Origin of the sequence: Bradyrhizobium sp. CCGUVB1N3, assembly GCF_024199925.1 — a bacterium.
Taxonomy (GTDB): domain Bacteria; phylum Pseudomonadota; class Alphaproteobacteria; order Rhizobiales; family Xanthobacteraceae; genus Bradyrhizobium.
Genome location: NZ_JANADR010000001.1, coordinates 7,848,362 through 7,906,032 on the forward strand (window position 1 = coordinate 7,848,362; position 57,671 = coordinate 7,906,032).

The following is a 57,671-nucleotide window of genomic DNA, read 5'->3' on the forward strand; positions in this document are numbered from 1 at the left end:
CCAGCCGACCGCAGCGGACCATGAAGCAACCAATTGTTGCGTTGCTGACGATTCGAATGATTTGATGTTCGGCAGCCCTTCCTTGGAAGGTGCCGGTGCGAATTGCTCGTGAAAGCACCGTTCTCCATTGCGGCACGTTGCTTGCTTTGTTCAACGTAGCATCGCCACCCAGCCTGGTGATGTAGGGGCGGGCCAGGTGCGCCCCTGCTCGTGCGTCAGGCCCGCTCCGTTCTTTCTCTGAGCCAGGAACGTTCATCGACCTGGCGGCAATTCGCAATAACACCGCCTAAGCTCAAAGGCGCCCGGAGGATACGCGTATGCAATGTCTTCATGAATCGCAGCCGCAGCATCGCTTTGTCGTATGCGGCCGGAACTTGCGAAAGACATTGTCCAATTTGCGACGTACCGTCGGAATTGTTGAGCTTGAGACACCAACCGTCGTCCTCGATGACTCCGACACATCCCTACATCGACGCCCAAATTTGGAAGTCGGTTCACAGGCATGAGACTCGCCGTTTCAATTCAACTCCCTGCAGCCTTTGGAGAGATAGTCGATGCACAACGTCGTCTGTATAAAGCAGGTTCCGGACTCCGCGCAGATTCGCGTGCATCCTGTGACCAACACCATCATGCGCCAGGGCGTGCCGACGATCGTCAATCCTTACGACTTGTTCGCGCTCGAGGCAGCGCTAGAGTTGCGCGACAAGATTGGCGGCGAGGTCACTGTTCTCACCATGGGGCCGATAGCCGCCGAAGACTCGCTGCGAAAGGCACTGACGTTCGGTGCAGATCGCGCGGTGTTGCTCACCGATCGTGTTTTCGCAGGGGCCGATACGCTTGCGACCACTTACGCGCTGGCAACGGCCATTCGTAAAATCGGAGAGGAGTATGGGCCACCCGACCTCATCTTTGCCGGCAAGCAGACGATCGATGGTGATACCGCACAGGTTGGGCCTGGTATTGCCAAACGGCTCGGAGTGGTGCAGCTCACTTATGTCGCCGCGATCACGAGCCTGGATCTGGCGTCGCGCGCGATCGAGGTTGAGCGACGCTCGGAAGGCGGTGTGCAGGTGTTGCGCACAAAGATGCCATGTCTCATTACCATGCTAGAGGCGACAAACGAGATTCGGCGAGGGAGCATGATGGATGCGTTGCGTGCGGCACGCACCGACATCGTCAAATGGAACGCGCAGGACGCAGGCGTTGCAGATATCTCGAAATGCGGCCTTAAGGGCTCGCCGACTATCGTCAAGCGTGTTTTCGCCCCCTCCAAGCGCGCCGAGAGAGCAATGCTGGTGGAGGACGCCGAGCAGCCTGTACCGGCGTTTATCGACGCGATCTTTAAGCACCGGCCAAAGCTGGAAACTGAACTTGCAGCCCTGGCGCGCGCTTCTGATCTGAAGCTGTAGCGATGAGCCGTTGAAATCTCCCGCTATTGTCGCGCCGTGGTGCTGCCCATGAAGCCTTGGTACAAGATTCTATACGCCCAGGTGCTGATCGCCATTGTCATGGGCACCGTCGTCGGCTGGCTGTGGCCCTCGCTTGCCACCAACGACTGGATCAAGGCGATGGGCGACGGCTTCGTCAAGCTGATCAAGATGGTGATTGCCCCGATCATCTTCTGTACCGTGGTCTCGGGCATCGCCCACATCCAGGACGCCAAGAAGGTCGGCCGCATCGGCGTCAAGGCGCTGGTCTATTTCGAGATCGTTTCGACGTTTGCGCTCGTGATCGGGCTCGTCGTCGGCAATCTGGTTCGCCCGGGTGCGGGCTTCGGTGGCGCAGCGGCGAACGCAAAGGCGGTCGTCAACTACGCCAAGCAGGCTGAGGGACAAAAGACCGTTGACTTCATTCTGCACATCATCCCGGACACTGTGGTCGGCGCGTTTGCGCAAGGTGAGATCCTCCAGGTTCTGCTGTTCTCTGTGCTCTTCGGCTTCGCCATCATGGGGCTCGGCGAGCGCGGCCACGCAATCCGCAACTTCATCGACGATGCCGCCCATGCCGTGTTCGGCGTCATCGCGATCGTGATGCGCGCAGCGCCGATCGGCGCATTCGGCGCGATGGCCTATACCATCGGCACGTTCGGCACCAGTGCGATCCTCAATCTGATCGGGCTGATCGCGACCTTCTATGCCACCGCTGCGCTGTTCGTGTTCATCGTGCTCGGAACCATCGCGCGTCTTGCCGGCTTCTCGATCTTCCAGTTCCTCGCCTACATCAAGGACGAGCTGTTGATCGTGCTCGGCACCTCGTCGTCGGAAAGCGCGCTGCCGTCCTTGATGGAGAAGCTCGAGCGGCTCGGCTGCTCGAAGTCCGTGGTTGGCCTTGTGGTGCCCACGGGCTACTCGTTCAACCTCGACGGCACCAACATCTATATGACCCTGGCGAGCCTGTTCATCGCGCAGGCGCTCGGCTTCGATCTCACGTTGGGCCAGCAGCTCACCATCCTGGTGGTGGCGATGCTGACCTCGAAAGGCGCCTCCGGCATCACCGGAGCGGGCTTCATCACGCTCGCCGCGACGCTGGCGGTGGTCGATCCGCGGCTCGTGCCGGGCATGGCAATCGTGCTTGGTATCGACAAATTCATGAGCGAATGCCGCGCGCTGACCAATCTCTGCGGCAACGGCGTCGCCTGCGTGGTCGTCGCTTGGTGGGAAGGCGAACTCGATCGCAAGGAGCTTAGTGGGCGGGTCTGCCGCTAAATCGATCGGACGAGTATCAGAGAACTACGACGAACTATGCAGGCCTGACGCCTTTGATGCAGTGCGATGGCGACCAGCTCGTGCTGGCTCGGCAGCGAGGCTAATCTCTGCGCCGCTGGTGGAAGGAGTAGCAGCAGCACGTCGAGACCCGTCGTTGGATTTGCACAATCATGCAACTATTGCCGAGGGAGGCTTGACCGGAGAGCGACCCGCCGGTCCAATTTTTCTCCGCCAGAACGAGATGCCAGGGGACTTCACGGTCAAACCATGGACAGATAGTGGTTGGGGGCTCTCGAACATCGGACGCGAGCTGGCGAAGAGGCCGAAGGCGCATGTGGAGGCGGCGGCATCGCGTCTTCGCCGTGGCAGAACTGCCTTGCTACGACGCCGCAACGAGCCCAGACTATCTCCGGAGAAGTTCTGTTAACGCGTCAATCCCGCTCGCCGAGCAACGGATCTCGTCAATTTCCCGAGATAGCGTAAGTGCTCTTGCCCGAATAGCCGCTACATTCGACCGATCTAGAACGGGACATCTAAGTTCGTTCAGGCGTTGGTTCAGTTCGTTCAGCTGAGCCTGAAGTCGTTCGATGTCCGCATCTCGATGTGTTGGCGATTTGATGGTCCAGGCTCGCCGCGCTTGCATGACTAGTCCCCTTCTTTAACTCGCGCCAACTGCTTAGCAGAGTTCGTGGCCGGAATTGGCAATCCCTCTCCGAGCGCCTGGCGGTTTAACGCCGCACCGAAGCTGCTCTTTTATCTGCCAGTTTCATCAATCGCTACCATCTTGTTGAGCGGCAAATGTCGCCGACAATAGAGTGCGTTGCCGGCCGGTGGACAAATAAGGCTTGCCTGCGTTGTTGGAATGACTTGAATCTAACGTAGCGTCAGGTTGTAGGACTAGCGACAATCGTGAACAAGCTTACGGCCACACGCGAGTCGATGTAATCGGATCTCGAGGAGAGTTGGCTGCCCGCGAGGTCAACGCATGTGCGGAACGTTCCAGTCGAATGCGCGATCAAGGGAGGACAAGCGATGCCAGGATTGCCATTGGTCCCAACGCGCCTTTCGAAACGCTCGCTCATGGCCGGCAATGCAGGAGAGGGCAGCCTTGAGCGAGGGCGGCGCATCCAGTGCGTCCGTCACCCCTGCTTGGCGACGTCGGCGACTAGCAGAATGAGGCCTGCATTGAATAACATCGATACCGCCGTCCGGCCAAATAACGGCAGGGTTGTCTCTCGCCGGTCGCCTGGGCAACCGTCACGGTCTTCCCAAACTGCTGCGAAACGACTTGGTGTGGTCTAACCACGGCGACGGTAAACATAGGGTCCTTTCGAAGCCAAAGGCCGTAAAAATGCCGCCGCTCGTTTCAAACGACGAAGCGTTGGCGACCCGTAACGCACGAGCAATGGAGCTTGGTGCGTGGTCAGTGATGACTGAACTAACGCTTTACTTCATACGCGCCTGATAGGCTCGAATCGAGGTCATGTTCTGCAAAGTGGATCAAGCGATCGAGCCACGCGGACCGCCGCTGAGTTGTGGCGTTCAAAGGTGCTGGGTTTGGGGTGCTTCCATCTTCAGCGCCAGGTTGAGACGCGTCCACGCAGCGCCGAGCTGTCGGTGAGGACACAATGGCGCATCTCATCGATGCAGGACGTGGATGGATCTGGAAGTGGTCGTCTCGTCAATCGGGGGAGCGGTGCCGCTTTCTCGAGGGGCGCCTAGCGACATGCGCCCGTAGGTCGTGACAGTAGAAGGGGCAGACTGGCATTGCACAGCAGTGCCAGCCTGGAACGAAGAAGGTTCGAGCAGACGTGATCTACATCAGATCCGAAGCATCTGCGTGGCAAAGGGGGTAGCATGAGAGCGCAGATTGTGGACCAGCTCGAAGCTGGTCGCGTACGATATGGACAATTCGCCAGCGCACCAGGATCAGGTCCTTGCGGTCTCTTCTTTGTGCAGGGGCCCTGCGGCTGCAAACTAAGAATCATTGGATTGCTCCGTCCGCGCTGGGAGCATGTCTCCGTCTCGACACCGCGGCGTTGTCCGAATTGGCAGGAGATGTGCTTCGTCAAGGATCTCTTTTGGGAGGAGGAGGAGTGCGTGATGCAGCTTCATCCGCCCCAGTCCGAATACGTGAACAACAGCCGTTACTGTCTGCATCTCTGGAGGCCGACTAGCCAGGAAATTCCGATGCCGCCCTCGGGGTTCGTCGGTATAGTCGGGATTGGCCCATCTGAAGCGGCCACACTGGCTGCGCAAATACGGGTCAAGTCACACTGACCGATTGGACCCGCCTCAAACTGGAGCTCGCACGATCAAGGACAAGCTCATCCCACTCGTGAAGGATAATGGGCTGCGCGCCGATCCGCCGGCGGAATGCAATTGACCGGCCATCGATCCATTTTGAGGGTCTTTGAAAACTCCGCCCATGGGTCCATAACCCAGTGTGCGGAGCGGTCCTTCCCTCCTGGTCATTCGCCCGCGTTGTCCCGATTTAAGAAAACCCATCCACTGTTCGGATATGTTCAATCGATACAATTGATTTTACGAACTGCCGAGAACGGCGGATAAAAAAGGCCGGTCCGGAGAGACGTCAGGGCGTATCAGGATGGTTAGCCGCGAGAGGAATTCTCAAGTCTGCGTCGAGCATCGAGGGCGGATGCCAGTTTCAGTAACGTGTATTCGCCGACTCGTACCAAATATTGCCGGGGCCCCGTGGTCGGCGACGTCAGCAAACCTTCGTTTAGGTCTTCCAACCTCTTCGATGTGGGCTACCTACCACCGTACACTTGAGGCACGCCTCGATGTCACCTTAGCCTCCCGACGAAGGCGAGAGCTGTCGAGTGTAGGTGTCTGATGCTTCTTCAAAAGGATCGTGTGCAGTGCGGTCAAGTTGCGCCGAGGGTTCAGAAACGGTCCCTGTTAGATCTGGTGCGAATGGCCCACACGCTCGATATCATCTCGGTCGTGTGTGACGATCTGGCCGTGTACGAACCATTATTGAATATGCTGATTTCAGCGGGCTGCGTCCCATATCTGTTCCACAGTGCACATGAATTTCTGAATTCAAAGCGTTGCATCAGCACGTCTTGCTTGATCGCGGACGTGCAGCTGCCGAGCACGAATGGGCTAGACTTGCATGAGCTGCTCGTCACGTCCGGAAGCGAAATTCCCACCATCCTTCTTTTGGCCGAACTCGACGACGACAACCGAGCTCGCGCGTTGAAAGCCGGCGTGTCGCACTTCCCGCGCAAGTCATTCAGCAATGCCGAGCTGCTCGCGTGCATCAAAGCGACCCTCAAAGACCGGAGGACGCTTCGGAGGGCCCCCTTAATTTGATCGGGCCCGGCTTGGCGACGTCTTCGTGCGTAACCACCGGAGTCGGCTCCTGGCCGCAAATCGGATACGAGTTCTAATCACGCCGAAATTAAATCGTTTCGGGGCAACAAGCTCGCCTTCCAAGGCATAAGACGATCAACGCAAGCCACCAGAGTTCGGTTGATATCATCGCATGGCAGGCGCCGCCTGTGCATCAAGGAGTTCAGACGTCAACCGAAGTACTGCCGTAGTTCAAAGAAGTCGACCGAAACTCAAAAGCGATCCGTGCGAGAGGCCTAAAGCGCATGCTAGACCCTAACCCTTTGGAAGTTCACCACCAGATCGTTTCACTTCTGGAAAGTCAAAGCCCCGTTATCTTGGACATCGGCTCTTATGACGGAACCGACGCGAGACGTTTTCTCCAGCTTCGCCCCGAAGCACAGTTCTACTGCTTTGAACCTGACCCTCGAGTGTTGGTTCGCTTCAAGAGGAACATGCAGGACGTCAAGAATGTGAGGCTGTTTGAGTTCGCGATTAGCGATCGAAACGGGAGTATTGAATTTCATCCAAGTAATGGAGATGGAGAGGCGGAGGGGTGGGACCTCTCGGGCTCAATACGCCGGCCAAAGAATCATCTTGCTGAGTATGATTGGGTTCGATTCGATCATCCGATCTCTGTTGAAACGCGAAGGCTGGATGACTGGAGCAGCGAAGTTAACCTGAACAAGATTGATTTGATCTGGATGGATGTTCAGGGAGCGGAGTCCGATGTCATCGCTGGCGGCAGACGGACCTTGAGCAATACACGCTTCATCTACACGGAATATAGCGACCGCGAGCTTTATGAAGGGCAGCTGTCCTTGCGAGCCATCCTTGATCTCTTGCCATCATTCGAATTGGTAACGGTCTATCCTCGCGCAGTGGAGGGTGATGTATTGCTTAGGAATACGAGCTGTTAGCTCGGCCTCTGCTTTTCTTTACTGTCCGAGGTGCTTCGGTAAATCGAACCCGAACAGATGCGCAAGAAACCGAAATAGGCCTGTTCGCCAATCAGAGATCCGTGGCGCGGTACCCGTCGCCAGTAGTTGAAGGGCATAGAAAATCCATGCCCTAGGCGCTTGCCGCACGCGGCTTTTCTTTCGAGTTGCACGATCGGTGAGCGGGAAATGGGCGAGCCGAGACCCCTGGCGTGGCCAGGGATATTGAGCTTTTGCGACATAGGCAGAAAGAAAACCGTAGTCGTTCAGCGCTAATTGGGCGCACAGCCGCATAGATCGAAGCAGGCATTGCTAACCGGCTTGTGAAGCCTTGTGGCGGCGCTTGCGAGCAGATCGGTCGATAAGGAAATCATCCAACTTCCGGCCGGCACGAAGTTGCGGGCTGAGCCATCGCGGTGGTTTCCCGCGCCCCGACCAAGTTTGCTCCGGGTTCTTCGGATTTCTATACTTTGGCCGCACAGGCGGGTAGGGCCGACGCTCACGGCCTGGCCGGGCGAGCTTATCGCCCCTTCCGATGGTTCGCAGCCGCTCCTCTAGTTTGACCTTTTCCGCAGTAATCCGTTGAGCGAGAGCTGCAGACACCTTCTCGTGGAGACTCCACAGCTCGTCGACACTCATCGACTTCAGGTCATTCATCTTCATTGCGATCTGCCATTCTCGAAATTTCATCGCATTAAATAGTCGCGCGCGAAGTAATAGACAAGGCGCGATTTTCGAGGAGCGAAACGAACGAGCTCGCTAAGGCGGCAGAAGAGCCTGGGAGCTGCCCTACAGCGTTGTCGGAGAACAACGAAGACAATCGATGGCTAGAGTATCAACGACATTAGTTGCTTCTTTCTGGGCAATCTATTGGATTGCCAGGACAGGTCCACATCTCGGACCGAGCAACCTCACTCCACGAGCTATATAGCTACCGCGCGGCGGTTCAACATGGTCGACACCGTCAATCCAAAATGACATATCCTCGACCGCAAGCTGTGGATTATAAATCCAACCAGTCTGGACGGCTTTCACCACTGCGAAGGCCTCGCGTGGCGAAGACGAGTCCGGAATGATGACATCAGCATCTTGCTCACATCCTGACAGAAGCTCGATAAGCTCTTTGACCTTCATTTCGCAGCCTTCGGATTGTAGTCGAGGGGAGCCTCCATCTAGGAGTTCTGAGGAAGTGGTCAACCCTGCGCCAACCTGCAGGCGACCGCCGCAACAGGCAGGGCTCTCCTTTCTGACTCGAAGAGCCGCACCATCTCCGCCTGCCACGCCAAATTATCAAAACGGCACCGCGTTTCAGGTGCCTATCGTGATCAATCCATAGCGAGTTGATCTGACGGCCTAGTCAATGCTTTCGGGTGACTCGGCGCTCGTTTCCCATAGCGCGGCTGGCGAGAGACGAGCGTTGCCGCATGGGCCGTTCAACCAACCGCAAGTTTGTCGAGAAAATACGGACTTTGAGTGAAGCTATGTCGGCTACTGTTTCTGCGGCAAAATATCGTTCCGGGCGAGAGTCTCACAGGGCTTGAATCGGACGTTGCGTCAAGTTGTATGGTCGCAGAGTGGTTTCAATACGAACAAGGAATAAAGGGCCGGTCATGACGTCCTCGCCGCTCATTCGAAAAAGCGCAACCGCTCTGCAAGCCGAGACTTCTCGATGATGCTATTTCTAGTGCTGCTTCCGATTTTGTTTGTTGGCTTCGCAGTTGGGTACGCCGTGCGCGCATGGCGCTCTCACAAGCGGCGTGAGCGTTATCGTTTGCACGCGGCTTACCTTCGGCCGATCTCCCGCGTTACGGAACGTCCCATAGAAATGCCCAAGCGCAGAGCGTTCTGATGTGTGATCAAGCCGGAACTCAAAAAGACAGTGGACCGAAGCGGATTACGAAAGATGTGCCGGCTAGGCGGTCTATTGGATACCGCAGATGGCGCGGTTTTAGGTCATCGGCACAAATCTACCGACGATAAGCGATTATGGATGCCAAGGGCCGGCAGGGACAATGAAGTCCAGCTTGCCGGTGGCAAGGGCGTTCAGTGAACGCGGGTCCTTGATGCGACACCTCGTTCGCGAGCCTCGCGTCAGCCACCTGCGGAGCCCCCGCCGAGTGCACCGGCGGGGGTATCTTCTAAAGGCCGTGGCGTTAAACCGGCACAGAACGAGATCGAGGCAGTTCGGCGAAGTGGCCACGTTTGTTGAGAAAGGACGTCGTGAGAAAGGAGGTGTCGTCAGATTGAAAGATCGATCGCTTTCCCTGGTTTCCTTATCACGATCATGCGTCTTCTCACTTGAGCGTCAAAAGTATGCGCTGAACCATTTAAGACTAGGGCGGTTCCGCTCCGGGCGCATTTTGTCTCGAGAAGTGGCATCCTCTGCCCTCGGCGGTTGCGTCCGCCCGCTCCTGGGCCAACTGCACCGAACCATCCCCGGTGGCTGGGCACGCTGGTTCGCTGTGTTTGGTGGCACGTGTTGCTGCTCAACGCTCTCGCGACAGAGTTATTGAGCAGAGTTATTGAGCAAGGTGCCGTGTGCCGGGCGGCGTGGTCGATAGGCGCAGACAGCGACCGGCGGCACAACTGCGGAAATTTCAAGCGACATCCGGGCATTCCAGTCGACGCCCTAACGAATCACATCGTATCAGAAGCATCGAGTTCTGAAGAAGGGACGTCGAGGGTGAGCAGTGTAGCAAATGTTAGCCAGACTGATCGCTTCCCGCCTTTAGCGCGAGTCTACGCTTGCAAGCGTTTCGCCTCCTCGTTCGCTGAAATGGCTTGAAGCTGTCGCAGCGTCAAGTTGTAGGTTTCCAGAAGATCGTAGCCAAATCGAGGTCCTCCAATGGAGCAGGCTGCGCTCGTCGGTGCGCGCGAATGCCAAGGTGAAGGTGGCGGGTTTGGTTGAAACGAGATCTGAAGCATCTTGCAGACTTCGCGCGTTGCGTTGGACGGCACCGACGATATTTGCGGCGGCCGTGGCGGCAGCCACAACGACATCGGACGGGCAGAAAGCTGTAATGGCACCGAAACTCTGGTCGTCTTGACTTAACTCGTCCTGCCTCAGCCGAAGTCCCGAACTGACCAAAAGCGAAAAGGAAGGCACCCAATGCGCCCTGAGCAAAGAACCGCCGGCGGTGTCCCTCAACAGGGCGGCAGGCCGCATTGGGAAATAGCCGCGTCGATCGACAGGGCCGCTCGTGCTCGGGCCGAAAGCGCGACCAACAATTCCGTCTGGCTCGAGAGTGCGTGATGGATCTAAGGGTAATCATGGGCAAAGTCGCTAGCGGCGTCCCCTTGGGCTACCAGGAAATGGCCGAGGCGTTCGACAGTATGCTGTCGGGCAAGGCGACGCCCGCGCAGATGGGCGGGTTGTTGCTGGCGCTGAGGGTGCGCGGCGAGACAGTGGAAGAAATTGCCGGCGCGGTTTCCGCGATGCGCGGCAGAATGCGACCGGTCAATGTACCGCCCGATTCCGTCGACATTGCGGGCACAGGCGGTGATGGTTCCGGCTCGGTCAACGTCTCGACATGCGCCTCTTTCATTGTCGCGGGCGCCGGCATTCCTGTCGCCAAGCACGGAAACCGCGCGCTGTCCTCACGCTCAGGCTCCGCCGACGTACTGGCATCGCTCGGAGTAAAGATCGATTTGGAGCCAGATGAAGTCGCCCGCTGTGTCCGGGATGCCGGGATCGGGTTCATGTTTGCGCCGACCCATCATCCGGCAATGAAAAACGTGAACGCGACCCAGGTCGAACTCGCGACCCGCACAATCTTTAATCTCCTCGGACCGCTCTGCAATCCTGCCGGCGTCAAGCGGCAGATGATCGGGGTGTTCTCGCGCCGATGGGTGAAGCCTCTAGCGGAGGTCTCCAAGAGCCTCGGTGCGGAATCGGTGTGGGTGGTGCACGGCTGCGATGGACTTGACGAGATCACGCTCACCGGCCCCACCTCTGTCGCCGCGCTGGAGAAGGGCGAGATTCGCAGCTTCGAGATGACGCCGGAAGAAGCCGGGCTCCCTCTCTGCGGAAAGGAGGAACTGAAGGGCGGAGATCCCGATGCGAACGCGATTGCACTGCAGAGCGTGCTGGAGGGCATGCGAGGCCCATATCGGGATGTTGCTCTCCTGAACGCAGCAGCGGCCATTATAGTAGCCGGTCGGGCCACAACGTTGAAGGAGGGCGTGGCCGTCGCGCGGGCATCACTTGATAGTGGCGCCGCCGCCGCCCGCTTGAAGCATCTGGTTGCAATTTCCAACGCCAAATAGACGACATGATCGAATCCGACATTCTGACGAAGATCGAGACATATAAGCGCGAAGAGATCGCAGCTGCCAGACGCGAGCTTCCGCGTGCTGAGCTCGACGCGCGCGCACGGCGTGCGCCTTCTCCGCGCAGCTTTGTCAGCGCAATCAACAAGAAGCGCGCTTCAGGTAGCTATGCCCTCATCGCCGAGCTCAAGAGAGCGTCGCCGTCGAGGGGGCTCATTCGCTCTGACTTTCATCCGCCGTCGCTTGCCAGATCGTATGAAGCAGGAGGCGCCGCCTGCCTCTCGGTCTTGACGGACAAACCATCTTTCATGGGTGACCTTGATTATATGGACACGGCGCGCTCGGCCACAAACCTGCCGGTCTTGCGCAAGGACTTCATTTTCGACACTTATCAGGTGATCGAGGCTCGCGCCCATGGCGCCGACTGCATTCTGCTGATTATGGCCGCGCTGGACGACGGGGCTGCCCGCGACCTCGAGGCTGCGGCCTTAACGTACGGCATGGACGTCTTGATCGAGGTCCATGACCGCGCAGAGCTCGAGCGCGCCCTCAAGCTTCGCTCGCAGATGATTGGCATCAATAACCGCAACCTGCGCACGTTCGTGACAAACCTTAAGACAAGTGAAACCCTGGCGCCACTCGTCCCGAAGGATCGTCTGATCGTCAGTGAAAGCGGCATCTGCGCGTTCACTGATCTGACGCGGCTCTCGCGAGCCGGCATCTCGACCTTCCTTGTGGGCGAAAATCTCATGCGTCAGTCTGACTTGACAGCAGCAACTCGCGCTCTGCTTTCACCAAACCAGGCGGCAGCGACCTGGGCGAACCAATGACCCGCAAAGTCTCCAATCAGCTATCGGCACACTCATATCCACGCTGACAGCACCAGCCTTCGCATGATCGGTAGATCGGGAACACGCGTCAGTGTGCAACCCGCCGCAGCGAAAGGTCGTGTATCGACAATTGCGAAATCGGCCTTAGGACCATGGTCGGATCGGCGAGTGATGATCGCGCATCCGCATGTCACGGATCATTTGTAAATTGCGGCGGTGCGTCAAAAGTCCCGTTTGCGCAGCTTTGCGATTATTCCAGCGGCGCGTCGGCGCCTAAGCCTTGAAGACGGATGGGCTAGTGTCAACCACGATCAGGCCCGCATTAGGCTCGCCGACAGAACCTCCAGGCGTGTTCATCACCATGAACCGGCTAGTCACAAGCTCGACCGAGGCGCTTGTTACGTACGCATACGACGAAGGCCGCCTAATTTGGCGCATGCGGGCGGGCACGACGAGGTCTATGATCGTGTTGGGTGAGGTCAAGCGGCCTGCTGATCGGCGGGCTTGTCGGCCTGGCGCAAGAGCTTCCATTCCCAGGGCAGTAGCTCGTGCAGACGCGATGCGGGATGATCGGCGATACGAGCCAGGACGTCGGCGAGCCAGGCTTTGGGATCGACGTCGTTGAGGCGACAGGTCGTGATCATCGTCAGCATGATGGCGGCACGGTCGGCACCACGCTGGCTGCCGGCGAAGGTCCAGTTCCGCCTTCCCAAAGCGATGCCTCTCAGTGCGCGCTCAGCGCAATTATTGGTCAAGCAGATCCTGCCATCGTCGAGGAAGCCGGCGAAGCCGTCCCAGCGCCTGAGCATGTAGTTGACCGGCTTCAGGACCTCGGAGGAACGCGAGAGGGTTTCGCGCTCGCGGAGCAACCAGGAGTGCATGTCGTCGAGAAGCGGCTTGCTCTTCTCCTGGCGCACGGCGCGCCGCTCGTCGGCGCTAAGGCCATTGACGGCGCGCTCGATCTCGAACAGAGCGTCGAGGCGCCTGACCGCCTCTAGCGCGATCGGAGAGACCGGTTTGCCCTTCTTGCCTTCCCGAGCATTTTTCTCGATATCAGCCAGCTCGAAGAAGCCCCGCCGCGCATGGGCCAGGCAAAATGCCGGTGTAATCGGCAGCGCCTTCTTCTGCGGGTCGAACAGCGGCTCGAAGCCGCTGTAGCAATCGGCCTGCAGGATGCCGGCTAATCGCGAGGTGGCAGTAATGTGAAGGAACGCCGCCGGATGCGGGATTGATGCTGTCTTTGATTGACGTTCCTTCACATTATTTCAGAGCGTGTCGAGCCAGGCGAGCAGGCTCGTATCCCGCTTCCATGACGGGGGATGTCGTACCGATTCCGGAGCACTGACCTGTTCCAGCGCCTTTCGCTTCGTTTCCAGATTGGCCCTGGCATAGTGATTGGTGGTGTCGAGGCTCACATGACCAAGCCAGCTACGGATAACGGTGACGTCGACTCCCGCCGAGACGAGGTGTACGGCGGTGGCGTGTCGGAAGCTGTGCGGCGTCACATGCTTAGTCCGCAACGTTGGTGTGGTTTCGGCCGCCGCCTTCACGTAGGCAGCAAGCTTGAACCGAACGCCGGATGCGCTGAGCGGCTCGCTATAGCGGTTGACGAACAGCCGCTGGTCCAATGCACGCGGCTGTCGCTCCAGCAGCTTTTTCAGCAACAGCACGGTTTCCGGCCAGAGTGGGCAGATGCGTTCCTTGCGGCCCTTGCCGGTAAGACGAACGCAACTTGGGCTATCGAACCGGATCGCCCCGGGACACAGATCGAGAGCCTCCTGTATCCGTGCCCCGCTGTTGTAGAGGAACGAGAGCAGTGCGTGATCGCGTATGCCTTCGAGCGTGGAGCGGTCCGGCTGGGCAAGGATCGCTGCTACCTCCGCCGGGTCCAGATAACAGGGTTCCGATACCGGCGCCCGCTTGACCGGGATGTGAAGGATTTCCACGCACTGAGCGATCGATGCGGGGTCCTTGGTCGCGACGAAGTTGAAGAAGCTGCGGATCGCGGCAAGCCTGCAGTTGCGCGTGCCGATCGTACCGCCGCGGTCGTGCTCGGCGTGACCGAGGAAGGCAGCCACCCCGTCGGCAGTCAGATCGGCCAGTGTGATCACCGCCACCTTCTTTTCCGTGCGCTGTGCGACGAACCGCAGGAACAGCCGCCAGGTGTCACGATAGGACCGGACCGTGTGGATCGATGCATTGCGTTGCTCGACGAGCCATTCGTAGAAGAACGCACGCATCAAATCCGGGAACGCGTTCGCCTTGTTCATGGCCGCACCTCCTGCCCCAGATCGAGGCATGGCGCGCCTACGGCCCTAAACCGCTCGTTCGCAAGATGCAGCAGGTCTTGTGTAACAGTGATGTAGACGAGGGTGGAGTGGATATCCTTATGGCCGAGATATGTCGCGAGGAACGGCAGCCGGTCATGCGGATTGATGCCCGAGCGGTACCATTCGAGGATACGGTGCACGACCATTGAGTGGCGCAGGTCATGAAGACGGGGACCCGTTCGCCCTTCTGGCGGCTTCAGCCCCGCTCGACGGATCACGTCGACGAGCAACAAGGCGATGACCTGCTTTGTGTAGCGGGCGTTGCGCCCCTCGTGCCAGAACAGGGCGGAGTGCGGGTCCTGCGGTGCACCGGCCTGCCGCCGCAAATCGAGATAAGCCCGAAGCTCGGCGATTGCGCTGTCGGGCAACGGCAGTATCCTCATCTTGTAGAACTTAGTTTGCCGGATTGTGATTGTGCCGGCGTGGAAGTCGACGTCACCAAGATCGAGACGGGCAAGTTCGCCACGCCGAAGCCCTGCGCAATAGGCCAGTAGGAGCATGGCATGGAGGCTCGGTGCACGCAGCGGGGCCCGTTGCGAAGGATAGGAACGGGCAATATCGAGCATCTGCCGCACGTCGGTCGGCGTATAGATGTAAGGCTTGCGCCACTGTTTCGCTAATTCCTTCTGCGGACGCGGGTTCGGGCGGCGCGGCGGGAGCGACGGATTCTTATGACGCAGGACCCTCGCAAGGATCCGCTCCAGTTTCTCACATTCCGCAGCGTGATTGAGTGTGGTTTTTGCCTTCTTCCAATGCTCCAGCATCACCTCGACCGGCTCATCCTGCAACGCAGGATTCAACTGCAGGAACCGATCGAACCGCAAGAACCATGCGGGCTGCGAGGTGTATTTGTATCCTCTGTTGCGCATCAGCGCGACGTGCTCGGCCATGATCCCGCCCAGCATGCTGCCGAACGGCTTGGGCTGGCGGAGTTCGGCAAGGGCCTGTTCGGGGTCATGCGACGCTAGTGCGCGCCAGACCGGCCGACATCGCTTGATATTGCATGCCTCGCACGAGGCGGTGACGGGATTGCGCTCGATCGCTCCGATGTTCAGAAGGTGATCGAGGAACCGATCGATGATGCGGGTGCGGTTCAGCAGCGTCGTCGCCATCCAATGGTCGGACAATGTCTGCAGCCAAGCCACCAGAACATCCTTGCCGAGCTCGGCATGGCATTCAGCGACGTCCTGGAAGCTGTTCAGCACCTGCCTGTAAGAGGCGCGGCTGTCGGCGTGTCGCAGGCTAAGCCCTGCCAGATAGCGCGCGATCAACTGCCGCTCGGGATCGGGCCATGTTGTCATGACAGCACCCCCGCTTCCGGCACGTCGAGTGCGATGGCCCTGAGGTCCTCGGTGGCAAGCTTGAGATAGGGCACCGTGGACTCCGCCGACCGGTGCCCGAGCAGATCACCGATGACCTTCTGCGGGACCGATGCGCGCAACATTTCGACCGCGCGTGCATGTCGGAAGACATGGGCACCGCTCTTGCCCGGCAGCTTGACACCGGCCTGGCGCAGTCGGCGCCGTACCATCTTGTCCAACATCTTGAGCTTGCGATAGGGTGCACGCGCGCGGATGAAGATTTCCCGGACGTCGATCGCCGGCCGCCCCGCACGTAAATAAGCAAGCACTGCTTCGCCGACCGGCTCCATCAGGGGCAGGAAGGAACAGGCCTTGGTCTTGGTGTGCCGGATGCGGATCGATTCCGCCCGCCAGTTGATGTCATCAAGCCGCAGGTTGCAGATTTCGCTCGACCTCAGGCCATAGGTCGCGAGCAGTTGCAGGATCGCATGGTCCCTCAACCCCCTCGGGGTCTTGTCCTTTCTCACAGTCTTCAGGACAGCGGCAACCTGATCTCGCTCCAGAATCGAGGGCACCCCCTCATAGGCGTAGATCCGCGGACCGATGACCTGCGGCGACAGGTCGATCGCAGTACCGCCGACCCGGTGCAGATGCCGCAACAAAGCGCGTAAGCGGTTTACGACGGCGCTCAACGATTTGCGCGTCAACTTCGGTGCGCGCATATCCATATAGCGGTCGATGTCGTCGACCCCCAGGCTCGTCAGGCTATTGTCGCCGTTCCGCCTGAACTGCCAGGTCAGGAAGTGCCGGGCCTCCCAGATCAATGCTTTGATACTGGCGGGGGCGAGGCCTCGCGCCTCATGAAGCCAGACCTCGTATTCGTCGCAGATCGCAAATCGCACCGCCTCGGCGGCGCAGGCTGCTTTCGGAGGGGGCGGCCACTGGCCCTGCGCAAGCCGCACCAGCGCATGGATTCCGGCGCGCGGGATCGGGTGCTGGTGTGGCCCTGATCGACCATGGCGTTTGCGCAACATCCCACTCGCATGGCTTATGTATGTCGACACCAGCGCCTCGGTCACGTTCTCAACCTGGATTTCTCGCCGTTCGAGATAATCGAGGAATCTGCGCGCGCACCCGCAGTAGTTACTGATCGTCCTCGGGTGATAGCGCTGGCCGGCCAGTACGGCCTTGAGCTCCGCGATCAGGTCTTCATTGGATTTCAGCACCATCGACTCCTCTGCTGGTCAAAAGACTGCAAAGGTCGCCGAGAAATAATGCGGAGCAAAGCCCGCACGGAATCCGCGGAATTTCTCGATGTTCACGCGCCGAGCCGACGTTCCTTCACATTACTGCCACCTCGCGATTAGCCGGCAAATGGCGAGCTCGTCATTTACCGGCGAAGGCGGCCAGATGTCTCTGCGGATGCTCGCCTCGTCGGTCGCTTGAGGCGTAATAGACCGCCGCAGGCGGCGCAGGCCCGGCAAACGGCCGGTCATCCCGCACATACGTCCAGATCCGGCCGATCCTGCACTTGCCCTTCGCCAGGATACGGATGGTGGTGTCATCGCCATGCAGGCGCTCAGCGGCAAGCACATGGCGTTCGATCAAGTGGAAGAGCGGCATGACGGCGAAAGTCCCGTGGCCGACCTGGTCGGCCAGCGTCGATAACGATAGGTCGATCCTCTCGCTCTTGAAGCGCGCTCCCTGGCGGTTGAGGGGGATATGCATGCCGAACTTGTCGAACAGGATGGTCGCCAGCAATTGGGGGCCGATGAAGCCGCGCGGCGTGGCATGGAACGGCGCCGGTGGCTGGCTGATCTTCTCGCAATCGCGGCAGGTGAACTTCTCGCGTACGGTCTCAATGACCTTGAAGCGGCGCGGGATCTCCTCCAGCGTCTTGGTCACATCTTCGCCGACCTTCGCCAGCCGCGATCCACCACAGCAGTCACAGGTCGTTGGTGCCTCGATGACGACGCGCTCGTGTTCGATATCGTCTGGCCACGGCTTGCGCACCGGCCGCTTGCGCACGAAGGGACGGACGTTCTGCGTCTTCGCCGCTGCAGCCTGTGCGGCAAGCTCATCCTCGCTCGCTGTGGTGACGAGTTCTTCGAGCTCCAACTCCAACTGCTCAAGCAGGCGTGCCGAGCGCTCGGATCGCTGCCCGTGCAGTTCGCGTTTGAGCTTCTCAATTCGCAGCTCGAGCTGCGCGATCAGCGCCTCGTTGTCCGACAACTCCGCCCGCGCACTGGCAGCCATCGCCTCGGCTCGCAGCCGCGCCTCACGCTCGGCTTGCAGCGCCGCCAGGGCACTGACAAGGTCCGATGGAACATCGTCCGGCTTCGATATCATGAAGCCATTGAATCAGATCGAGCAGCGGATTCAAACCGTAAAACGGCTATCCGACTCGCGTCGGACGCTGGGTTTCTTGAGGGTTGCGCCAGTCGATCCCGGACAGCAAATAGCTCAGCTGCGCCGGCGAGATTGTCACCGATTCACCGGCTACCGATGGCCAGATGAACCTTCCTCTCTCGAGTCTTTTGGTGAACAAGCAGGCGCCTTGGCCATCGTGCCAGATCATCTTCACAAGATCGCTGCGCCGACCGCGGAAGACGAACAGATGACCGCTGAGCGGGTCTTTGCGCAGCACCTCCTGCACTTGGAGCGCCAACGACGGAAAGCCTCTGCGCATATCCGTGTGGCCTGTCGCGAGCCACACTCGCGCCCCTGTCGGAACCGGGATCATCGTCGCACCAGAGCATCCAGAACTCGACGCAGCGCGTCTCCATCAACATCGCCGTCGACCCGGATGCGGTGTCCGCTACCAAGATCAATCTCGATTATGCCCTGGCTACTCCGTCGATGCGCTGGCGCCGTCGTCATTGGCGCTTCGGCCACATCCCGCGGCGGCACTGACGGCCCAATCTCGACCGGCACTAACCGCGCTATACTCGTATCACCGTGATGGCATAACTCCTTCCGCCATCGGAACAGCTGGCTCACATGAAGGCCGGCCATGCGAGCTACCTCGGAAACAGTCGTTCCGGGCTCCAGCGATGCTGCAACTAGACGCTCTTTCTCATCCTGCGACCACCGCCGCCGCCGCTCAATTGATGTGATCACCTCTGCCCGCGAAATCGTCATAGCGCTTCCCCTAGGATTACCCCTAGGATCTGCAGCGCTCGCGTCTATCAAACAAGGGCCCTCAGCGCAGGGATACCTTGTTACCGATCTTCTCTCCGACGCAGAAGCCTGCTCGACGTGCTCAACGGAGTTGAGAGGGCGCATATCGATCGAGCGGAGGGCCAGCTCGGACCACCTGAAGATGAAAACGACGTGCAGAAAAAACGCGTCGGCGGAAACACCGAAATGGTCGACCGCATGCCAACCACGACCAACGTTCCCAAGCCATCGCATGTCACGGTATCGATGAAGCTTGGCGACGTCAGTCGAGGCCAGAAGTTTCGCCCAACCGATCTGCGACCAAGATAGCTTATCCGAAGCACAAATTGCTCGGCCGGCCTGGGGAACCGAGAGCCGAGAGCGCGGCAATGTCCGCATAGCGCGAACGCTCGAACTTGAACATGGTCCCGCAGGCGGGGCACTGATCATCGGTTGCTTTGCCAGATGAGCGAAATTCAATCCATCGCGGCGATCGAGTTTCGCCAAGCCATGCGAAATGTGGCCAGCGGTGTTGCGATCGTGGCGACAGGAACGGCACTTCAACGTCGCGGTTTAACGGTCAGTTCTATCACTTCGATTTGCATAGAGCCCCAATGTTTGCTGGTCGGCATCAATAACAGTTCCGGGACTCACGATGCGATACTTGCGAACGGCAGTTTTGGCGTGAGCCTTCTTGCTATTGATCATCGGGACATCGCTCTGCGGTTTGCCGGCCGAGATGGCTCCAAAGGTCTCCAACGGTTCGTCACGAGGCAATCGCCCATCTCGGCATTTGTGTTTTCATGTCCTCAGTGGGATTTTTGATGCTCGTGTAGCGAAAGTCGTCGTGCAGCTTGCAGTAGATCGGGAAGGCATCGTTGTTCAGCGCCTGCTTCGCGGCGTAGCTGCCTTCCAGATGAAACGCGGCAAGGCTCTTTCCGGTAACCTCAGCCACCGCGCGTTCGACCACGGTATCGAAGTTGGTCGTGACCACGACCTTGATGGCCCCATGCCGAACAGCCCATCGAAGATCCTGTGACCGACGGTCAGGGATGATGCATTCTCGGAGAGCTTGGCTTGCAGATAACGGCTTTGCCGTTCGAGGTCGGCGCCGAAGATCAGTTCGAAACTTCGGCTATAGGCCGTGGGATCGCTCGACGCGGGAAAGCCGCGCGACATCAGATAGGATTCGATCTTCTCGCGGACCGCGGCGTTTTGCAGATCGTTCGACGAAACTTTCTGATGCTTTTCGGAGCAGTAAATGATGTCCCAAGCTGTGGGGAGGCCTGCACTTTGGGACGTCCCCCCGGCATCCAGGCAAACATCCCTGGCGCTTCCGTTACAATGCGGATGTACTCTGCTTGCTCCATGGGTTCAGGCTAGCTTCGCTTGGCGCGCACAACCACTGATAAATATGGTCGATATTGTCGCCTTTGGGGTGAGGTGGGGCGATGGGGCGATGGGGCGATTGGAGACGTCGCAGAGACGTCTCAGGGCCGAAAGGCCTCGTAAAATTATCTTCCCCGAGCGTGCGTTGTTTTTTCGTGGAAATGGAGTGTTTTGGCTGTTCAAAGCTTGCAGGCTACCTTTCGGTAGCGGCATGCAAGTCTAATGATCCAGCCTTGCTGCCGATCTAAGCATTTGGGAAAGCTGAGTAAATCGACGTTTTGGCGGCTTGGTTTAACGTTTCAGCCAAATATCAAGTATAAGTTGATTTTGCGAGATCTTTCCAAACTGGCCCTTAGTTTGAGTATATGCCATATTATCAAGCATGACTGGATCAAAAGGCCAACTTCTAAACCAGCTCGACAAGCTTCTCCCGGAGGGGCTGCTGGTGGATTCGGCCTGGCTAAAACGCCATGGCTACTCCGCCCAGCTTCAAAATCTGTATGTGAAGTCAGGCTGGCTTGAGCAGCCGGCCCGTGGTGTCTTCCGGCGGCCGCGCGGAGCCCTAAGCTGGCAACAGGTCGTTATATCGCTCCAGACGATCCTCAACTATTCGCCGCTCGTAGTTGGCGGCCGGACGTCGCTCGAATTGCAAGGCTATGCGCACTACCTTCCGCAATCGACGACGCGCGTTCATCTCTACGGACCAAAGGCACCACCCAACTGGGTTCAAAAGCTGCCGCTGCCCGTCAAGTTCGTCTACCACAACGACCGGCGGCTCTTCAAAAGCGAACCCGTCGCAAAAGGCATAAGCAGCGTCCGCTGGAATGTCGAAACGGGGAAGATGCTCGACGTCACGGCCTTTCGCGGAGGGGACGTCGCTCAACTGAATTGGGGACAGTGGGATTGGCCATTGACCTTATCGACACCGGAGCGCGCGTTCTTCGAACTGCTCGACGAATTGCCCAACAATGAAAGTTTCGAGCAAGTCGATGCTCTGCTTGGTGGCCTCGCCAATCTTCGGCCGGATCGCCTGCAAAAGCTCCTGCAAGATTGCGGGAGCGTGAAGGTCAAACGCCTGTTCTTTTACTTTGCCGACCGCCACGAGCATGCCTGGCTCAAGCGCCTCAGCAAGGAAGGCGTCGATCTCGGCCAAGGCAAACGCATGCTCGTGAGAGGTGGCGTCCTCGATCCTACCTATCAGATAACCGTCCCCGGAGACCTCGATGGCGTTCGCTGACGTTTACAAGAGACAGGTCGCGCTCCTGCTGCGCGTTCTTCCGTTCGTCACGGAGGAGGAGTGCTTCGCCCTGAAAGGTGGCACAGCGATCAATCTGTTTGTTCGCAACATGCCACGCCTCTCGGTCGACATCGATCTCACCTATGTTCCTGTTGCGCCGCGCGCTGAATCTCTTGCCGACATTGACGCGGCGATGAAGCGCATCGTCGGCAAGATCAAAGAGAAAATCCCCGGCGCGCAGGTCCACGAGACCCAGAGAGAGGGGGCCATCGTCAAACTTGTCGTTCGTTCCCAGAACGTCCAGATCAAAATTGAAGTCACGCCGGTACTGCGTGGATGCGTCTTCGAGCCCGTTCTCACCTCGGTGCGTCCCGCCGGTGAGGAAGAGTTTGGGTTTGCAGAGGCCCGCACGGTCTCCTTCGCCGACCTCTATGCCGGAAAAATCGTCGCGGCTTTGGATCGGCAGCATCCGCGCGATCTATTCGATGTTCGCGATCTTCTGGCCAATGAAGGCATCACGGATGAGATCCGTAAGGCGTTCATTGTTTATCTATTAAGTCACGATCGCCCGATGTCCGAGGTGCTTGCATCGCCCCAGAAGGATATTAGAGACGAATTCCTTCACGGGTTTGAAGGTATGACCGACAAGCCAGTCTCAAAGGACGAACTGATTGCCGCGCGCAAGAAGCTCGTTGATGAGATCGTCGGCAAGATGCCGGACGATCACCGAAAATTCCTGGTGTCGTTCGAACGCGGGCAACCGGATTGGGATCTCCTCGGCGTGCCTGGCGCGGCTAATCTCCCGGCCGTCAAATGGCGCCAGCAGAACCTTGGCAAGCTTTCGGAGGACAAGCGGGAGAGCTATGCAGAATTTTGGGTGACGAGGTGATCAGGCGGCGTGGGTTGCCGGCATTTGGATGACCTCGATGCCGTCGTTGAATCTGACACCTGCGATGATCTTCGGCAACTGATTTGTGCCTTTGAGCCGCCGCCAGGTTTTTGATGCGGCGATAACCAGCTTGAACACCATCAGCCTGGCGGTCGTTGCCGACAGCGATCCTTTCGTCCGCACGGTTCTGTGCCGCACGGTCGCGAACACGCTTTCGATGGGGTTGGTCGTGCGCAAGTGATCCCAATGCTCGGCAGGGAAGTCGTAGAAGGCCAGCAGTGCGTCGCGGTCCTTGGCGAGGCATTCGACCGCCCGGCCGTACTTGGCGCGATATTTCTGGGCGAAGATGTCGATCGCCGCTTCGGCGGCCGCCCGGTTCGGCGCCCAATAGACCTCGCGCAGGTCCTTCTTCATGTTGGCCTGCACCGAGAGCGGGACCTTGTCCAGGACGTTGACGGTCTTGTGCACCCAGCAGCGCTGGTGCCGCGTGCCGGGACAGATCTCGTCAAGCGCCTTCCAGAAGCCGAGCGCGCCGTCACCAACGGCAATTTCAGGGGCGATTTGCAACCCGCGCTGCTTCACGTCGATCAGGAGCTCACGCCAGCTCTGCGCGCTCTCGCGGACGCCGACCTGAAAGCCGATCAGCTCCTTCTTGCCTTCCGGCGTCGCGCCGATCAGCACCAGCATGCATTCGCCGTGGTCTTCCATGCGCGCCTGCAGGAAGACGCCATCGGCCCACACATACACGTAGCGTCGCGCCGACAGATCGCGCTTCTGCCAGCGCTCGTACTCGCCCTGCCACTCGGCCGTCAGCCGAGAAACCACCGCAGGCGACAGGTTTGGCGCGTCCTTGCCCAGCAGGGCCGTCAGTGCCTCCCGGAAATCGCCGGTCGAGATGCCGCGCAGATACAGCACCGGCAACAGCGCATCCAGGCTCCGGGTGCGCCGCGCCCACAGCGGCAGGATCGCCGAGCTGAACCGGATCCGCTCGCCATCGCTGGCCGCTCCACGGTCGCGAATCTTTGCCCGCGCCACTTCGACCGGGCCGATGCCGGTCGCAATCGTCCGCGCCGGGCCGTAACCATGTCGCACGACACGGGCGCGCCCGTCGGCCAGCTTCAAATCCTTCACCGTGGCAAGAAACGTCTCGACTTCGACCTCCACGGCCTGCGCCAGAAGTTGCCGAGCACCAGCTCGCAGAATATTGGTCAGTGGATCGTCGATATCGTCGGGCTGACGAAGGGCAACAATATTGCTAGTCTCGTTCATGGCGTATCGCTCTCCTTGAGAGGTTCTGGCAGGCTCGACACCCGCCTCGATACGCCGCCTATCTCAGTCCGTCATCACCCAGTTTCCCGCATAGCTCCAAGCGGGACCGTCTTGTTGCTGATCTCGAGAAAGTGTTGGCACGGTAACCCGCTTGGCATTGCCAGCCATTGTCCCGCGCGGCGCACCATGGCGGAAGCTCACACCAATTATCCAAGCAGTCATCGATGATTGACTTCGGCCGACCTCGTCTTAAGGAATTTCAGGGCTGGCTTGCCGACGAAATTCCATGCACGGAAAAGGAGGCGCGCGCAGAACTGCATTCATTTCCGCTGCCCTCACTTCTGATCCATTATATCAACTGGCGTGACCGCATTGTGCCAGTAAGGCCCCGCACAGTTACGACTTGGGACAAGTTGCTGGGCGACAAGCGGACCTTGGACAATTGGGCAGCCGTCAATGCCCATGTCGAGCGCATCGTCGCGGGCAGGGACCTCACGCCTTACCTCTCGCATGATATAGCTCGATCTGGCCATGTCCGCTCCCGCGCAAGTAAGGGAAAGCGTCCCGGTGTGGAGTGGGGTGACAAAGATTATGCTCTGAATGCGTATGGATTTCACCACCTGCAGTTGAGCGATACGATGCTTTCAAACGGCTGGGCTCGCCGAACAAAAGAACTTCTCTACGTATCGTTCGATCGAAGCTCGGCGTTCTTCCTCATGGTCGGTGACCATAAGAGTTTCGATGACGGAACCCTGGCACAGGCAGTGGCCGAAATGCGCGCCGGGTCGCGCTCGTCAATCATGGGCGGCGCAAGCACGGGCTCTGAAGGAAGGGACCATTCCGAGCGAAATAAGCTACAACGCCACGGCTTTGCGACGACCATGACGGTTGGCGATAAGGTCGTGTTTGGCGCGATGATTTCCACCGCCGGCACATCGACCCACCATTCAGTTCATGTCGCGAAAATCATGCGCACCATCGAGGAGCCAGAGCGCCGCGCCGATGATGCCGATTTCCACCAGACTCTCTTCGAATCGGCTCCTCAGAGCTGCCCGGCAAGGCCGGATTTTGTCTGGCGAATGCACAATTTTGATGTTGGACTTCTGGAGCGTACGACAGGCACGTTTTTCAGGATGCTTCCTTGGATACGCTAAAGAGTGGTGCCGTAAGTCTCTCTGATACCTTGTTCGGGGTTACCCGCAACGGTAGAGTGACGAGAGATTCACCCAAATCTTCATATGAAATTCCTTCCAAATAGCGCTGATATTCCCCACGATCTCATTCGGTCTGTGAGTGATGGCGACGTCATCTTCCTTTGCGGGGCGGGCGTCTCCCTTGGTGTCGGCTTGCCGACCTTCAAAAAGCTGACCGACGACGGCACGCCGCACGCGGTCGTCGTCACTCGCGAAGTAGAAGGATTCCGTTCTCACTCGATCAGCGGCCGTTAGACAGCTCGTTGAGACTGTGCTGGGTGGTAGGGATTGAATCAGGCACGTTCTTTTGCGCAGCTGGCGCGCTTTGGTTTGTGGGGACAGCACCAGCGTGTAGAGATGCGATTGGCCGGAAGGCCGCGCACGTATGCGACGCTCGGAGACGGATGCAGCTTCAACCGGATATGGCCTTAGTTAGGCCGCCATCGCTTTCTTGGCGGCTTGCGCAAGAAAGCCAGATCGAGTGAAGCCATGCTGTTCGGCATAGTTGTCGATCTCACTCAGAACGTCGGCGGGAAGAGTGACGTTGACGCGCACACTCTTCACCTCTTCCGCAGGCGCTGGAACGAGAACGGCAACGCCATCTCTGTTCTCAGCGTTCGCCATGATATCCTCGAGAGAGGAGGGCTCAGGTACGGCTTCGCCGTCTGCTGCCATACCTTCCAGGTGTAGGGCCAAGGCTTCCGCAGCCATAGCGCGTGCATCGTCCAGATCCGTGCCAGCGGTGATCACGCCGGGAAGATCGGGAAACGAAACACCATAGTCGCTGTCCGCGTCCTTATGGATCAGTGCAATATAGTGTCGCATGTGAGTTCCTTGGGCGGGCCGGTGGCCCTCTCTATGCGGTGTCATTTCAACTTCAGGTCGGCTTGCTTCTTGATGCTCTTTAGCGTTCCAACCGGGATGTCCCGCTTGGGGTGAGGGACTGTGACCCGGCCCTTCTTAGTCGGGTGTTTGAATTGAATGTGGCTGCCCTTCTGAGTAGCCTGTTCCCATCCGTCGGCCTTCAGAGCTTTGATAATGTTCGCCGATTTCATATGTGTATTTATACATACCAAAGCCAATAGGGGTCAACACATAAATACACACTATTCGAAGGTTCCGTTCCTCGAGCGCCGCGGGGGAGGGGATTCGTTGTTGAACAAGCAGATTGAGCAGCAGGCTCATCGTTTTGCCGGCGCCTTTCTGTTTCCACGAGAAGCATTTCGTTTTGAGGTGACGCGTCCGACGCTGGACTATTTCCGCGCGCTCAAGAAGCGACGAAATCTGACGCGGCGAGGAGGGTTGGATCCTCATCGCTCGCTTGCTCCAAACAAATTGAATCCGGAATCAGTTTACGAACGTGTTCCGTTCGATCGTCGAGCAAAAAGAAGTTTTCGCTCGTCATAATACCTTTCGATTAGCCAGCGCAGCGAGCTAGGAGATGTCTTCGCCTTGCTGCTGTTCGGGGAAAGTTGAGGCGCGAGTTTGCCGGAGAATGCCAATCGGTACTCTTCGAAAAAGTCATCCGACCCGATCGGCTATTTCAGGCAGATCTTTCGGCGCCCCTTCCGCCGGAAATAGATGCGAATGTTGCCGTATCGATCCCTGTCCTCATACAAATACTTGAGATCGATGATGCCACGTATTCCTCCGTTGAGGGCCGCCTTGTTTGACGGACGCGAACGCTGCAGGTCCTAGGGGTAATCCTAGGAAAAGCGCTATGACGATTTCGCGGGCAGAGTTGATCACATCGGTCGAGCGGCGGCGTCGGTGGTCGCAGGATGAGAAGGAACGGCTAGTTGCAGCATCGCTCGAGCCCGGAGCCACTGTTTCCGAGGTGGCTCGCATGGCCGGCCTTCATGTGAGCCAGCTGTTCAGGTGGCGCAAAGAGCTTTGCAAGGGCCAGGGAGCCTGCCTGTTTACCAAAAGACTCGAGAGAGGAAGGTTCATCTGGCCATCGGTTGTCGGTGAATCGGTAACGATCTCGCCGGCGCAGTTGAGCTATCTGTTGTCCGGGATCCATTGGCGCAACCCACAAGAAACCCAGCGTCCGACGCGGGTCGGATAGCCGTTTTACAGTTTGAATCTGCTGCTTGATCTGATTCAATGGCTTCATGATATCGAAGCCGGACGAACTTCCATCGGACCTTGTGAGTGCCCTGGCGGCGCTGCAGGCCGAGCGTGAGGCGCGGCTGCAAGCCGAGGCGGTGGCTGCCAGTGCGCGGGCGGAGCTGTCGGACAACGAGGCACTGATCGCGCATCTCGAGCTGCGGATCGAGAAGCTCATGGTCCAAAGCGCAGCTGCGCAATGAACGAGGTGACCACCATTGCTCAGCATTTGTGAGGCTCAAAAGACGGCGCCTGCAACTATCGATCCCTAGCGCCGGACGGCAAGCCTTATGTTCGGCCAACTCCTGCAGCGACTTCAGACCGAATGATGGTTGCGGTGTTCAATGAAGCCTCTAGCGAGAGGTCCCCAAATGCAAGCTGACAAAGAAGATAGTTGGCACCCGCCTCTTCCAGATGATTAAGGAGTGTTTGTCGTATTGAAGCGGCCGTCCCGGCAACGCACAACTCACTCTCGATTGCCGCATCGAACGTCAAGGGCAGGTTTTGTGGAGTGGGGATGTTGTTGCGTTCATAAAGGAACTTGAAGCTGTCGAGCCAGCGTCCATAAGCAGGTGCAGCGAGTGAATAAGCATCTGCTTCAGAACTTCCAGCCACGACCATGCGAAGCAAGCCAAGAAACGGCGACGGACCATTCGCGTCTGAGCGTTGCTCTCGACGCGAGCGGTATGCGTCCGTGACCCTCCGGACGGACGATGAGGGTCCAAGACTCGCGATGTTTGCACCGATTTCCGCGGCCCAGCTTGCCGAATCGGGTTGATTTACAGCGATCCATGTCGGGGGGTGCGGCCACTGACGAGGCGTCAGCGTCAATGGAACCTCGTCCAATCGGTAATGGATACCCTCGTAGGAGAGCGTGCCGCCTCGCATAGCTTTAACAAGGATTTCGCTGGCTTCCGTATAACGTCCCGGCGCCGCGTCTGCACTGACGCCGAAATATCCCAACTCAACCGGGAGGGAGCCGCGTCCGATGCCAAGTTCAAGCCTGCCGCCGCTCAAGTGATCCAGCATACAGACCTCTTCAAAGACTCGCAGCGGATGATGAAGGCTAAGCAGCATAACCATCGGGCCGATGCGAAGATTGGTTGTGCGTTGAGCGACGCTGGACAAGAACAGATTCGGCGAAGGACTTCTGCCATGGGGAGTGCAATGGTGCTCTGCTAGATGATAGGCATAGAACCCCAGGCGATCGCATGCCTCGGCGAGCAGCAGCCGATCATCATATTGCTTGGCGACATCACGGCCGTTCGCGTCCAGGTGATCGAAGATACCGAACGTCAGTGTTGAAGAAGGGAGATTTTTCACTTGACCACCTCGAGAATTGCAGCAGGAGAGCTATCGGCTTGGCTTAGAGCGAAGATCTGGAAATGTCACCGACCGCTGAAAGAAACGTATCCATTTGCGTGTCTGTGCCGATTGCAATGCGTATGAAATTTTCGAGACCGTTTTCAGGAAAGAATGCAACAAGCACGTTGTGGCCCTGCAATGCGGCTTGCCACCAAGCGCCATCGTGCTCGCCGGGCACCCGAGCCAGCAAAAAATTGGCGTGGGAAGGCAATACCGAAAACCCAAGTTTGGACAGCTCAATTGTCGTTCGCTCTCTTGCAAGCATAATACGTTGGTGGTTCTCCTCGAAGGCGGCCCGATGCGCAATGATGCTCGCACCGACCGCATGACCAATCACATTCATGTTGAAGAGGTTCTGCATGGTACGCAGCCTGCCGATGAGCTCGGGGTGACCGAAGCCGAAGCCGATGCGAAGGCCCGCGGTGGCATAACTTTTCGAAAAAGTTCTCAGTACCAGAAGATTTGAATAGCGGTTGACGAGCCGTAGTCCGTTATCGGGCGCAAAGTCGACATACGCTTCGTCGAGCACGATCAGTCGATCCGATTGTGCTACGAGCCTTTCGATATCGGCGATCGGAACAAACGTTCCCGTCGGATTGTTCGGATTGGCCAGCACGATGAACTTGGCATCTCTGGTGGGACCGAAAAGCAGTTGGTGCGTGGGTAAGGAATGGGTCTTACCCCACCCGACCTCCAGAAATTGAGCTTCGTGCAACATGGCGAGCTTGCGGTTGAACGAAAATCCGGGCGATATCATCGCGACGGTGTCGCCCGGAGCGAGGAACGCTTTGTAGATGAGACCGAGAAGTTCAGACGATCCGTTCCCAGCAATCACCTGATCGGCGGACAGGCCGTACACACAGGCCGCCGCCTCGCGTAAGCCGGCGTTCTCGTTTTCCGGATACAGATAATGCTGCTCAAGGGCGGCAATCGCGCTTTGTCTGACGATTGGCGGCAACGGGAATGGGTTCTCGTTCATGTTGAGTTTGACGCAATTAGCATCAAGCGCGGGCGGAGCAGGCGGTGCAACATCTAACTGTTTTGCCACGTGCGAGAGGGACGAGAGTGCGCTTAGCAGCCTTGCGTCTGACATGTGGTCGCTTCGTCGAAAAGCATGGGTTCTGAGCATGGCGATGGTCCGATCTGGCTGAACACTCTGGTCTTGGCGCATGAGCTTCCGCACCAGCAGGCCGACCTGTCTCTTCACAGTCGGACGGCGCGGGCTTCACCCGTTTTTAGATGTCTATCCTAACAGTTGCATGAATACAGGAGCGAAACCGCAACTTGTGTTACTCGTTCCTTGTATTGCGAGGGGCGAGCCGGTCGGATGTGTGCTACCCCATGATACCCGTATTGGGTGCTGTTCAACTCCAGCGAAGGCGCATCGTCGGCCTGGAGAACTTCATCGACATCTCGATGAAGACTGTCGGCGGTGAATTCAGACAGATCGATGTCTGCTGTTCGGTAACGGCGGACCTCAAGAATGCCCGCCGTGTGGCTGCTGGTCATGCTTGGAGTTGAGGGACGTCGTAGTTGTTCTCCAGCAGGGAGATATAGATGCTCTTGGGCGCTTTCTTGGACGTGATCGAGGAGCGTGACAGACTGACGCGGCGCAAACATTTGCGTTTGAGACATTCACAACCCTTGTTCCAGAGCCATCGACGGCCCCGATGCCCTACTTGTTCTGGTAGTGTACAACTTGACCCTACGTTCGTTTCAAGGGGGCCGATAGTCATTGGACAATGTGTCCTACTCGCTACAATGAGACTCGAGCGCGCTAACGATCGACGAAATCGCCAAGCCATCAAGAAACTGGTCGAACAAAAAAGTGCAGCGAGGCAGCCGCCCCACAAAATTGCGTGAGCGACAACTAGCTCAAAGCCGCATTGACCTTTCATTCATCGCCAAAGGGAGCGAGAAAGCTGCAGTAGCATTACTCGAGAGTGGCATTGTTGTTGCAGAAGCTATGCGGTCGAAGTGGGTAGGTCGCTCCACAGCGTGCCCATAGAGCGTGCCCATATGGCACGAGCGGCAAGGAAATGCGATGGAAGAGAAATTGCCATGGAGGATCTGAACGACAAGGAGCCAGGAGACACAGAAACCCTACTTTGTCGCCTAGGTCGTGCGCCGGCCGAACATGCCGGGATGGTGAATGTGCCGATCTACCGCGGTTCTACCATTGTTTCGGAGACCTTGGAGGATTGGGATATCCGGAACAAAGACACTCCGAGCTACGGTCGCTTTGGCTCGCCCCTGTCTCGCGCGCTTGAAGCGGCCGTTTGCAAGTTAGAGGGTGGCTTCCGTTCGATTCTCTTCCCATCAGGGCAATCTGCTTGCACTCATTCGCTGCTTGCGTGTCTAAAGGCCGGCGACGCTATTCTGATCAGCGACGGCGTTTACGCGCCTGTGAGAGCCTTCGCGGACAGCGTTCTTGCGAGACTGCAGATCGAGGCACAGTATTTTTGTCCAACCCGCCCGTCAGAATTGGCGGCAAAGATCAGCGCAAATACACGGGCCATCTATCTGGAGTCGCCGTCGTCCACGACCTTCGAGGTTCAAGATGTGCCAGCACTCGTGGCCATTGCACATCAGTCGGGCGCGCTTGTGATCATGGACAATACCTGGGCGACACCTCTGTATTTCAGACCATTCGAGCATGGGGTCGATATATCGATCCAGGCCGCGACGAAGTATATCGTTGGCCATTCCGATGCATTTCTTGGCAGTTGCAACTGCGAATGAACCGGCATGGCCTGCACTGAAGTCTACTGCGCACCATTTCGGCGAAATTGGCGGACCAGATGACATTTATCTGGCTCTCCGGGGACTGCGTAGTCTGGCTTTGCGCATGAAGCGGCATTGGGAAAATGGCCTTATTCTGGCGCAAAGCCTGCAGACACATCCAGCTGTCGACCGGGTGTTGCACCCGGCCCTTCCCGACGATCCCGGCCATATCATTTGGAAAAGGGATTTTCTGGGCGCCAGTGGACTCTTCGGGATTGTTCTGAAGCCTATGTCACGGGAACAACTTTCGGTTCTCTTCAGTAGCCTGCGCCTCTTTGGGATTGGTCTGTCCTGGGGCGGGTACGAAAGTCTCGCTCTGCTTGTCGAGCCACCAAAGCGAACGGAAGCCTCGCACGCGTTCGCAGGACCGCTGATTCGCGTACACGCGGGCCTGGAGAGTCCCAACGAGTTGATCGCGGACATGCACAACGCACTGAACGCCGCCTGCAACGCAACTGATGGCATTGTGCGCCAGGAAATGAGCGAACTCATCAGTCAATGCCAAGTAGTCAGTTAGCGCTGGTGCTTTAACCTTAAGTAGTGTCGCAAAGGTGCCTCGAGGCTGCGGCGCTGACACGCATCAGTAAGGCACGAACGTCTCGTCGAATGCGTGGGACATGAAAGCGGCAATGCGCGGCCGCGCAGTGTCTCATAGTCTCAGCGCCAGAGGTTTGTCCTGGCAAGATCAATGACCTCTCCGGTCCGGCCATTCACAATTGCTTTAAGCGTGTAGAGAGAGAAGCCCTTGGCCATCTCCATCGTGACGGAAGGCGGCACGGCGAGCTCGGTCCGATTGACGACGGCGTCGATTAAAGCTGGCCCTTCGTGCGCGAGCGCGGCGGCGATGCCGTCGTCTACCTCCGAGGGATGTTCAAGGCGCACCCCATACATACCAGCGGCTCTGGCAATTTCGGCAAAGTCTGGATTGTTGAGCTCGGTCCCGAAATTGAGCAATCCCGTCGACTTTTGTTCCAACTCGATAAAGCCGAGAGTACCGTTATTGAAGACGACGACTTTCACTGGCAGGTCGAGTTGCACAAGGCTCAGCAAATCGCGCATCAGCATCGTAAAGCCACCGTCGCCCGAGAGGGAGATCACCTGTCGACGAGGATACGTGGCCTGTGCCCCGATAGCCTGAGCCATGGCGTTGGCCATTGAACCGTGCCAAAACGAGCCGAGGAGGCGACGTTGACCGTTCATCGCCAAATAACGCGCGGCCCAGACGGTAGGCAGGCCGACGTCGCAGGAAAAAACGGCATCGTCAGCCGCCTGGTCGCTGATTGCTTTAGCGACCTGTTGAGGATGGATGAGCTGGCTACCTGGCTTGATCTCGGCTAGCCCGTCCAGCTGTTTGCGGGTCCGGGCATAGTGTTGTTGTGTTCTCTTGAGACGCTCATCATTGGACTTGGAAGACAGACGTGGCAGCAAGTCCGCCAGAGTTGTGCGGACATCACCAACCACCGGGAGGCGACAGCCACCCGGCGACCTAGATGTTCCGGACGTATGTCCGCTTGCGCAATCCGTACGCTGCTTCCCTGAGGATAGAACTGGCGATAGGGGAAATCGCTTCCAAGGATCAAAAGAACGTCGCAATCGGCCATGGCGTAATAGCCCGAAGAAAGGCCGATCAGCCCGGTCATGCCGACGTTGTAAGGATTGTCCCGTTCCACACATTCTTTGCCGCGCAGAGCATGCACGATCGGCGACTTCAGCCGCTCGCCGAGCGCCAGCAGTTCTTCATGGGCTCCGGCGCAACCAGACCCGCAAAGAACGGTTACCCGCTGAGCTCTGTTCAGCATGTCGGCGAGGCTATCGAGTTCGGCGGCCTTCGGCGAGATCACCGGCTGCGGAGGCCGCAACCCAGCGAGCTTGGGCCGCATCCTATCGGCCGCAGGACGAAGCGCGACATCACCGGGAATGACGACAACGGAAACGCCGCGCTTTCCCACAGCCTCGCGGATGGCTGCCTCAAGGATGCGTGGCATCTGATTGGCGCCAGAGACCAGCTCACAATAGTGGCTACACTCTCTAAAGAGGATCTCGGGATGGCTATCCTGAAAGTACCACACGCCGATCTCTGCGGAAGGAATGTGTGCAGCGATCGCAAGCACTGGCACGCGCGAACGATGACAATCAAAAAGGCCGTTGATGAGATGGAGATTGCCTGGCCCGCAGCTTCCGGCACAGACGGCGAGCTCGCTGGTCAGATGTGCCTCGGCACCGGCCGCAAAGGCGGCCACTTCCTCGTGCCGGACATGAATCCAGTCGATGCATCCGTGACGGCGGATCGCATCGGTAAGGCCATTCAGGCGATCCCCAACGATTCCATAGATGCGCTTGACGCCCACCTCAGCAAGAGTGTGGGCGAACTGATCTGCAACAGACTGCGCCATGACCCATGTCTCGTCCGAGAGATTGACTTAGCGAAGCGCGAATGCCTCGCAAACATATCTACGGCGCAGCGCGATATCGCGTAAATGAATTGTTCGACTGCAATTCAGTCGCTACTGGCATGATGGTCTCCTCGCGTGCGAGCCACCAGATCTAGCCACGCCTTCGCGGCATGTGACAGATAAGCACCGCGGCGCCAAATCATTGCAATGTGCCAGTCCATATCAGCTTCATCGAGCGGCACCCTGGCGATCGACAGATGTTTGCGTTGTTCCGCGATCATCCGTGGCAGAAAAGCGGCCCCCATACCCGTCGCAGCAAGTTCGACGATAAAATCAACCTGGCTGCTACGCGCGACGACTCGCGGCTCAAAACCGTGCCGTTGACACGCGTCTAAAATCACGCGGTTCAATGCAAATCCGGTTTCGAAGAGAATGAGCGGTAGATCCCGCAATGCCGGAAGATCAAGGGATCGGCACCCCGAAAGCTCGTGATTCACCGGTAGCACGACAGTAAGGGGCTCGCGCTTGACGTCCTGCCACTCAAAGCCTTCTGACACCGGGAGAAGCGAGGCCGCAAGTTCGATCTCCCCCGATAGCAAAACCTCCTCAAGCCGCTCGCTTCCGTACTCCACGAGCCGGATATCGACGCCTGGATAACGTTCGCGGTAGATCGCAAATAGCTTTGCGAACAGCGTACCGCTACCCACCGGTGGCAGACCGAGCTTGAGAATGCCGCATTCAAGGCCGCGCAGATCGCCCAGTTCTGAAATCAGATCGTCCCGCTCCATCAGAATCCTGATCGCACGGCGGTAAACAATTTCGCCGGCGGCGGTAAGCCTGCTGCGATGGCCGATCCGATCAAGTAGCGGTACGCCAATCTCATCCTCAAGCTGCCTGACCGCTTTGCTGACCGTGGACTGAGTCGCGAATACGACTTTGCCGGCCTTGGAAAACCCGCCTTGCCGTACGACCTCGACGAAAGCACGTAATGTCCGAAGCTCCATGTGAATTCCAAAATCGAATAGACTCTAGTCGATCAATTCATTCGAGAGAGAGCCGCGAACTTCAGGCTGAAAATCGTTTTCTTGTTCTTGCTCGTTTAGCGCGGCTTTTCTCTTCTGGACGAGTTGTCTCACATATTGGTCATGCTCTTGCACTTTGCGGCGAGGTCGTGATCGGCTCGACTCGCTGCTTCGATGTCGAGTGTCGCGGCGTGGTTCATTGTTGGCGCCGACCAGGACTACAAGCAGCTCACTTTTCGCTAGTAGCAACATTCTCTTTGAATGCAATCGGAATCAGGGCCGGGCCCCGGTGTCTGAACTTCCGCCGATGATCTCTCTGCGCATCGTCTCCAACTACAGGCAGCGCAACGTTGAGGCCGTGCCGGAAAAGGCAGTACGGCTCTCTCGACTTGGTGACGAGGTCGATCGGAACTGCCGCTCGGGTGTATACTGCCTTGTGTTTCAGGCAAAAGATCTGTGCTGCATGCCTTGGCGTGTCAAATGCTCGAAAACTGCTCAGTCTTCCGGAGGCGTTTGTCTAAGCGCTGGGCGGTTCGGTGCAAGCCAGATCAAAACGACCGCGAAAGAATGCCGAAGAGCGATGAATGATCTCACGATCTCTGCACATGAATGCCCCTGACGGTCGCTACACATACGTTGCGTCTGGGGCATCTCCTTCCGCCCCTGTGCACTAGGAAAAATGCAGTCGACGAGTAAGAATAATCCGGTCGACATTGCGTTTGAACGCCTCCATCGGGCCAGCGCGCTTTCATTTTGCATCGCGCGACAAATTGACCTGCGCATGGGCGCGCGCCGCAGGTCTGTCTTCTTTTTGCCCTAACGCAGACAAATGCCCTTGCAAGGAGCCGAGCCGCCGACACGATGTTCGACAGGAGAGATGGTGCAAGTGTTGCAGGTAAGAAGTGGTGTCTTCGATCCGGAAGACCTTTCCATGTTGGGAAAGATCTTTGATGAGGCGGTGGCGGCGCTGCCGGCAAGTATGCGAACTCCCATCAACAGAACGGAGATCGCCAAGCTTGTGCTTGGACGCACAGCCGCTGGTCGGGCCGAATTGGTCCTCCTCAGGAAGCTGATGGTAGCGATTGCTTCTGCCGTTTAGTCCAGCAGAGGTTCAATGCTTCTCTGGATGCGCCCATCACGAGGTCATCCGACGCAAAGTCAACAGTGTGGTTGCTGCTTGCGTCTTGCATGTCACATCCGCCCGGTGAAGCGCTTCCCCGGAAGGCAAAGTTCGATATTTCGAGCGAAAACTTGGCAACAAGATCTGCGGGCCGTCAAAACCGCTTGAACCTCACGTGGCGTTAGGTTGTAGGTTTGAAAATTGAGAAACATGACCAGACCTACAGTACTCAGGCGTCGATGGCGACGCATCGGTGAACTTGCGGATGCGACCGGCGTGACGGTGCGCACTCTGCGTCACTATGAGCACACGGGATTGCTGGCCGCCTCGCAGCGCACGTGCGGTGGTCACCGGATCTACGATTGTGAAAGCCTCAGAAGAGTTTATCACATTCTGGCGCTTCGTGAGCTCGGATTTTCTCTTCGAGAGATTCGCAAGGCAATGGACGGCAGAACTTCGCTTCCTGACTTATTGAGCGAGCAATTGGAGCGAGCGGAGCTCCAGGTCGCGCGTGCGACAAAGTTGCGCGATCGTTTACGCAACATCACGAAGAATACGGAATCGGATGTCAGTGTAGACGAGCTACCTGCTCGCCTTGATGCAATGTCGCGAGAGAGCTGTGGTCAGCCGCGCCGGCGAGCACGCGCTCCCGATGATGCGGATCGATAGTGGCGGCAGGAGAACGAGGGTTGCGCGAACGATCGGTCAACAACGCGACATTGTGCGTGCTGCAACAACCACGACTCAGGTGCCAAAGCGAGCGCGAATCAGCCGACGTCAGGAGCCTCAAATGGCATTCCTTCGCACGAGTTCATTTGCCGGTGCAGCGGTCCTTGCTTTCGTGCTGGTCTCCGGCGCCTCCGCTGACGATGTTTACGTTGCAGTGGCCGGACCTATGACAGGCAGCAACGCTGCGGTTGGTGCTCAGATGCTTTACGGCGCAGGTGCGGCCGTGGATGATTTGAACTCTTCCGGATTGCTTCCAGAACTCAAGATTAGATTGACTGTCGCCGACGACGCTTGCGATCCGAAGCAGGCCGTTGCGGTAGCCAATCGGCTGGCGGCTGATCAGGTTAGGTTGGTTGTTGGCCACCATTGTTCTTCTTCCTCAATTCCCGCTTCCGACGTTTACGCTGAAGCCGGAATTATTCAGATTTCGCCCGGATCAACCAATCCTCAGCTGACCGAGCGAGGTCTGCGAACGGTTTTTCGGATCTGTGGCCGTGACGACCAGCAAGGTGTAGTGGCGGCTAACTATATCTTGCGGCACCACTCCAAGAGCAAGATTGCCGTCCTCGATGACAAGAGCACAGCTGGCAAGGGCGTTGCAGATGTCGTTGCGTCTCGTCTTCATGATGCGGGTCTGCAGAATATCATGCGGCAAAGCTATATGGCCGGCGAGAAAGATTACACCGCGCTGGTATCAAGAATGAAGAGGGAGGGTATCGAAATCGCCTTTATTGGTGGCTACTACGCCGAAATCGGCCTTATTGTACGCCAAGCCGCAGACGCACACGCTCATCTCACGGTCATGGCTAACGACCCGCTGATGACGGGCGAATTCTGGGCGATTGCGAACAGTGCGGCAAATGGCACTCTCTTCACATTCATGCTCGATGCCACCAAAAACGCGGAGGCGGCCGACGTCGTAGCCAGATTGAAAGCAACAAAACGAACTGCGGAAGGCTATACGCTTTACGCTTATGCCGCTGTACAGGCGTGGGCTCTTGCGGTGAGGCGCGCTGGCTCTTTCAACGCTCTGCGCGTTGCGAAAGCGCTTCGTTCGCAAGAAGCTGAAACCGTGATTGGCCACGTGCGGTTTGATGCGAAAGGCGACAATTCATCTGCCGGTTTCGTCGTCAATCGCTGGCGCGACAACACGATAGAGAGGGTCGAGTAGACCAGATAGCGGTGACCGAACCAACGACCTGAACTTCGACAAGCCCGCCGCCTGATTTGGCAATTCGATCGCCCAATAGAGTTGCGGTGGACGAGAATGCGATCCTCCGAGGCAACCATCGCGGGTCGAAAGACACCCGCGATCAACGTGGCCGGGTGAATCAGGGAGAGAACGCTCGAGCTGCTTGACAGGAAGAAGGTGCGGAAAAGAGCTGCCCCCGAAGAATCACCGGGGACGGAAAGCTGTATCGACTCGTGACTTCTCACTGTCGTCGAGCCTCCATTCCTTGGAGCGAGCGAAGGTCCTGCGAACCGCGATTGTCATTCCGAAGCATCTACCGCTGTGTCTTTAGCTTGCGAAGAGTGGTTCGGAAGATCCCGTAGGCGTGTCTTGGCGCGGGGAGAGACCAGGCGCCTTGCCTCCTGCAACAAAACCTCACGCATCCATATGCTTGCCGGATCAGTATTGTGAAGGGAAGGCCATTGGACGGCCTCGGTAAAGCCCGGAAGCGGTAGCGGGAGTTTAGTGATCTGCAGCGGCATCGCCTTAGCGAAATACTTCACGAGCGTCAGGGGCATCGTCGCTATTCGGTTGGTTCCAAGTAACATGGGAGGGATCATGCTGAAGCTTTGCACGACGACCTCAACGCGTCTCTTGATGCCGTGCTCTTGCATAAACCATTCGTCTATGGAAGGCACTCGATTGCTCCCGAACTTGACCGCGACATGCCCCAATGACATGTACCTCTCGAATGTAAGCTCCCGCGATAGGTGCTTGTTCGAGCGGCAGCCGACGCAAACGAGTGTCTCGTCAAAAAGGGTCGCCTTGGGGTGCGCGTCCGACATGTACAGCTCGGGCACGATAAGAAAATCGATTTCGGCGCGTTGGAGAGGGTGATCGAACGGATTCGCGAGAGGCATTAACTCGAATCTGACGCCGGGCGCATCTCGTGCGACACGTTCCACGACATGTCGAAACCACACGACCGTAGCAAAGTCAGACAGGCTGATCCTAAAGCGCCGTTCAGACTCGCTCGGTTTGAATGTATCCCTGGAGGTAATGGAGAACTGGATGTGAAGTAGTGCCTCGCGAGTGGGAGCCGCGAGGGCTTCCGCACGTGGAGTCGGAATAAGTTCGCGGCCCTTCATCGTGAAGAGGTCGTCTTTGAAATACGCGCGTAGGCGGCCAACCGCCGCGCTCATGGCCGGCTGGCTCAAGTTGATGCTGCGTGCCGCTGCCGTGAGGTTGCGCTCGGTCATCAGAGCATCGAGCGCGACGAGGAGATTAAGATCAAGCCCTCGGAAACGCATTGTCACCTATCCGCAGTGTAGATGTTTCTCATCCAAACAATCGATTTTACGAATTCGCTCGGCGCCGTCTAGGAAATCTCCAGTACCTGAGCAATCGGGTAGGTTTCGGAGAAGCAGAGCGTGGCACCGCAAATCGCAAGCATTGGTGATGGAGTGTCGTCAGCGGTTGTGCGCAACAGCTTAGCTCGGCGTCCGTCATTGTATTGTCACATCCGAATGCATTGCATCGATTCCCGTGTTAACCACTCACGCGAACGCTCGCCGAGCGCACACGCGGCGAGCCGTCATGCCCGCTTTAAGAGAACAAATGAGCGGCAACAAGTTCGTCGCGCCCATCAAGCTCGGCGCCAGATATTGGACGAGGCAAATGAAGCCGCGGCTAACACCCTCGTGTCCTGCTTTCCGTGCCCGCGATCAGCATATCTGCCGTGCGGCCTGCGGAGCGTGACGTCGCTTGCAGCGGAGTCGCAGCCCCTTCGCCCGTTCGAGACAGTTTCTACAATGGGGTCGTCTCCCACTGCAACTGTAGGCGGCTCAATAATGCGGCCAGGAGCGCGATTTAAACCATCGTATATTCTCCGCATACCATTCAATGGAGGGCGTCTACCTCGATATGATTGGGTAACTGGGTGGTCCTTCGATAACTTGAGTACCACACATCGCGGCCGCGGAGGATTTGAGACAGTAGACAGAGCGCGACCTGTAACAGAGCCGGTCGCCACTCGCCTGGAGACAACGGCGATATTGAGCCGCGGCACACACAAGAGGAGCATGCAAATTGGCCGGCTCCCCGCGCGATGCGATCTTAACGCCGTCCACAAGCCAACATTCCCCCCATTCGCTGACGACCCCATCGAACGAGCACCGTCACACTGCCCGTCGCTCGCTTGATGCGTGCCTCAGGAACGTAGCAAGAAGCAGGAGAGTCTTTCATGCGCCCTCAACTCCAGTGGAGGACGTGCTGGGAAAATGACTTACAACTCGCCGACCACGTCCAAATCTCCGAGTTCTTTCGAAGCGCCTACGGGCCGACCGGGGCGTTCAACGCAAAACCGTTTGAAGGCAATCGAAGCTGGGCCGGGGCGAGACCGGAGCTCCGGGTAGTTGGCTACGATGATCGCGGCGTGGCGGCTCATATCGGCGCATTGCGCCGGTTCATCAAAGTCGGTGAAATCGATCTGTTGGTGGCCGAACTTGGATTGTACGCGGTACGTCCGGATCTCGAAGGACTCGGAATCAGTCATTCCATGCGAGTGATGTATCCCGTGTTGCAGGAGCTCGGCGTCCCCTTCGGCTTCGGTACGGTTCGACATGAACTCAAAGAGCATATTTTTAGGCTGCTCGGCCGCCCAGGAATGGCGACAATCGTTCCGGGCATTCGCGTGCGATCAACTCTTCCGGATATCTATGCCGACCTGCCCCCAACTCGGGTCGATGACGCGCTGCTTGTAGTGTTCCCTATAGCGCGGTCGATGAGCGAGTGGCCCACCGGCACAGTCATCGAGCGTAATGGGCCAGAGCTGTGAAACACATCAGTTGCTTCTTCGAAGCGCACAGCAAGCGCCTCACGGACACCGTTCGCCATAGCGTCCATCTGACGTTCGATGACGGGCCGAATCCATACTGCACGCCGGACATTCTTGATGTGCTGGCGGAGCACCGCGCGCCGGCGACGTTCTGCGTCATTGGCACGTACGCGGCGAATGAGCCAAAGCTGATTCGTCGGATGATCGCGGAAGGGCACGAGGTCGCGAACCACACGATGACACATCCGGATCTGTCCAGATGCGACCCCGACGAAGTGCAGTTTGAAATAATGACCGCGAGTTGCGCCATCAGGAGCGCATGCCCTCAGGCCTCGGTGCGACGCGTGCGCGCGCCGTATGGCATTTGGACCGAAGCAGTGCTGGCCAAGTCAGAGAAGGCCGGACTTAACGCTCTCCACTGGTCAGTGGACCCGCGCGACTGGTCCTGTCCCGGCGTGGATACGATCGTCGAAACAGTGTTAGCCTCTGTCCGCCCTGGTGCGATCGTTCTCTTGCATGATGGATGCCCGCCCGACGAGGTGGGACGGGGCATTCATGCCGGTCTGCGCCACCAGACGGTGAAGGCACTCTCCCAACTTATTCCAGCCTTGCACGATCGCGGTTTCGCGATCCGCCCGCTTCCGCAAACTCATTGAACAATTGGCGTCCCAATGAACCTTCTTGCCACAACCAGTACTGTTGTCGTCTCGTCTTATGCGTTGCTCTCTGCGGTCTACAAGTCCGTGCAGGCGTTCCATGCCTCGCCGACACGAGTGTCGTCGGTGTCATCGGATGGGGGCGACCCTGAACCGATGCCCAGCGTGGATGTAATCGTGCCCTGCTTCAACGAGGACCCGCGCACGCTGTCGGCATGCCTAGAATCCATCGCGAGCCAAGACTACGTCGGGCAGCTACGCGTCTACGTGGTCGATGACGGTTCTGGAAATCGCGAGGATGTGGCACCCGTCCATCATGCCTATGCGTACGATTCAAGGTTCAATTTTATTCTCCTGCGAAAGAACGTTGGAAAACGGAAAGCACAGATTGCCGCGATCCGCCGGTCATCCGGAGATCTGGTCCTCAACGTTGATTCGGACACGATACTTGCGACCGATGTGGTCAGGAAGCTTGCACTGAGAATGCAGGATGATGAGATCGGTGCTGCCATGGGGCAGCTGACGGCGAGCAACCGGAGCGCCACTTGGTTAACTCGGTTGATCGACATGGAGTACTGGTTGGCGTGCAACGAAGAGCGCGCAGCTCAAGCTCGTTTCGGCGCGGTCATGTGCTGCTGCGGTCCATGTGCCATGTACCGACGATCAGCTCTCGATCTGCTGCTGGATCAGTACGAGGCGCAATTCTTCCGAGGAAAGCCGAGCGATTTTGGTGAGGATCGCCATCTCACGATTCTTATGCTGAAAGCTGGATTTCGAACTGAGTACGTTCCGGACGCGTACGCCGCAACAGTCGTTCCAGATAGGGTAGGGCCGTATCTGCGCCAACAGCTTCGCTGGGCCCGCAGCACTTTCCGAGATACGCTGCTTGCGGTGCACCTTTTGCCTGGTCTGGATCGATACCTGACATTGGACGTTATCGGGCAAAACGTCGGCCCGCTTCTTCTGGCGCTTTCGGTGGTAACGGGCATTGCGCAGCTCGCACTTACGGCCACTGTGCCATGGTGGACAGTTCTGATAGTCGCATCAATGACCATGGTGAGATGCGGCGTAGCTGCCTTGCGTGCTCGTCAACTGCGATTCTTCGCTTTTGCTCTGCACACGCCCATCAATATCTTTCTGCTACTTCCGGTAAAGGCCTATGCGTTGTGTACGCTAAGCAATAGCGATTGGCTCTCACGCAAGCCAGCCAAGGCAGAGTCCCAACCAGAGCCGATCCGGCCTTCGGGATCCGCAGTTCCGATTCGCAGCTCGTGCCGCCCAACTAGCAGTGACACGACCGCACTTGCAGCGGCGAGCGATGCGGACTGAGAAGCGGATAGCTCATGAACCCGGATAACAGTTATCAATCGTTAGAACGAGAATTAACGGCCGATGATCCATGGCGGCTGGACGGCAATCCGTTCGAGCGAGAGCGTCATACGCAAATGCTCCGGCTCTCGCTTTCCAACGGCTTCATTGCGAATGCGCTCGAGGTCGGGTGCGCAGCCGGCGCATTCACGGAGAAGCTGGCGCCCCACTGCGGACGACTTACAGTCGTCGACGTCGTGCCGCGAGCGATCGGTCGGGCGAGTCAACGGACGAAGCGATGGTCGCACATCACATGGATAGTCTCTGACATTCAGCGGTTCTCTCGAACGGAACGGTTCGACTTGATCGTGGTGGCGGAAGTGCTCTACTACCTCCGCGATATTGCCGAGATGCGTACGGCGATCGGCAATTTGGTGGGAATGCTTGCGCCGAATGGTCATCTGGTTTTCGGATCAGCTCGTGATGCCACCTGCCGCGGCTGGGGACATGCTGCCGGCGCCGAAACGATCATCGCAATGTTGAACGAAACATTGGTCGAGGTCGAACGGGTGCAATGTCAGGGCAAGTCGGCCAACGAAGACTGCTTGCTCGCTTGTTTTCGGAATTCGGTCTTCCCTTCCATCTAAAAACCGACCTTAGCATCGAGGCACTATGCGCATCTGTGGCATCAAGCTGACGCACGACGGGTCCATCGCTCTTGTAGAGGATGGACGTCTGGTCTTTTGCATCGAGCAAGAGAAACGCGAGAACAACCGACGGTACTCAGCCATCGAAAATCTCGACACAGTTGTTCTCACATTGGCGGAATATGGCCTTCATCCCCGCGATATTGATCAGTTCGTCATCGACGGGTGGGACGGGGAAATCGAAACGCAATTCCAGCTCCTGAGTGGGTCGGAACATCTGACGCTCAAAGGCGCACCGTATGTTGAACGTCCCGAGGGGCTCCTATCTTCATACGACGGGGATGGGCTAGTGCTCGAGGGCGAGAGTTTCTCCTATAAGAGCTATGCGCACGTCACGGGCCATGTTGCCTCCGCTTACTGCACTAGCCCGTTTGCGAAAACGAAAGAACCGGCCTTCTGCCTCGTGTGGGATGGCTGCATCTTTCCACGACTTTATTATGTAGAGCCGCGCGGGGGCCGCTTCCTCGATTGCCTCTTCCCGATGATAGGCCACGCTTATGCTGTCGCGGGCCACCACTTCGGGCCCTATCGGCAGCCGAACCGGACCAACTGGGACCTTGGCGTTGCGGGCAAACTGATGGCCTATATCGGTCTGGGGGCGCCTGATGAAGACGTTGTGACGGTGTTTAGGGAGGTCTATGAGAAGCGCTTTGCGGCGGACACGGAGCCCGCTCGGCGTTATCGCGCGAATATAAATAATGCCGAGGCATCGCTTGCGGCTACGCACGAATTCTTCGAAGAAAGCGCACTTCGACTAGACGCCAAGCGACCCGAAGATGTACTCGCATCGTTTCATATTTTCCTTGAGCGTCTGCTCGTGCGGGAGATGGGCCTTGCTTTGCTTCGGCATTCGTCCTTTCCGGGGCCGCGCAATCTATGCATAGCCGGTGGTTGTGGTCTTAACATCAAATGGAATAGTGCGTTACGTGCGACCGGCCTGTTCGATGCGGTCTGGGTGCCGCCTTTCCCGAATGACAGCGGTTCAGCAATCGGAACCGCTTGCTCGGCAATGGTGGCGGACAAAGGTTTCGTACCCCTCGAGTGGTCGGTCTATAGTGGTCCGGCCCTTGCAGGCGGCGATGCGTCAACGGGATGGGACGCAGCGCCCTGCAGCATAAGCGAGCTTGCCGCACTCCTCGCAACTGATAAGCCCGTGGTCTTCCTTAACGGCCGCGCCGAACTCGGCCCACGCGCCTTGGGTGGCAGAAGCATTCTTGCTGCCGCGACATCCCCGAAAATGAAGGACTATCTCAACGACATCAAATTCCGCGAACACTTCCGCCCGGTTGCGCCGATATGCCTGGAGGACCGAGCGCCGAACATTTTCGATCCTGGATCGCCGGACCCTTACATGCTCTTCGACCATCAGACGCGGGCAGAGTGGCGAGACAGAATCCCCGCCATTGTGCACCTCGACGGATCCGCACGATTGCAGACGATTGGCAGAACATCCGAGCATAAGGTTGCTGAACTGCTCGTCGAATATGAAAAACTGACGGGCATTCCGCTGCTTTGCAACACCAGCGCCAATCACCATGGACGTGGCTTCTTCCCCGATGTCGCAGCTGCCTGCAAATGGGGTCGCATCGAACACATCTGGTGCGATGGCCTGCTCTGGACCAAAACGCTCGAAGTCAAGGTGCCGTCGTCCGAGATGGCTCTGACAAGCTGAGATGAACGCATGTCGAGCGTAGCGATCGATTTTGCCGCTGTAAACAAATCATACCGCGGCAAGGCCGTTGTCAACGAGCTGGCATTCACCGTTGCAGCGGGAGAGTGCTTCGGACTGCTCGGACCAAATGGTGCGGGCAAGAGCACCATTGTGCGTATGATACTCGGCATGGTGCCGCCGGACTCTGGCCAGATTACGGTGCTCGGCAAGCAAGTACCGGCACACGCTCGCTTGGCACGCGCAGGCGTGGGCGTGGTCCCGCAATTCGACAACCTCGAGAACGAGTTCACGGTCCGCGAGAACTTGCTGGTGTTCGGGCGCTATTTCGGCATGAACGCACGTGAAATCGATGCGGTCATTCCATCGCTGCTCGAATTTGCCCGCCTCGAGAGCAAGGCGGATGCGCGCGTTGGCGAGTTGTCTGGCGGCATGAAGCGCCGACTGGTGCTGGCACGTGCGCTGATCAATGACCCGCATCTGCTCGTTATGGACGAACCAACGACCGGTCTTGATCCGCACGCGCGCCATCTGATCTGGGAGCGACTGCGTGCGCTACTTGCGCGCGGAAAGACGATCCTGCTGACGACCCATTTTATGGAAGAGGCCGAGCGCTTGTGCGATAGGCTCTGCGTGCTTGAGGAAGGACGCAAGATCGCCGAAGGCGAACCTCAGGCGCTCATCATCGAACAGATCGGTTGCGATGTCATGGAGATCTATGGTGGCAACCCGCAGGAATCCATTGAGCTGATCAGGCCTTACGCGCAGCGCATCGAACTAAGCGGCGAGACGATCTTTTGCTATGCACCGGATCTGGAGCAGGTGCGGAAGCAGTTGAGAGGGGCTGTGGGGTTGCGCCTTCTGGAGCGTCCGCCGAATCTCGAGGACGTGTTCTTGCGGCTGACCGGACGCGAGATAGAGATATGATGAGAATGACTTATGGCGCGGCCATGCCCGCTAACGCGTTTAACTGGGTTGCGGTATGGCGACGCAACTATCTGGCATGGAGGAAGGTCGCGCTTGCGTCGCTTCTGGGCAATCTCGCCGATCCAATGACCAATCTACTCGGTCTTGGCTTTGGCCTCGGACTCATCGTCGGTCGTGTCAACGGGACTTCATATATCGATTTTCTAGTGGGCGGGATGGTCGCGACCAGCGCGATGACTTCGGCAAGCTTCGAGACGATTTACGCAACGTTCGCCCGCATGCACACGCAACGGACCTGGGAGGCAATGCTCTGCACACAGCTTACTCTTGGCGACATCCTGCTCGGAGAAGTGGCATGGGCAGCGAGCAAGGCCGTGCTGGCTGGCACAGGCATAACAATCGTTGCTGCGGGACTGGGTTACGCGGCGTGGCCATCCATGCTGTATGCGCTACCCGCAATCGCTCTTACTGGGTTCGTGTTCGCGAGCTTGGCGATGGTCATCGTATCCCTAGCGCCCAGCTACGACTATTTCGTATTCTACCAAACACTCGTCCTTACACCCATGGTGTTCCTCTGCGGCGCAGTGTTTCCGATCAATCAGTTGCCCGCGGCCTTCCAGTTCGTAGCAGACCTGTTGCCGCTGGAGCACTCGATTGAGCTCATTCGCCCGGCGATGCTCGGGCGGCCAATCGGCAGCGTCGGTATACATATAGGCGCACTCTGCCTTTATGCGGTCGTGCCATTCTTGTTGTCGGTTGCGCTGCTTCTCCGACGCCTCATGCGCTGAGAGTGCCGCAGTGGACAACACGACGCCGCAGCGAGCAACCGTGAGTCGGGTTGTCCCAATAGAGCCCTCTTACAATAGATGGAGAGTAAGATGCTGTGTCTCGGAGTGAGCGGCGGATTAGACAAGGTTTTTGAGTTCCGACCCGAGCTTCCAAGTACATTTCTTCACGACGGCGCTGCTGTGCTCGTGCGTGACGGTCGTGTGATAGCGGCCGTCGAAGAAGAACGCCTCAATCGGGTCAAGCATTCCAATAAATTTCCAAGCAACTCGATCCAATACTGTCTCGATGCTGCCGGTGTTCGACTGAGCGACGTCGATCGCATCGCGTTCTATGCGACCGAAGCGTATTGCAATGCAATGCTCGAACGCCTGTTTGTCTCGCAGCCATCCGACGCCATTCCGATGAATGCCAGGCTCCTGCTCCGGACGATGCTGGCTCAGGAGTTCAACACCGACGTTGATCCATCGCGCGTTTCATTCGTAAGTCACCACCAGGCGCACGCAGTAAGTGCATTTGCAATGTCCGGATTTGAGCAGAGTCTGGTCCTCGCAATCGATGGCGGTGGTGAGTTTCTCTCCGGTCTCGTGGCGATCGGGTCCGGAACCGAAGTCAATCAACTCGAGAGCTTCCCGGAGAGCAACTCTTTGGGGCTATTTTATCTCGAGACGATCCGGTATCTGGGTTATAGCTTGTTCGATGAATACAAGGTCATGGGCCTTGCTCCTTATGGCGATCCCGCGCCTTATCGCAAGCTGTTTGAGCGGTTCTACGAGCTCTCTGAGAACGGGGGCTACCGGCTCTACCTGGATCGCATCGGACCGGCGTTGGTCCGCAATATTCAGGTCCGACGAAAAGGAATGCCATTCACCCAGCAACATCGAGACGTCAGCGCGTCATTGCAGGAAGCGCTCGAACGAATCGTGTTTCACATAGTGCGGCATTACCGCGAAGCCACGGGCATGAAGCGGCTGTGCTTGGCTGGCGGCGTGGCCCACAACTGCACCGTCAATGGTAAGCTGCTGTATTCGGGGCTTTTCGAGGAGATCTTCGTGCAACCCGCGGCGCATGACGCAGGCTGCGCCCTAGGCGCTGCATTGATGGCATCTGATGAGGTTGGGCGGCCAGCGCCACGCGAGCGGCTGAAGGAAGTCTATTGGGGGCCAGATCTCGGGACCGACCGTGCCGTCGAGCAGGAATTGGCGGCATGGGCCGGACATCTCGACGTCGAACGCAGCGATGACGTGGCGGGCAGAGCGGCCGATTGGATGGCAAACGGCGCAGTCATCGGATGGGTGCAGGGTCGGTCGGAGTTCGGACCACGTGCGCTGGGTAACCGCAGTATTCTCGCCGATCCCCGACCTGCGGCGAACAAGGATCGCATAAACGCGATGGTCAAGAAGCGCGAGGGCTATCGACCGTTCGCGCCTTCCGTATTGGAGGAGGATGCGCGCGAATATTTCGATCTCCCGGCTGGAACGGGCGAATTTCCCTTCATGAACTTCGTAGTTGGCGTACGTGATGCCAAGCGCGGCTTGCTGGGCGCGATTACGCATGTTGATGGTACCGCGCGGTTACAAACAGTGTCGCGCAAATCGAATCCAGCCTACTGGCGCCTTATCGATGAGTTCAAGAAACGGACGGGCATCCCGGTTCTGCTCAATACCTCTTTTAACAACAATGCCGAGCCGATCGTGGATTCGGTTGCAGATGCCGTTGCGACATTTCTGACGACGGAACTCGATGCTCTCGTAGTTGGGCCGTTCCTTGTCAAAAAGCGCGCTGCAACGCTCGAGGATTGGACCTCGCTCGCGGTTTCACTGCCGCCTTATGCATCCCTGTATCGCGTCCGCGCACATACAGCACGAGATCGACAGGAGACGGTATGCGAGATCCGCACGACCTTCTCCGGCGGCGGTGGTGTGCGCATTTCAGATAGCGTGTTCGATCTGCTGATGCGGATCAAGGGCGAAGCCGTCCTCCGCGACCTCTTCAATTCGATGACGTTGGATCAGGCCGAGCGCGAAGTTCTCGTCAAAGAACTACGGAGCCTATGGGAGCAGCGGCGTGTTCGCCTGCATCCTCCCTCACGCGCTACCCGGGTGCAGAACGACTGCGATCGTATGGCAGAGCCAGCATGAACGTCGATCGTTCAATAAGGCCGCGATGACCTCTGGAGATCTTACGCAGAGTTACCTACATTCTGATCCGTTCGGTATGTCGTGACGAGGACGGTAAAATGCTAGGTGATGGTTGTCCATGAAAGAAAGGTTCGTTGTTTCTCGACGACGTACTGGTTTCGGTGATTGCCTGTGGTCGCTCGCGTCAGCTTGGCAATACGCCAAGCGGACAGGGCGCACGCTGGTTATCGACTGGCGCGGATCCTGTTATCTCGATGACCCCTTCACCAACGCCTTTGGGGTGTTCTTCGAGCCAATTCAGGACATCGCCGGTGTACCCGTGATTTGCGATGATCGGATCAATCAACTCTCTTTTCCGGGACCGTTTTTTCCAACTTGGTGGAATCGGCCATCCATCGACTGCGTTTATCGACCATACGAACAGATTTTCCGCGAACGCGATGAGCTGAAGCAGCTCTTCGAAGCGAAGGATGACACTCACGCGAATACTGTGGTGTGTGATGCTTGTTTGATGTGGGGTTGTGATCAAGATGCCGAGCGACAAATATTTCGGGACGTCAAACTGCGGTCTGAAATTCAAGCTCGGATTGACGCGATCTATCAGGGGCACTTCAAGGGTCACAGCGTAATAGGCGTTCATGTTCGACACGGCAATGGCGAAGATATCATGGGGCACACGCCATACTGGGCCGATCCGGAGCGTGCGTTGCGGCAGGTATGCACTGCCATCGAAAAGGCCAAGGCATCGCCCCACGAAAAGCCAGTGAGAGTGTTTTTATGTACGGACAGCCCGAAAGTTCTGGATCGGGTGTCGGCCATGTTTCCCGACCTCTTTACTATCTCAAAGCGCTTCCAGGCGGTTCAAGCAGGGCCATTGCACAGTGCAGAACTGGGAGCGGAGGGAGGAGTCTCTGCTCTCATCGAGATGTGCCTCCTCGGTCGATGCGATATCGTGATTCGCTTTCCGCCGACCAGCGCCTTTACGCGCTATGCGCGCCTTGTCGCGCCGCGCATTATTGAGTTCGATTTGAATGATCCGAATCGTCTCATCTTGATCGATGAGTCGCCCGAGCATCACCCGATCTTATAAGCTGCATGCCCTTACCCTCTCGCCGGTCGTGCGGCGACTTTGTGTTTGTTCTGTTGTTGCGCCGCCGGGTCTTGCCGAGGGTAGCGCGCCTTTTGCCGATTGGGGCGCCTTGGAAGTCGAGGTCGTCGCTCTAATTTAGCTCGTTGCGCCGAAACAAGTTCACCGTCGAATCGAGCTGGTTCCGGACCACTGAGCCAACAAACCTGACGTACGGGGCTGGTAACGTTCGATTAGCGGGCGTGGTGGGTATCTTTGCGGGTGCGGCAGTGAGTGCTGTTGTTCTGAAATGTCTGCCCGCGCAACAGGCTGTCGTGCTCGTTGTCTTAGGAGCCCGCAGATAGTCGAGTGATCCCAATTCGATCGAGAGACGAAAGGCTGCCGAACCGCAACCTGGGTCGTGGGACGTGACGAAGCCGCGCGACTTCATTTCCCGCGAGTCGAAGGCGGTCAAACAAAAAAAGGTGCCAGCGGCTGCGACGTCGGATCGTTCGGCTGACAAATGACAAACTGTTCGCTCAAGGATGCATTGAAGCATTTCCAACAAACTTGGCACTGTTGCCGTAGTTGCGCTTGGGTAAGAGAAGAGACGAATTTGACGGGAGCGCACGTCCGCCGGGGACAATTTGGGGAGCTCGAAAACACGATACGGATCCGTCGCCTGTGTGGCTGTCAGAAAGCACACGCGCTTAGTGTCTTTGATCCGCTAAGCTGTTAGCGAACGCGACATCGCGTCGCAATCGTATCGGCATTCTTCGTATCGCGCTGGCCCAAATCCTGCACCGATCCAAGCGCAAGTGAGTGCGGCAAGGGGAAGAAAGATGCGTTTGGGCCGTCATGTCAGACAACCATGCGCTCCACTGTCGCATGTCGGAAGTCGACGTCAATATCCACTTCATGTTGGTGTGACCTGCATGCAGCAGGAAGGACTGGAACCTGCTGGTGCCCAGTGGAAATTGCGACTTCGGCTCGACCTCCAGAGGTCGATTTTTGCGCTGGCACACCATCTCATGCGCGCGGCAAGCGGTCGATGATGATCTATATCCGCAAGGGGCGGTGGCTGAACGCGATCTCGAGGTCGAGCTGGCTACCGCCCGATCCGGCCGCGCCGCGTGATCAAACTCAAAAAGTTTGCGCGCAAGCGGTTGCTGGCATTGCGCAACAGCGCGGCCGGCCCACCCAAGGTGCCGGAGGGCGCGCTGCTGACATCATCGGCAACGCCAGTCGTCGACGGGCGCGTTCAACATCAGTCATGGCCGGCCGAGCCTGTTGGCGTCGCGGCGGCGTTCGTTCCTTTGACCCACTTGCGGCCTGCATGGCCACACTGGGTAGGCATATCACTCCAACATTCCGGGACGTCGTGGTGGGAAAGCGTAAAGCTCACCTTGCGTTCGAATGAAGCAAGCGAAACACGAGGGATCGCGATCCGCGACGTAGGCCGTATGTGATCGTCTGCGAATACGTGAGAAATCATTGCTCGTTTTTGTTGGGTCTGGACCAATATTATTCCAACAGAGGATTTGTGCGCGATTTTGTGAAGGAGCGTGAATCGAATGAAGCCATCTTGTTTACCGTCGTGCCATGAAAAGATGTTATCTCCTAGCGGCATCCGAATGGACACGAGATTGAGTGTGAGATGCAAGACGATGTTTCGAAGTGCGAACTAAGTGCAAGCAAGAAGGGCGACGTCGGCGTTGTCACAGTGCATATTGCTTCCGAGTGCGAATGGCCTGGCTCGGAAGGCGAGGCGAACCATCCCGTGGTCGTGCCCTTGAACGAAATCGCCCTCAGAGGAGTGTTCGAAATATCGAACATGCTTGCCAGCCCTTCGCGGCTCGAAGTCGCTCTGGCAAGCGTTATCGAACTGCTGCAATCCTCACTGCAGATGCGGCACGGTGTCGTGTCTCTCCTGGCAGACGACGACGTGGCGGAGATTGCGGTCGGCGCCGGTTGGACCGAAGGAAGCGATGAACGCTACCGCATGCGCCTGCCTCAAAAGGCGATTGAGGAGATTGTGGCGACGGGTATGCCGTTCGTGGCTGAAGACGTTGCAACGCATCCAGCGTTTAGCGCTGCTGATATGGATGTGCTCGGGGCCAGCGATCACATACGGTTATCCTTCATCGGAGTTCCCATCAGCGTCGATGGAAATGTAGTCGGCACCCTATCGATCGAGCGTGTGCCAGACATCGACTCGATGTTCCCGCTCGATTCCGATATCCGGCTACTCACCATGATTGCCAACCTGATCGGACAGGCGGTGAAGCTCCATCGCTTGGTGGTGCGCGACCGCAAGCGCCTCATGGCGGAGAGCTACCGGTGGCAGAAGGAGCTCCTCGAATTTAAGCAACCGGCGCGAGAGCGTAAGAAGGTTCATATCGATGGTATTATCGGTACCAGCCCGGCGCTACGCGGACTGCTCGACAAGATCGCGGTGGTAGCCAAGTCGAATGCCACAGTTCTGTTGCGAGGTGAATCAGGTACCGGCAAGGAGCTGGTAGCCAAAGCTATTCACGAGTTATCTCCGCGGGCTAAGCGGCCGTTCATTAAGATGAACTGCGCGGCGCTGCCAGAGACAGTGCTGGAATCCGAATTGTTCGGTCATGAAAAGGGGGCGTTTACTGGTGCCCTTAACTCACGCAAAGGGCGCTTCGAGCTTGCCGACAAGGGCACGCTGTTTCTGGACGAGATCGGCGAGATCTCGGGCTCGTTTCAGGCAAAGCTGTTGCGGGTTCTTCAGGAACAAGAGTTCGAGCGAGTCGGTAGCGGCCACACTATGAAAGTTGATGTCCGCGTGATCGCTGCAACCAACAAGGACCTGGAAGGGGCGGTGGCAAAGAACGAGTTTCGCGCCGACCTTTATTATCGTATTAGCGTAGTTCCATTGCTGCTGCCCCCGTTGCGCGAAAGACGTAGCGACATTCCGCTGCTTGCCACTGAGTTTCTCAAAAATTTCAACAGCGAAAACAGTCGTACGTTAACGTTCGATCCGAGTGCCATGGACGTGCTGATGAATTGTGGTTTTCCGGGTAATGTGCGTGAACTCGAAAACTGCGTGCAGCGGACCGCAACACTGGCGCCAGGGCCGTTCATCGTCAGGCGCGATTTTGCTTGCTGTCACGGTCAATGCCTCTCTGCCCTGTTGTGGAAGAGCGGACTGGATCAAACGAAGCCGCGGGCCGCGGTGATCGGTGAGCTATCGGCGAAACCAGTTATACCGGCCCCTGACACAGCTGGGTCGATTGCCATTTTAACTCCACCTGTCGAGGCCGCGCCCGCCGATGGTGCGATCGTGAGTGGTGCGAAGCTGACGGATCGCGAGCGCCTCATCGCTGCAATGGAAAAAGCTGGCTGGGTTCAGGCAAAGGCCGCGCGCCTTCTTGCACTAACGCCGCGCCAAATCGGCTACGCGCTCAGGAAATATGGCATCGAGATCAAGCGCCTGTGAACGGCTGCTGGACTTGGTCTATGCTGTTAGGACCGAGAGTGTGAGGTGACGAGAGGCCTCCCACGTCCAAGAAGAAACAGCATCGAAGATCCGGCGCCGATGGCAACGTGGTGGGCCGATGATTGATGCGAGGATATTGGGCGCACCAAGCTTATGCATTTCTCCAGCGTCTGCGCGATTATTTTGACGAGGAACTTCTAGCCAAAGCCGTCCGTAACATGGAACTCACACCGCGAGCCGAGGCGCTCAAGGTCTCGGTGAGAGATCTGCTCGTTCGGATCGAAGGGACAGTCTCCGGATCCTCTCAGTTCGACCCTTCGCAGTCGGAACGCTGCTTCACCATCGTGGCATGTGAGTACACGCTCGCGACAATCGCTCCAGCGCTACTTCGCCATTGCGAGCGAATTGCACCAGACGTGAAGTTCAATTTTGTGAGCCAACTCGCCGCGCCAGAGCGGCTGCTGGAACAGGGAACGGCCGATCTACTGATTATTCCCAAGGAGTTCTGCTCGAACCGCTATCCCTCGGAGGTGATCCTGCATGACGATTATTGCGCTGTCGCGTGGAGCAGGGAGCATTACGCAAGCCGCAAGCTTTCGAGGAAAGAGTTCTCCAGGGCGCCCCATGTTGTAATGCGAGCCGCCGAAGACCGTCAGTCACCCGAAACGCACCTTATGACGCAGCGCGGCGTAGAACGCCGGATAGACGTGACCACCGATAGCTTCAGCGCGCTGCCCGGGTTGTTCGCTGGTGCCAATCGAATCGCGACAATGCACCGGCGCTTCGCAAAGGAGGCAATCGGCAGGCTACCGATCAAGATCGTTGAACTTCCGTTCAAGCTCCCGCCCATGCAACTATCCGTGCAGTGGCACAGGTACAGATCGAACGATACGGCCTTGAGCTGATTAGGGCAACGGCAAGGAATTTAGGCTGAGCCCCCCACGAGTTGAACGGTCAGAATGGCAAACATGTTTTTTGCCGCGTTTGGTCGATCTTGTGCTATCTCGGCGGTCGGATGCAGCATGAATCTTCTTTGCCGGGCGCGGCCAGGAGCTTGACGAAGAGCCTCCTCTCGAGTGGTTAACTAGCCAGAGAGACCGTTGAAGTTTTGTATCTGAAAGTTGCTCGTCGTTGGTCCTATGGCGGGAGATCAGACGACCCGCTGGGTGGGGTGCAGAAGGACGACCACCTCTGGTGTATCCCTGCCGGCCATCAGGCCGACAGTACAGGTCGGTAGGAAGATGAAGTCCGGGAGCTGGAAGAACGAGGGCCGCAGCCTATGCAAGGCCGCTAGATCCGTGCCACGGGGGGCGCACCACGCCACCGCTGAGGGCGACACTATAATCCGGGCCGCCGTCCTAGTTCGGTACGTAGATTACAAATAGCGTTGTTCGCCAGATCAAATACATTCTTTTCTCCTGTTCTCATTGAACGTTCCAGGTGGGCTCGTAGCCTAGCCCGCAGCAAGGCCTCAGCATTGTGGGTCAGAAATGGATCTTTCTCTACGAAACGCCATGACTTCTCAAACGCCGCGCTTACCAGAGTATCGAGTGTGTGCTCCTGCTTGGGCGAAGTGTGATCCATGGATAGAAACTCCAACAAGATATCCTTTTTCAGCCACGACTCGCTACTGGTCAGCGAAGGTAGGTTGAAAGCGGGCTTAAGCAGGTCGGGGAGTACCTGCAGTCATTCAGCTCGTGAACCCATGCCTATACAGGTGCTTGTTGAAGCGATGATGACTGCTGCTGTGCAAAGTTGCTTCAGTACTTCACAAATTTGGTATTCTAGTAAATCTTGCTGAGATTGGCGCCTCACGTGATGGATAAAATCTATCGTCTATCCGTAGGACGAATCCGTTAGCTCGGCGGGCTAAACCCCATTGGCGTCACAGCTGCTAGGCCAACCGCTGTTTCTTGCCTACGTGTATAAAGGGTTCCACGCAGCGCCTCGGTAAGGCGTCGCGAGCGGTAGGACGTCTCTTCAAGGCCAGAAAGTCCGGCGTTTCTTCGAGAGTTCGGCGCAGGAAGAAGATCAGCGGAATGATGAAGCAGCCCGCAAAGAACGGAATGCGCCAACCCCAGCCGAGAACGATTTCACGCGGCATCGTCTCTGTAGCCGAGGATTTCAAGCGCGCCATCGCGTGAGAGTTGCTCATGGAGCGGCCACACGCGCGGGCGAGGCACATGAACTGCGGTGGCAAGCAATCCAAGTTACGTCAATTGCTGAAGTCTTGCTCGCCTGATCGGGAATCAAATGTTCTGAGTACACTATGCTGAACCTTGCCTAAGGCCGTTCGCGGCAATTCCTCCGTGAAAATAATTTCGCGGGGCACTTTGAAACGCGCGAGATGCGATTGCGCATGCACTACGAGAGCCTCTGCGTTCGTCCCGGCTCCGGGGCGCGTGATCACATAAGCGACCGGTACCTCGTCCCATAATGGATCCGGCCGGCCAATGACCGCGCACTCTGCAACGTCGGTGTGCTCCAGGAGTACACGTTCGACCTCCGCCGGATAGATGTTTTCCCCGCCGGAAATAATCAGGTTTTTCTTGCGGTCATGAACCCAAAAATAGCCGTCGCGATCGCGAGAGGCGATGTCGCCAGTGCGATACCAGCCGTCATGCATCGCCTCGCGCGTGGCTGCTTGATTGTCCCAATATGCGTACAATACGTTTGGGCCGCGCACTGCGATCTCACCCGGCGTCCCTGCGGGCAACTCGTTACCGGCATCGTCCATCACGATCGCTTCACAGCACAGTCCAGGTAGGCCGGTCGACCCCTCCCGCGAAAGGTCACCTCCGAGCCTCGTATAGATCGCAATGGGGCTCGTTTCCGTAGAGCCGTAAATCTGCAGCACGGGTACGCGGCGTGCAACCAAGCGATCGATCAGGTGCTGCGGCACAATCGTTGAACCCACCGAGATCGCTTTCAGCGACGACAGATCGGCCGTCGACCACCTAAGGTCGCCAGTCAAGGTTTGAATGATCGTAGGCACCAAGGCGGTCAAAGTCGGCCGACCATGCTCGAGTGCGGCAAAGGTGGCGTCAGTCGTAAATCGTGAATAGATGCTAACGGTCGCGCCAAGATGCAATGCCGGCGTCGTCTGAATGTTGAGCCCGCCGACGTGGAAAAGCGGCAATACTGTCAGCACATGATCGTCGGATGTGAGGGCGTGCATATGCTGACTCATCACGCCGTTCCACAACAAGGCTTCCTGGCTCAGAACTGCTCCCTTTGGCCGGCCCGTGGTCCCTGAAGTATAGACGATCAGAAGCGGGTCGGTCAGGTCCGCGTTGGGGGTGTAGCTGTCCCGGTGTATCTGCTCCAACAAGCCTTCCCACGCCCGCGTGCCGGAAGACGCAAAGTCGAAGCCCACGGTCGTTACCTGGGGCAGTGTCTCTGCTAGAATCGGCAGAAGTCCTTCAAAAGCCTGCTCGGTGACCAGAAGCTTGGCCCCCACGTCGGACAAGATAAAAAGCTGCTCGTTAACCGCCAGCCGCCAATTTAAGGGCACCAAAATCGCCCCGAGTCGCGCGCAAGCGTAGAGGAGAACGAGGTAATCAGGGCGGTTGAGGCTGAGGAGAGCAACGCGATCGCCTCTGTTGACGCCGAGCTCATTTTTCATGGCACGTGCTGCGCGGCCGATGCGTCGATTAAGGTCGGCGTAACTTAAGGTCTCGCCTTCGAAATGGATCGCAGGCTTGTTAGGAGCGAACGCTGCGTTGCGCTCAATCAGTGTGCAGAGATCCACTATTCTTGATCCTCTCTTGGGGTCTTTACAGGGCTCTCAACTGAGTTGTCCGATCAGCGTTTGTCGGCGCCCATTTGAAGGTTGCAATTGTGTTTTCCGCTTCTGAGGTCGATGTAGCCAAACGGACAAGACGTCAGGGCCATTCAACAACTGGCTGCACCGAATTCGCCGGGATAGTGGCGCCCAGGGCTCCGTATAACTCAGGCCGCCGCACGGGCGGGCTTCGAACCAGACGCGTTCGGCATTGTCGTGGGATCCGATCGGCTCGCATTCTTCATGTCATTTGCGCCTCACGCCTTAGCACGACTACTGCGGTATCACACTCAACTCGAGATCCCGGAAGCTGGTGTAGTTCTGCCGAATCCACTGATGCAGTTCGCTCGAGGAATCCTTTTCATGGCGTAGATAGCCAGTGAAAGACAAGCCTAATCGGCAGATAAAGGCGTTCAGAAATACCGGCAGCGCCGCAAAGCGGAGCATGCGGCCCCGCTTCATGGCTTCGAATAATTCGCCGCGGACAACGAACTCGTTATGCACGGTGATCAGTATCTGCGGCGGAACCAGCCGCCGTAGCATCTCATGGGCGCGCGCTGAGGCACGGTCGATGTCAGGCATGAACAGGACGATTGGCACGACGTGGTGCAGTATCGCCTCGCTCAAGAAGTCAATTTCGCCGCACATTTTGAAAAACTCATCGAAGGCGTGGAAGCCGAGGTCGATCACCTTGGCCACGCTATCATTGAGGATCAGTCGATCAACGAGTTGCATCTTGCCATAGGTATCCATGACATCCGCT

General features: G+C 57.7%; 49 protein-coding genes and 5 pseudogenes (2 of these 54 running past the window's edge). 34 read left to right on the top strand and 20 right to left on the bottom strand.

Going from position 1 to position 57,671, the window contains the following annotated elements; translation table 11 throughout:
* From NLM33_RS37205 to NLM33_RS37225, 5 genes are all read left to right on the top strand, one after another.
* On the top strand, positions 1-112 hold the 3' portion of the coding sequence (locus NLM33_RS37205) for a hypothetical protein (RefSeq protein ID WP_254103403.1). It extends 44 nt beyond the left edge of the window; only the last 112 of its 156 coding nucleotides appear in the window; its start codon lies off the left edge, out of view; it ends in the stop codon at positions 110-112.
* Between the two features lie 442 nt (positions 113-554).
* Positions 555-1,409 carry an electron transfer flavoprotein subunit beta/FixA family protein gene (locus NLM33_RS37210; protein WP_254103404.1) on the top strand — a complete coding sequence of 285 codons (855 nt, stop codon included), beginning with the start codon at positions 555-557 and terminating at the stop codon, positions 1,407-1,409.
* A 48-nt stretch (positions 1,410-1,457) separates the two neighbouring features.
* Entirely contained in the window at positions 1,458-2,705 is a 1,248-nt protein-coding gene (locus tag NLM33_RS37215) for a dicarboxylate/amino acid:cation symporter (RefSeq protein WP_254103405.1), read from the top strand.
* A gap of 2,937 nt (positions 2,706-5,642) precedes the next feature.
* A complete protein-coding gene (locus tag NLM33_RS37220; protein ID WP_254103406.1) occupies positions 5,643-6,044 on the top strand; it encodes a response regulator in 402 nt (133 codons plus the stop codon).
* Positions 6,045-6,328: 284 nt separating this feature from the next.
* Positions 6,329-6,982 (top strand): FkbM family methyltransferase, encoded by a 654-nt coding sequence (locus NLM33_RS37225; protein ID WP_254103407.1) that lies wholly within the window; start codon positions 6,329-6,331, stop codon positions 6,980-6,982.
* Between the two features lie 330 nt (positions 6,983-7,312).
* Here the strand turns inward: NLM33_RS37225 and NLM33_RS37230 are convergent, their stop codons facing one another.
* The gene (locus tag NLM33_RS37230) at positions 7,313-7,690 is read right to left on the bottom strand and encodes an H-NS family nucleoid-associated regulatory protein (protein WP_371930036.1); all 378 of its coding nucleotides are present in this window, start codon (positions 7,688-7,690) and stop codon (positions 7,313-7,315) included.
* A gap of 2,559 nt (positions 7,691-10,249) precedes the next feature.
* Here NLM33_RS37230 and trpD point away from each other — a divergent pair.
* Together trpD and trpC are read left to right on the top strand one after the other, a co-directional pair.
* Complete coding sequence (gene trpD / locus NLM33_RS37235; RefSeq protein ID WP_254103409.1) at positions 10,250-11,266, top strand: anthranilate phosphoribosyltransferase; 1,017 nt, start codon at positions 10,250-10,252, stop codon at positions 11,264-11,266.
* A gap of 5 nt (positions 11,267-11,271) precedes the next feature.
* Positions 11,272-12,099: an indole-3-glycerol phosphate synthase TrpC gene (gene trpC / locus NLM33_RS37240; RefSeq protein ID WP_254103410.1), complete on the top strand. Its 828-nt coding sequence runs from the start codon at positions 11,272-11,274 to the stop codon at positions 12,097-12,099.
* Between the two features lie 479 nt (positions 12,100-12,578).
* Here the strand turns inward: trpC and NLM33_RS37245 are convergent.
* The 7 genes and pseudogenes from NLM33_RS37245 to NLM33_RS49880 all read right to left on the bottom strand — a co-directional run.
* Positions 12,579-13,277 (bottom strand): annotated as a pseudogene (locus NLM33_RS37245) (IS66 family transposase); the annotation flags it as partial.
* A gap of 87 nt (positions 13,278-13,364) precedes the next feature.
* Positions 13,365-14,369, bottom strand: coding sequence for a site-specific integrase (locus NLM33_RS37250; RefSeq protein WP_254103411.1), 1,005 nt, complete (start codon positions 14,367-14,369; stop codon positions 13,365-13,367).
* Positions 14,366-15,730: a tyrosine-type recombinase/integrase gene (locus NLM33_RS37255; protein ID WP_254103412.1), complete on the bottom strand. Its 1,365-nt coding sequence runs from the start codon at positions 15,728-15,730 to the stop codon at positions 14,366-14,368. Before NLM33_RS37255 ends, NLM33_RS37250 begins: the two co-directional genes overlap by 4 nt.
* Positions 15,727-16,956 carry a site-specific integrase gene (locus NLM33_RS37260; protein ID WP_254106089.1) on the bottom strand — a complete coding sequence of 410 codons (1,230 nt, stop codon included), beginning with the start codon at positions 16,954-16,956 and terminating at the stop codon, positions 15,727-15,729. Before NLM33_RS37260 ends, NLM33_RS37255 begins: the two co-directional genes overlap by 4 nt.
* Before the next feature lie 166 nt (positions 16,957-17,122).
* A pseudogene (locus NLM33_RS37265) lies at positions 17,123-18,079 on the bottom strand (IS66 family transposase); the annotation flags it as partial.
* A gap of 46 nt (positions 18,080-18,125) precedes the next feature.
* On the bottom strand, positions 18,126-18,473 hold the full coding sequence (tnpB, locus tag NLM33_RS37270; protein ID WP_254103413.1) for an IS66 family insertion sequence element accessory protein TnpB: 348 nt from the start codon (positions 18,471-18,473) through the stop codon (positions 18,126-18,128).
* Complete coding sequence (locus tag NLM33_RS49880; protein WP_371930037.1) at positions 18,470-19,339, bottom strand: transposase; 870 nt, start codon at positions 19,337-19,339, stop codon at positions 18,470-18,472. Before NLM33_RS49880 ends, tnpB begins: the two co-directional genes overlap by 4 nt.
* Before the next feature lie 15 nt (positions 19,340-19,354).
* Here NLM33_RS49880 and NLM33_RS37275 point away from each other — a divergent pair, with 15 nt between their 5' ends.
* The 4 genes from NLM33_RS37275 (at position 19,355) to NLM33_RS37290 (ending at position 22,404) form a co-directional block, all read left to right on the top strand.
* On the top strand, positions 19,355-19,714 hold the full coding sequence (locus NLM33_RS37275; RefSeq protein WP_254103414.1) for a flavin reductase family protein: 360 nt from the start codon (positions 19,355-19,357) through the stop codon (positions 19,712-19,714).
* Between the two features lie 22 nt (positions 19,715-19,736).
* On the top strand, positions 19,737-19,928 hold the full coding sequence (locus tag NLM33_RS37280; RefSeq protein ID WP_254103415.1) for a hypothetical protein: 192 nt from the start codon (positions 19,737-19,739) through the stop codon (positions 19,926-19,928).
* 732 nt (positions 19,929-20,660) lie between these two features.
* Positions 20,661-21,515 carry a type IV toxin-antitoxin system AbiEi family antitoxin domain-containing protein gene (locus NLM33_RS37285; RefSeq protein WP_254103416.1) on the top strand — a complete coding sequence of 285 codons (855 nt, stop codon included), beginning with the start codon at positions 20,661-20,663 and terminating at the stop codon, positions 21,513-21,515.
* Positions 21,502-22,404 (top strand): nucleotidyl transferase AbiEii/AbiGii toxin family protein, encoded by a 903-nt coding sequence (locus tag NLM33_RS37290; protein WP_254103417.1) that lies wholly within the window; start codon positions 21,502-21,504, stop codon positions 22,402-22,404. Before NLM33_RS37285 ends, NLM33_RS37290 begins: the two co-directional genes overlap by 14 nt.
* Here the strand turns inward: NLM33_RS37290 and NLM33_RS37295 are convergent, their stop codons facing one another.
* Entirely contained in the window at positions 22,405-23,673 is a 1,269-nt protein-coding gene (locus NLM33_RS37295; RefSeq protein ID WP_254094380.1) for an IS256 family transposase, read from the bottom strand.
* 224 nt (positions 23,674-23,897) lie between these two features.
* On the opposite strand from NLM33_RS37295, the gene NLM33_RS37300 reads away from it, so the two are divergent.
* The gene (locus tag NLM33_RS37300) at positions 23,898-24,827 is read left to right on the top strand and encodes a hypothetical protein (RefSeq protein ID WP_254103418.1); all 930 of its coding nucleotides are present in this window, start codon (positions 23,898-23,900) and stop codon (positions 24,825-24,827) included.
* A gap of 84 nt (positions 24,828-24,911) precedes the next feature.
* On the top strand, positions 24,912-25,121 hold the full coding sequence (locus NLM33_RS37305; protein ID WP_254103419.1) for a hypothetical protein: 210 nt from the start codon (positions 24,912-24,914) through the stop codon (positions 25,119-25,121).
* Between the two features lie 177 nt (positions 25,122-25,298).
* Here NLM33_RS37305 and NLM33_RS37310 read toward each other — a convergent pair whose 3' ends face one another.
* Positions 25,299-25,691: a type II toxin-antitoxin system HicB family antitoxin gene (locus tag NLM33_RS37310; protein ID WP_254103420.1), complete on the bottom strand. Its 393-nt coding sequence runs from the start codon at positions 25,689-25,691 to the stop codon at positions 25,299-25,301.
* A 41-nt stretch (positions 25,692-25,732) separates the two neighbouring features.
* Positions 25,733-25,921, bottom strand: a complete 189-nt coding sequence (locus NLM33_RS37315; RefSeq protein WP_254103421.1) for a type II toxin-antitoxin system HicA family toxin — start codon at positions 25,919-25,921, stop codon at positions 25,733-25,735.
* A 100-nt stretch (positions 25,922-26,021) separates the two neighbouring features.
* Between NLM33_RS37315 and NLM33_RS37320 the strand changes: the two genes are divergently transcribed.
* The 3 genes and pseudogenes from NLM33_RS37320 to NLM33_RS37330 form a co-directional block, all read left to right on the top strand.
* Complete coding sequence (locus NLM33_RS37320; protein WP_254103422.1) at positions 26,022-26,273, top strand: ImmA/IrrE family metallo-endopeptidase; 252 nt, start codon at positions 26,022-26,024, stop codon at positions 26,271-26,273.
* Between the two features lie 313 nt (positions 26,274-26,586).
* Entirely contained in the window at positions 26,587-26,934 is a 348-nt protein-coding gene (locus NLM33_RS37325) for a transposase (protein WP_254103423.1), read from the top strand.
* Positions 26,935-26,980: 46 nt separating this feature from the next.
* Positions 26,981-27,151, top strand: a pseudogene (locus NLM33_RS37330) (IS66 family transposase); the annotation flags it as partial.
* Positions 27,152-27,263: 112 nt separating this feature from the next.
* Here NLM33_RS37330 and NLM33_RS37335 read toward each other — a convergent pair.
* Entirely contained in the window at positions 27,264-28,298 is a 1,035-nt protein-coding gene (locus tag NLM33_RS37335; protein WP_254103424.1) for an LLM class flavin-dependent oxidoreductase, read from the bottom strand.
* A gap of 43 nt (positions 28,299-28,341) precedes the next feature.
* Positions 28,342-29,433: a histidinol-phosphate transaminase gene (locus tag NLM33_RS37340; protein ID WP_254103425.1), complete on the bottom strand. Its 1,092-nt coding sequence runs from the start codon at positions 29,431-29,433 to the stop codon at positions 28,342-28,344.
* A 248-nt stretch (positions 29,434-29,681) separates the two neighbouring features.
* On the opposite strand from NLM33_RS37340, the gene NLM33_RS37345 reads away from it, so the two are divergent.
* From NLM33_RS37345 to NLM33_RS37355, 3 genes are all read left to right on the top strand, one after another.
* Positions 29,682-29,861, top strand: a complete 180-nt coding sequence (locus tag NLM33_RS37345; RefSeq protein ID WP_254103426.1) for a hypothetical protein — start codon at positions 29,682-29,684, stop codon at positions 29,859-29,861.
* Between the two features lie 540 nt (positions 29,862-30,401).
* Positions 30,402-31,082 (top strand): PLP-dependent aspartate aminotransferase family protein, encoded by a 681-nt coding sequence (locus tag NLM33_RS37350; protein WP_254103427.1) that lies wholly within the window; start codon positions 30,402-30,404, stop codon positions 31,080-31,082.
* Positions 31,039-31,641 carry a PLP-dependent transferase gene (locus NLM33_RS37355; protein ID WP_254103428.1) on the top strand — a complete coding sequence of 201 codons (603 nt, stop codon included), beginning with the start codon at positions 31,039-31,041 and terminating at the stop codon, positions 31,639-31,641. Before NLM33_RS37350 ends, NLM33_RS37355 begins: the two co-directional genes overlap by 44 nt.
* A gap of 140 nt (positions 31,642-31,781) precedes the next feature.
* On the opposite strand, the pseudogene poxB reads toward NLM33_RS37355, so the two are convergent.
* Positions 31,782-33,517: pseudogene (poxB, locus tag NLM33_RS37360) on the bottom strand (ubiquinone-dependent pyruvate dehydrogenase).
* A gap of 104 nt (positions 33,518-33,621) precedes the next feature.
* On the bottom strand, positions 33,622-34,521 hold the full coding sequence (locus NLM33_RS37365; protein WP_254103429.1) for a LysR family transcriptional regulator: 900 nt from the start codon (positions 34,519-34,521) through the stop codon (positions 33,622-33,624).
* Positions 34,522-35,419: 898 nt separating this feature from the next.
* On the opposite strand from NLM33_RS37365, the gene NLM33_RS37370 reads away from it, so the two are divergent.
* The 3 genes from NLM33_RS37370 to NLM33_RS37380 all read left to right on the top strand — a co-directional run bounded on the left by NLM33_RS37370 (position 35,420) and on the right by NLM33_RS37380 (position 37,559).
* A complete protein-coding gene (locus tag NLM33_RS37370; RefSeq protein ID WP_254103430.1) occupies positions 35,420-35,638 on the top strand; it encodes a hypothetical protein in 219 nt (72 codons plus the stop codon).
* Between the two features lie 231 nt (positions 35,639-35,869).
* Positions 35,870-36,328, top strand: coding sequence for a MerR family transcriptional regulator (locus NLM33_RS37375; RefSeq protein ID WP_254103431.1), 459 nt, complete (start codon positions 35,870-35,872; stop codon positions 36,326-36,328).
* 121 nt (positions 36,329-36,449) lie between these two features.
* Complete coding sequence (locus NLM33_RS37380; RefSeq protein WP_254103432.1) at positions 36,450-37,559, top strand: branched-chain amino acid ABC transporter substrate-binding protein; 1,110 nt, start codon at positions 36,450-36,452, stop codon at positions 37,557-37,559.
* Positions 37,560-37,879: 320 nt separating this feature from the next.
* Here the strand turns inward: NLM33_RS37380 and NLM33_RS37385 are convergent, their stop codons facing one another.
* Complete coding sequence (locus NLM33_RS37385; RefSeq protein WP_254103433.1) at positions 37,880-38,869, bottom strand: LysR family transcriptional regulator; 990 nt, start codon at positions 38,867-38,869, stop codon at positions 37,880-37,882.
* A 932-nt stretch (positions 38,870-39,801) separates the two neighbouring features.
* Between NLM33_RS37385 and NLM33_RS37390 the strand changes: the two genes are divergently transcribed.
* The 12 genes from NLM33_RS37390 to NLM33_RS37445 all read left to right on the top strand — a co-directional run bounded on the left by NLM33_RS37390 (position 39,802) and on the right by NLM33_RS37445 (position 54,029).
* Entirely contained in the window at positions 39,802-40,395 is a 594-nt protein-coding gene (locus NLM33_RS37390) for a NodA family N-acyltransferase (RefSeq protein WP_254103434.1), read from the top strand.
* Positions 40,396-40,400: 5 nt separating this feature from the next.
* Positions 40,401-41,051 (top strand): chitooligosaccharide deacetylase NodB, encoded by a 651-nt coding sequence (nodB, locus tag NLM33_RS37395; RefSeq protein WP_254106090.1) that lies wholly within the window; start codon positions 40,401-40,403, stop codon positions 41,049-41,051.
* A gap of 15 nt (positions 41,052-41,066) precedes the next feature.
* Positions 41,067-42,380 (top strand): chitooligosaccharide synthase NodC, encoded by a 1,314-nt coding sequence (gene nodC / locus NLM33_RS37400; protein WP_254103435.1) that lies wholly within the window; start codon positions 41,067-41,069, stop codon positions 42,378-42,380.
* Between the two features lie 14 nt (positions 42,381-42,394).
* Positions 42,395-43,006 (top strand): nodulation methyltransferase NodS, encoded by a 612-nt coding sequence (gene nodS, locus NLM33_RS37405; protein WP_254103436.1) that lies wholly within the window; start codon positions 42,395-42,397, stop codon positions 43,004-43,006.
* 25 nt (positions 43,007-43,031) lie between these two features.
* A complete protein-coding gene (nodU, locus tag NLM33_RS37410; protein ID WP_254103437.1) occupies positions 43,032-44,738 on the top strand; it encodes a nodulation protein NodU in 1,707 nt (568 codons plus the stop codon).
* A gap of 9 nt (positions 44,739-44,747) precedes the next feature.
* On the top strand, positions 44,748-45,662 hold the full coding sequence (gene nodI / locus NLM33_RS37415; RefSeq protein WP_254103438.1) for a nodulation factor ABC transporter ATP-binding protein NodI: 915 nt from the start codon (positions 44,748-44,750) through the stop codon (positions 45,660-45,662).
* On the top strand, positions 45,662-46,450 hold the full coding sequence (locus tag NLM33_RS37420) for an ABC transporter permease (protein ID WP_254103439.1): 789 nt from the start codon (positions 45,662-45,664) through the stop codon (positions 46,448-46,450). The genes nodI and NLM33_RS37420 overlap by 1 nt, the downstream gene beginning before the upstream one ends.
* A gap of 90 nt (positions 46,451-46,540) precedes the next feature.
* Positions 46,541-48,589: a carbamoyltransferase gene (locus NLM33_RS37425; RefSeq protein ID WP_254103440.1), complete on the top strand. Its 2,049-nt coding sequence runs from the start codon at positions 46,541-46,543 to the stop codon at positions 48,587-48,589.
* A 118-nt stretch (positions 48,590-48,707) separates the two neighbouring features.
* Entirely contained in the window at positions 48,708-49,679 is a 972-nt protein-coding gene (locus tag NLM33_RS37430; protein ID WP_254103441.1) for a nodulation protein NodZ, read from the top strand.
* A 1,109-nt stretch (positions 49,680-50,788) separates the two neighbouring features.
* Complete coding sequence (locus tag NLM33_RS37435; RefSeq protein WP_254103442.1) at positions 50,789-51,124, top strand: hypothetical protein; 336 nt, start codon at positions 50,789-50,791, stop codon at positions 51,122-51,124.
* Between the two features lie 188 nt (positions 51,125-51,312).
* Positions 51,313-53,124 carry a nif-specific transcriptional activator NifA gene (nifA, locus tag NLM33_RS37440; protein WP_254103443.1) on the top strand — a complete coding sequence of 604 codons (1,812 nt, stop codon included), beginning with the start codon at positions 51,313-51,315 and terminating at the stop codon, positions 53,122-53,124.
* A gap of 125 nt (positions 53,125-53,249) precedes the next feature.
* Complete coding sequence (locus tag NLM33_RS37445) at positions 53,250-54,029, top strand: LysR substrate-binding domain-containing protein (protein WP_254103444.1); 780 nt, start codon at positions 53,250-53,252, stop codon at positions 54,027-54,029.
* A gap of 245 nt (positions 54,030-54,274) precedes the next feature.
* Here the strand turns inward: NLM33_RS37445 and NLM33_RS49390 are convergent, their stop codons facing one another.
* The 4 genes and pseudogenes from NLM33_RS49390 to NLM33_RS37460 form a co-directional block, all read right to left on the bottom strand.
* A complete protein-coding gene (locus NLM33_RS49390) occupies positions 54,275-54,409 on the bottom strand; it encodes a hypothetical protein (protein ID WP_256570581.1) in 135 nt (44 codons plus the stop codon).
* 672 nt (positions 54,410-55,081) lie between these two features.
* Positions 55,082-55,237: pseudogene (locus tag NLM33_RS49505) on the bottom strand (citrate-proton symporter); the annotation flags it as partial.
* A 102-nt stretch (positions 55,238-55,339) separates the two neighbouring features.
* A complete protein-coding gene (locus tag NLM33_RS37455; RefSeq protein ID WP_254103445.1) occupies positions 55,340-56,875 on the bottom strand; it encodes a class I adenylate-forming enzyme family protein in 1,536 nt (511 codons plus the stop codon).
* A gap of 306 nt (positions 56,876-57,181) precedes the next feature.
* On the bottom strand, positions 57,182-57,671 hold the 3' portion of the coding sequence (locus NLM33_RS37460) for a hypothetical protein (RefSeq protein WP_254103446.1). It continues 191 nt past the right edge of the window; 490 of the gene's 681 nt are visible here — the last part of the coding sequence; its start codon lies off the right edge, out of view; its stop codon occupies positions 57,182-57,184.

Bases quoted from the DNA above. Each gene is read 5' to 3' on its own strand.
- NLM33_RS37210 (WP_254103404.1), top strand. From the start codon at position 555: ATGCACAACGTCGTCTGTATAAAGCAGGTTCCGGACTCCGCGCAGATT.
- NLM33_RS37215 (WP_254103405.1), top strand. From the start codon at position 1,458: ATGAAGCCTTGGTACAAGATTCTATACGCCCAGGTGCTGATCGCCATT.
- NLM33_RS37220 (WP_254103406.1), top strand. From the start codon at position 5,643: ATGGCCCACACGCTCGATATCATCTCGGTCGTGTGTGACGATCTGGCC.
- NLM33_RS37225 (WP_254103407.1), top strand. From the start codon at position 6,329: ATGCTAGACCCTAACCCTTTGGAAGTTCACCACCAGATCGTTTCACTT.
- NLM33_RS37230 (WP_371930036.1), bottom strand. From the start codon at position 7,690: ATGAAATTTCGAGAATGGCAGATCGCAATGAAGATGAATGACCTGAAG.
- trpC (WP_254103410.1), top strand. From the start codon at position 11,272: ATGATCGAATCCGACATTCTGACGAAGATCGAGACATATAAGCGCGAA.
- NLM33_RS37250 (WP_254103411.1), bottom strand. From the start codon at position 14,369: ATGAACAAGGCGAACGCGTTCCCGGATTTGATGCGTGCGTTCTTCTAC.
- NLM33_RS37255 (WP_254103412.1), bottom strand. From the start codon at position 15,730: ATGACAACATGGCCCGATCCCGAGCGGCAGTTGATCGCGCGCTATCTG.
- tnpB (WP_254103413.1), bottom strand. From the start codon at position 18,473: ATGATCCCGGTTCCGACAGGGGCGCGAGTGTGGCTCGCGACAGGCCAC.
- NLM33_RS49880 (WP_371930037.1), bottom strand. From the start codon at position 19,339: ATGATCAGTGCCCCGCCTGCGGGACCATGTTCAAGTTCGAGCGTTCGC.
- NLM33_RS37275 (WP_254103414.1), top strand. From the start codon at position 19,355: ATGAGCGAAATTCAATCCATCGCGGCGATCGAGTTTCGCCAAGCCATG.
- NLM33_RS37285 (WP_254103416.1), top strand. From the start codon at position 20,661: ATGACTGGATCAAAAGGCCAACTTCTAAACCAGCTCGACAAGCTTCTC.
- NLM33_RS37290 (WP_254103417.1), top strand. From the start codon at position 21,502: ATGGCGTTCGCTGACGTTTACAAGAGACAGGTCGCGCTCCTGCTGCGC.
- NLM33_RS37295 (WP_254094380.1), bottom strand. From the start codon at position 23,673: ATGAACGAGACTAGCAATATTGTTGCCCTTCGTCAGCCCGACGATATC.
- NLM33_RS37300 (WP_254103418.1), top strand. From the start codon at position 23,898: ATGATTGACTTCGGCCGACCTCGTCTTAAGGAATTTCAGGGCTGGCTT.
- NLM33_RS37305 (WP_254103419.1), top strand. From the start codon at position 24,912: ATGAAATTCCTTCCAAATAGCGCTGATATTCCCCACGATCTCATTCGG.
- NLM33_RS37310 (WP_254103420.1), bottom strand. From the start codon at position 25,691: ATGCGACACTATATTGCACTGATCCATAAGGACGCGGACAGCGACTAT.
- NLM33_RS37315 (WP_254103421.1), bottom strand. From the start codon at position 25,921: ATGAAATCGGCGAACATTATCAAAGCTCTGAAGGCCGACGGATGGGAA.
- NLM33_RS37325 (WP_254103423.1), top strand. From the start codon at position 26,587: ATGACGATTTCGCGGGCAGAGTTGATCACATCGGTCGAGCGGCGGCGT.
- NLM33_RS37340 (WP_254103425.1), bottom strand. From the start codon at position 29,433: ATGTCAGACGCAAGGCTGCTAAGCGCACTCTCGTCCCTCTCGCACGTG.
- NLM33_RS37345 (WP_254103426.1), top strand. From the start codon at position 29,682: ATGATACCCGTATTGGGTGCTGTTCAACTCCAGCGAAGGCGCATCGTC.
- NLM33_RS37350 (WP_254103427.1), top strand. From the start codon at position 30,402: ATGGAGGATCTGAACGACAAGGAGCCAGGAGACACAGAAACCCTACTT.
- NLM33_RS37365 (WP_254103429.1), bottom strand. From the start codon at position 34,521: ATGGAGCTTCGGACATTACGTGCTTTCGTCGAGGTCGTACGGCAAGGC.
- NLM33_RS37375 (WP_254103431.1), top strand. From the start codon at position 35,870: ATGACCAGACCTACAGTACTCAGGCGTCGATGGCGACGCATCGGTGAA.
- NLM33_RS37380 (WP_254103432.1), top strand. From the start codon at position 36,450: ATGGCATTCCTTCGCACGAGTTCATTTGCCGGTGCAGCGGTCCTTGCT.
- NLM33_RS37385 (WP_254103433.1), bottom strand. From the start codon at position 38,869: ATGCGTTTCCGAGGGCTTGATCTTAATCTCCTCGTCGCGCTCGATGCT.
- NLM33_RS37390 (WP_254103434.1), top strand. From the start codon at position 39,802: ATGCGCCCTCAACTCCAGTGGAGGACGTGCTGGGAAAATGACTTACAA.
- nodC (WP_254103435.1), top strand. From the start codon at position 41,067: ATGAACCTTCTTGCCACAACCAGTACTGTTGTCGTCTCGTCTTATGCG.
- nodS (WP_254103436.1), top strand. From the start codon at position 42,395: ATGAACCCGGATAACAGTTATCAATCGTTAGAACGAGAATTAACGGCC.
- nodU (WP_254103437.1), top strand. From the start codon at position 43,032: ATGCGCATCTGTGGCATCAAGCTGACGCACGACGGGTCCATCGCTCTT.
- nodI (WP_254103438.1), top strand. From the start codon at position 44,748: ATGTCGAGCGTAGCGATCGATTTTGCCGCTGTAAACAAATCATACCGC.
- NLM33_RS37420 (WP_254103439.1), top strand. From the start codon at position 45,662: ATGAGAATGACTTATGGCGCGGCCATGCCCGCTAACGCGTTTAACTGG.
- NLM33_RS37425 (WP_254103440.1), top strand. From the start codon at position 46,541: ATGCTGTGTCTCGGAGTGAGCGGCGGATTAGACAAGGTTTTTGAGTTC.
- NLM33_RS37430 (WP_254103441.1), top strand. From the start codon at position 48,708: ATGAAAGAAAGGTTCGTTGTTTCTCGACGACGTACTGGTTTCGGTGAT.
- nifA (WP_254103443.1), top strand. From the start codon at position 51,313: ATGCAAGACGATGTTTCGAAGTGCGAACTAAGTGCAAGCAAGAAGGGC.
- NLM33_RS37445 (WP_254103444.1), top strand. From the start codon at position 53,250: ATGCGAGGATATTGGGCGCACCAAGCTTATGCATTTCTCCAGCGTCTG.